55 protein-coding genes and 1 other RNA gene (2 of these 56 only partly in view) are annotated in these 55,850 nt (G+C 63.7%); 28 read left to right on the top strand and 28 right to left on the bottom strand.

The genetic code is table 11. The features are described from left to right. From pbpG to PSV33_RS08970, 6 genes are all read right to left on the bottom strand, one after another. A protein-coding gene (gene pbpG / locus PSV33_RS08995) for a D-alanyl-D-alanine endopeptidase (RefSeq protein ID WP_300560759.1) crosses the window boundary here: on the bottom strand, positions 1 to 140 show its 5' end (the start). The gene continues 922 nt to the left of window position 1, outside the view; the window shows 140 of its 1,062 coding nt (coding positions 1-140); it begins with the start codon at positions 138 to 140; its stop codon lies off the left edge, out of view. A gap of 194 nt (positions 141 to 334) precedes the next feature. Beyond that, entirely contained in the window at positions 335 to 1,873 is a 1,539-nt protein-coding gene (locus tag PSV33_RS08990) for a 2-isopropylmalate synthase (protein ID WP_300560757.1), read from the bottom strand. A 217-nt stretch (positions 1,874 to 2,090) separates the two neighbouring features. Then, positions 2,091 to 2,903 carry a CDP-diacylglycerol--serine O-phosphatidyltransferase gene (gene pssA, locus PSV33_RS08985; protein ID WP_300560756.1) on the bottom strand — a complete coding sequence of 271 codons (813 nt, stop codon included), beginning with the start codon at positions 2,901 to 2,903 and terminating at the stop codon, positions 2,091 to 2,093. Positions 2,904 to 3,078: 175 nt separating this feature from the next. Then, positions 3,079 to 4,095 carry a ketol-acid reductoisomerase gene (gene ilvC / locus PSV33_RS08980; RefSeq protein ID WP_300520291.1) on the bottom strand — a complete coding sequence of 339 codons (1,017 nt, stop codon included), beginning with the start codon at positions 4,093 to 4,095 and terminating at the stop codon, positions 3,079 to 3,081. Between the two features lie 140 nt (positions 4,096 to 4,235). Then, positions 4,236 to 4,727 (bottom strand): acetolactate synthase small subunit, encoded by a 492-nt coding sequence (gene ilvN / locus PSV33_RS08975; protein ID WP_096665291.1) that lies wholly within the window; start codon positions 4,725 to 4,727, stop codon positions 4,236 to 4,238. Between the two features lie 103 nt (positions 4,728 to 4,830). Continuing rightward, the gene (locus PSV33_RS08970; RefSeq protein ID WP_300560754.1) at positions 4,831 to 6,612 is read right to left on the bottom strand and encodes an acetolactate synthase 3 catalytic subunit; all 1,782 of its coding nucleotides are present in this window, start codon (positions 6,610 to 6,612) and stop codon (positions 4,831 to 4,833) included. A 117-nt stretch (positions 6,613 to 6,729) separates the two neighbouring features. On the opposite strand from PSV33_RS08970, the gene PSV33_RS08965 reads away from it, so the two are divergent. From PSV33_RS08965 to PSV33_RS08935, 7 genes are all read left to right on the top strand, one after another. After that, entirely contained in the window at positions 6,730 to 6,945 is a 216-nt protein-coding gene (locus tag PSV33_RS08965) for a hypothetical protein (protein ID WP_300560752.1), read from the top strand. Beyond that, positions 6,912 to 7,478 carry an RNA polymerase sigma factor gene (locus tag PSV33_RS08960; protein WP_300560751.1) on the top strand — a complete coding sequence of 189 codons (567 nt, stop codon included), beginning with the start codon at positions 6,912 to 6,914 and terminating at the stop codon, positions 7,476 to 7,478. Before PSV33_RS08965 ends, PSV33_RS08960 begins: the two co-directional genes overlap by 34 nt. Then, positions 7,475 to 7,903, top strand: a complete 429-nt coding sequence (locus PSV33_RS08955) for a DUF3619 family protein (protein WP_300560749.1) — start codon at positions 7,475 to 7,477, stop codon at positions 7,901 to 7,903. Before PSV33_RS08960 ends, PSV33_RS08955 begins: the two co-directional genes overlap by 4 nt. A gap of 117 nt (positions 7,904 to 8,020) precedes the next feature. Then, entirely contained in the window at positions 8,021 to 8,689 is a 669-nt protein-coding gene (locus tag PSV33_RS08950) for a DUF3106 domain-containing protein (RefSeq protein ID WP_300560747.1), read from the top strand. Positions 8,690 to 8,792: 103 nt separating this feature from the next. Further along, positions 8,793 to 9,314: an RDD family protein gene (locus PSV33_RS08945; protein WP_300560745.1), complete on the top strand. Its 522-nt coding sequence runs from the start codon at positions 8,793 to 8,795 to the stop codon at positions 9,312 to 9,314. 68 nt (positions 9,315 to 9,382) lie between these two features. Further along, complete coding sequence (locus PSV33_RS08940; protein WP_300560743.1) at positions 9,383 to 9,823, top strand: diacylglycerol kinase; 441 nt, start codon at positions 9,383 to 9,385, stop codon at positions 9,821 to 9,823. Then, positions 9,820 to 10,407: a TIGR00730 family Rossman fold protein gene (locus tag PSV33_RS08935; RefSeq protein ID WP_300560741.1), complete on the top strand. Its 588-nt coding sequence runs from the start codon at positions 9,820 to 9,822 to the stop codon at positions 10,405 to 10,407. The genes PSV33_RS08940 and PSV33_RS08935 overlap by 4 nt, the downstream gene beginning before the upstream one ends. Positions 10,408 to 10,540: 133 nt before the next feature. On the opposite strand, the gene PSV33_RS08930 is transcribed toward PSV33_RS08935, so the two are convergent. Together PSV33_RS08930 and PSV33_RS08925 are read right to left on the bottom strand one after the other, a co-directional pair. Then, positions 10,541 to 10,879: a P-II family nitrogen regulator gene (locus PSV33_RS08930; protein ID WP_096665314.1), complete on the bottom strand. Its 339-nt coding sequence runs from the start codon at positions 10,877 to 10,879 to the stop codon at positions 10,541 to 10,543. A 154-nt stretch (positions 10,880 to 11,033) separates the two neighbouring features. Beyond that, on the bottom strand, positions 11,034 to 12,722 hold the full coding sequence (locus PSV33_RS08925) for an NAD+ synthase (RefSeq protein WP_300560739.1): 1,689 nt from the start codon (positions 12,720 to 12,722) through the stop codon (positions 11,034 to 11,036). Here PSV33_RS08925 and PSV33_RS08920 point away from each other — a divergent pair. The 3 genes from PSV33_RS08920 to PSV33_RS08910 all read left to right on the top strand — a co-directional run bounded on the left by PSV33_RS08920 (position 12,721) and on the right by PSV33_RS08910 (position 15,363). Continuing rightward, entirely contained in the window at positions 12,721 to 14,082 is a 1,362-nt protein-coding gene (locus PSV33_RS08920; protein ID WP_300560737.1) for a GNAT family N-acetyltransferase, read from the top strand. The genes PSV33_RS08925 and PSV33_RS08920 overlap by 2 nt on opposite strands. Before the next feature lie 151 nt (positions 14,083 to 14,233). Continuing rightward, positions 14,234 to 15,037 carry a hypothetical protein gene (locus PSV33_RS08915; RefSeq protein WP_300560736.1) on the top strand — a complete coding sequence of 268 codons (804 nt, stop codon included), beginning with the start codon at positions 14,234 to 14,236 and terminating at the stop codon, positions 15,035 to 15,037. Beyond that, entirely contained in the window at positions 15,034 to 15,363 is a 330-nt protein-coding gene (locus tag PSV33_RS08910) for a hypothetical protein (RefSeq protein ID WP_300560735.1), read from the top strand. The genes PSV33_RS08915 and PSV33_RS08910 overlap by 4 nt, the downstream gene beginning before the upstream one ends. A 15-nt stretch (positions 15,364 to 15,378) precedes the next feature. On the opposite strand, the gene PSV33_RS08905 is transcribed toward PSV33_RS08910, so the two are convergent. Then, entirely contained in the window at positions 15,379 to 15,780 is a 402-nt protein-coding gene (locus tag PSV33_RS08905; protein ID WP_300560733.1) for a hypothetical protein, read from the bottom strand. Between the two features lie 353 nt (positions 15,781 to 16,133). On the opposite strand from PSV33_RS08905, the gene PSV33_RS08900 reads away from it, so the two are divergent. The 3 genes from PSV33_RS08900 (at position 16,134) to PSV33_RS08890 (ending at position 18,442) form a co-directional block, all read left to right on the top strand. Further along, entirely contained in the window at positions 16,134 to 17,069 is a 936-nt protein-coding gene (locus tag PSV33_RS08900; RefSeq protein ID WP_300560731.1) for a crotonase/enoyl-CoA hydratase family protein, read from the top strand. A gap of 44 nt (positions 17,070 to 17,113) precedes the next feature. After that, positions 17,114 to 17,800, top strand: a complete 687-nt coding sequence (locus PSV33_RS08895) for a Crp/Fnr family transcriptional regulator (RefSeq protein ID WP_300560729.1) — start codon at positions 17,114 to 17,116, stop codon at positions 17,798 to 17,800. A gap of 261 nt (positions 17,801 to 18,061) precedes the next feature. Then, a complete protein-coding gene (locus tag PSV33_RS08890; protein WP_300560728.1) occupies positions 18,062 to 18,442 on the top strand; it encodes a hypothetical protein in 381 nt (126 codons plus the stop codon). A gap of 36 nt (positions 18,443 to 18,478) precedes the next feature. On the opposite strand, the gene PSV33_RS08885 is transcribed toward PSV33_RS08890, so the two are convergent. Beyond that, the gene (locus PSV33_RS08885) at positions 18,479 to 20,425 is read right to left on the bottom strand and encodes an MASE3 domain-containing protein (RefSeq protein WP_300560726.1); all 1,947 of its coding nucleotides are present in this window, start codon (positions 20,423 to 20,425) and stop codon (positions 18,479 to 18,481) included. 136 nt (positions 20,426 to 20,561) lie between these two features. Further along, the gene (locus tag PSV33_RS08880; RefSeq protein WP_300560725.1) at positions 20,562 to 21,245 is read right to left on the bottom strand and encodes a hypothetical protein; all 684 of its coding nucleotides are present in this window, start codon (positions 21,243 to 21,245) and stop codon (positions 20,562 to 20,564) included. Between the two features lie 150 nt (positions 21,246 to 21,395). Here PSV33_RS08880 and PSV33_RS08875 point away from each other — a divergent pair, with 150 nt between their 5' ends. Beyond that, on the top strand, positions 21,396 to 23,186 hold the full coding sequence (locus PSV33_RS08875; RefSeq protein ID WP_300560723.1) for a wax ester/triacylglycerol synthase domain-containing protein: 1,791 nt from the start codon (positions 21,396 to 21,398) through the stop codon (positions 23,184 to 23,186). Next, the gene (locus PSV33_RS08870) at positions 23,098 to 23,937 is read left to right on the top strand and encodes an alpha/beta hydrolase (RefSeq protein ID WP_300560721.1); all 840 of its coding nucleotides are present in this window, start codon (positions 23,098 to 23,100) and stop codon (positions 23,935 to 23,937) included. Before PSV33_RS08875 ends, PSV33_RS08870 begins: the two co-directional genes overlap by 89 nt. Before the next feature lie 113 nt (positions 23,938 to 24,050). On the opposite strand, the gene ppa is transcribed toward PSV33_RS08870, so the two are convergent. Continuing rightward, positions 24,051 to 24,596: an inorganic diphosphatase gene (ppa, locus tag PSV33_RS08865; protein WP_300560719.1), complete on the bottom strand. Its 546-nt coding sequence runs from the start codon at positions 24,594 to 24,596 to the stop codon at positions 24,051 to 24,053. A 231-nt stretch (positions 24,597 to 24,827) separates the two neighbouring features. On the opposite strand from ppa, the gene PSV33_RS08860 reads away from it, so the two are divergent. Next, entirely contained in the window at positions 24,828 to 27,038 is a 2,211-nt protein-coding gene (locus PSV33_RS08860; RefSeq protein WP_300560718.1) for a sodium-translocating pyrophosphatase, read from the top strand. 67 nt (positions 27,039 to 27,105) lie between these two features. Here the strand turns inward: PSV33_RS08860 and PSV33_RS08855 are convergent, their stop codons facing one another. Further along, positions 27,106 to 27,720: a TetR/AcrR family transcriptional regulator gene (locus PSV33_RS08855; RefSeq protein WP_300560716.1), complete on the bottom strand. Its 615-nt coding sequence runs from the start codon at positions 27,718 to 27,720 to the stop codon at positions 27,106 to 27,108. A 121-nt stretch (positions 27,721 to 27,841) separates the two neighbouring features. Between PSV33_RS08855 and PSV33_RS08850 the strand changes: the two genes are divergently transcribed. The 7 genes from PSV33_RS08850 to glp all read left to right on the top strand — a co-directional run bounded on the left by PSV33_RS08850 (position 27,842) and on the right by glp (position 34,942). After that, positions 27,842 to 28,660 (top strand): metal-dependent hydrolase, encoded by an 819-nt coding sequence (locus PSV33_RS08850; RefSeq protein WP_300560714.1) that lies wholly within the window; start codon positions 27,842 to 27,844, stop codon positions 28,658 to 28,660. 123 nt (positions 28,661 to 28,783) lie between these two features. Further along, on the top strand, positions 28,784 to 30,217 hold the full coding sequence (locus PSV33_RS08845; RefSeq protein WP_300560712.1) for an aldehyde dehydrogenase family protein: 1,434 nt from the start codon (positions 28,784 to 28,786) through the stop codon (positions 30,215 to 30,217). Between the two features lie 92 nt (positions 30,218 to 30,309). After that, entirely contained in the window at positions 30,310 to 31,083 is a 774-nt protein-coding gene (locus PSV33_RS08840) for an SDR family oxidoreductase (protein ID WP_300560711.1), read from the top strand. Between the two features lie 72 nt (positions 31,084 to 31,155). Then, positions 31,156 to 31,575, top strand: coding sequence for a BLUF domain-containing protein (locus PSV33_RS08835; protein ID WP_300560710.1), 420 nt, complete (start codon positions 31,156 to 31,158; stop codon positions 31,573 to 31,575). A gap of 100 nt (positions 31,576 to 31,675) precedes the next feature. Beyond that, positions 31,676 to 32,803: a GTP 3',8-cyclase MoaA gene (gene moaA, locus PSV33_RS08830; RefSeq protein ID WP_300560708.1), complete on the top strand. Its 1,128-nt coding sequence runs from the start codon at positions 31,676 to 31,678 to the stop codon at positions 32,801 to 32,803. A 160-nt stretch (positions 32,804 to 32,963) separates the two neighbouring features. Next, positions 32,964 to 33,596: a molybdenum cofactor guanylyltransferase MobA gene (gene mobA / locus PSV33_RS08825; RefSeq protein WP_300560706.1), complete on the top strand. Its 633-nt coding sequence runs from the start codon at positions 32,964 to 32,966 to the stop codon at positions 33,594 to 33,596. Continuing rightward, positions 33,593 to 34,942, top strand: coding sequence for a gephyrin-like molybdotransferase Glp (gene glp / locus PSV33_RS08820; protein WP_300560704.1), 1,350 nt, complete (start codon positions 33,593 to 33,595; stop codon positions 34,940 to 34,942). Before mobA ends, glp begins: the two co-directional genes overlap by 4 nt. A 179-nt stretch (positions 34,943 to 35,121) precedes the next feature. On the opposite strand, the gene PSV33_RS08815 is transcribed toward glp, so the two are convergent. From PSV33_RS08815 to PSV33_RS08800, 4 genes are all read right to left on the bottom strand, one after another. Then, the gene (locus tag PSV33_RS08815; protein WP_300560702.1) at positions 35,122 to 38,277 is read right to left on the bottom strand and encodes an efflux RND transporter permease subunit; all 3,156 of its coding nucleotides are present in this window, start codon (positions 38,275 to 38,277) and stop codon (positions 35,122 to 35,124) included. 31 nt (positions 38,278 to 38,308) lie between these two features. Next, positions 38,309 to 39,655: an efflux RND transporter periplasmic adaptor subunit gene (locus PSV33_RS08810; protein ID WP_300560700.1), complete on the bottom strand. Its 1,347-nt coding sequence runs from the start codon at positions 39,653 to 39,655 to the stop codon at positions 38,309 to 38,311. Positions 39,656 to 39,831: 176 nt separating this feature from the next. Next, entirely contained in the window at positions 39,832 to 40,305 is a 474-nt protein-coding gene (gene rnhA / locus PSV33_RS08805; protein WP_300560699.1) for a ribonuclease HI, read from the bottom strand. A gap of 45 nt (positions 40,306 to 40,350) precedes the next feature. Continuing rightward, positions 40,351 to 41,178 (bottom strand): methyltransferase domain-containing protein, encoded by an 828-nt coding sequence (locus PSV33_RS08800; protein WP_300560698.1) that lies wholly within the window; start codon positions 41,176 to 41,178, stop codon positions 40,351 to 40,353. A gap of 12 nt (positions 41,179 to 41,190) precedes the next feature. Here PSV33_RS08800 and gloB point away from each other — a divergent pair, with 12 nt between their 5' ends. From gloB to PSV33_RS08785, 3 genes are all read left to right on the top strand, one after another. After that, complete coding sequence (gloB, locus tag PSV33_RS08795; RefSeq protein ID WP_300560696.1) at positions 41,191 to 42,042, top strand: hydroxyacylglutathione hydrolase; 852 nt, start codon at positions 41,191 to 41,193, stop codon at positions 42,040 to 42,042. A 161-nt stretch (positions 42,043 to 42,203) separates the two neighbouring features. Further along, complete coding sequence (locus PSV33_RS08790; RefSeq protein WP_300560929.1) at positions 42,204 to 43,619, top strand: transglycosylase SLT domain-containing protein; 1,416 nt, start codon at positions 42,204 to 42,206, stop codon at positions 43,617 to 43,619. A gap of 78 nt (positions 43,620 to 43,697) precedes the next feature. Then, complete coding sequence (locus PSV33_RS08785; protein WP_300560694.1) at positions 43,698 to 44,549, top strand: restriction endonuclease; 852 nt, start codon at positions 43,698 to 43,700, stop codon at positions 44,547 to 44,549. A gap of 39 nt (positions 44,550 to 44,588) precedes the next feature. Here the strand turns inward: PSV33_RS08785 and PSV33_RS08780 are convergent, their stop codons facing one another. The 9 genes from PSV33_RS08780 to PSV33_RS08740 form a co-directional block, all read right to left on the bottom strand. Next, positions 44,589 to 44,741, bottom strand: coding sequence for a DUF3096 domain-containing protein (locus PSV33_RS08780; protein ID WP_300520189.1), 153 nt, complete (start codon positions 44,739 to 44,741; stop codon positions 44,589 to 44,591). 203 nt (positions 44,742 to 44,944) lie between these two features. After that, complete coding sequence (locus PSV33_RS08775) at positions 44,945 to 45,784, bottom strand: ABC transporter permease (protein WP_300560692.1); 840 nt, start codon at positions 45,782 to 45,784, stop codon at positions 44,945 to 44,947. A gap of 5 nt (positions 45,785 to 45,789) precedes the next feature. Further along, entirely contained in the window at positions 45,790 to 46,626 is an 837-nt protein-coding gene (locus PSV33_RS08770; RefSeq protein WP_300560690.1) for an ABC transporter ATP-binding protein, read from the bottom strand. A gap of 291 nt (positions 46,627 to 46,917) precedes the next feature. After that, positions 46,918 to 47,964, bottom strand: a complete 1,047-nt coding sequence (locus PSV33_RS08765) for an ABC transporter substrate-binding protein (protein ID WP_300560688.1) — start codon at positions 47,962 to 47,964, stop codon at positions 46,918 to 46,920. Positions 47,965 to 48,090: 126 nt separating this feature from the next. Then, positions 48,091 to 48,504 carry an MAPEG family protein gene (locus tag PSV33_RS08760; protein WP_300560686.1) on the bottom strand — a complete coding sequence of 138 codons (414 nt, stop codon included), beginning with the start codon at positions 48,502 to 48,504 and terminating at the stop codon, positions 48,091 to 48,093. Positions 48,505 to 48,585: 81 nt separating this feature from the next. Continuing rightward, entirely contained in the window at positions 48,586 to 49,215 is a 630-nt protein-coding gene (gene recR / locus PSV33_RS08755; protein ID WP_300560685.1) for a recombination mediator RecR, read from the bottom strand. Positions 49,216 to 49,368: 153 nt separating this feature from the next. Next, on the bottom strand, positions 49,369 to 49,701 hold the full coding sequence (locus PSV33_RS08750) for a YbaB/EbfC family nucleoid-associated protein (protein ID WP_096662652.1): 333 nt from the start codon (positions 49,699 to 49,701) through the stop codon (positions 49,369 to 49,371). A gap of 41 nt (positions 49,702 to 49,742) precedes the next feature. Beyond that, positions 49,743 to 51,632, bottom strand: a complete 1,890-nt coding sequence (gene dnaX, locus PSV33_RS08745) for a DNA polymerase III subunit gamma/tau (protein WP_300560683.1) — start codon at positions 51,630 to 51,632, stop codon at positions 49,743 to 49,745. A gap of 37 nt (positions 51,633 to 51,669) precedes the next feature. Then, entirely contained in the window at positions 51,670 to 53,664 is a 1,995-nt protein-coding gene (locus tag PSV33_RS08740; protein ID WP_300560681.1) for a beta-propeller domain-containing protein, read from the bottom strand. An 86-nt stretch (positions 53,665 to 53,750) separates the two neighbouring features. Between PSV33_RS08740 and ffs the strand changes: the two genes are divergently transcribed. Together ffs and PSV33_RS08730 are read left to right on the top strand one after the other, a co-directional pair. Next, an RNA gene (gene ffs, locus PSV33_RS08735) (signal recognition particle sRNA small type) lies at positions 53,751 to 53,847 on the top strand. Positions 53,848 to 54,020: 173 nt separating this feature from the next. Further along, positions 54,021 to 54,227 (top strand): hypothetical protein, encoded by a 207-nt coding sequence (locus PSV33_RS08730; protein WP_300560679.1) that lies wholly within the window; start codon positions 54,021 to 54,023, stop codon positions 54,225 to 54,227. A 13-nt stretch (positions 54,228 to 54,240) separates the two neighbouring features. Here the strand turns inward: PSV33_RS08730 and PSV33_RS08725 are convergent, their stop codons facing one another. Beyond that, the gene (locus tag PSV33_RS08725; protein ID WP_300560677.1) at positions 54,241 to 54,525 is read right to left on the bottom strand and encodes a hypothetical protein; all 285 of its coding nucleotides are present in this window, start codon (positions 54,523 to 54,525) and stop codon (positions 54,241 to 54,243) included. Positions 54,526 to 54,592: 67 nt separating this feature from the next. Beyond that, a protein-coding gene (locus tag PSV33_RS08720) for a TIGR03862 family flavoprotein (protein WP_300560926.1) crosses the window boundary here: on the bottom strand, positions 54,593 to 55,850 show its 3' portion. The gene runs 41 nt beyond the window's last position; 1,258 of the gene's 1,299 nt are visible here — the last part of the coding sequence; its start codon lies off the right edge, out of view; its stop codon occupies positions 54,593 to 54,595.

Raw genomic sequence — 55,850 nt, 5'->3', positions numbered from 1 at the left:
TTGGCGGCGTGTGACTTTTTAACGATCTGGCGCTTCGCGGTGGCGGCGTCCGCAGCAGGCGAAATCAAGGCGGCCGAAAAGGTAAGAATTCCAACGACCTGTAAGGTCTGTTTGAAAATCGAATTCAGCGTGATGGACATTGATTCGTCTCCAGATGCGATTAATACGAAACCGCAGTGTATACAAATAGAAAAAGTCACGCAATATCAAAAGCTTGCGTGACTTTCCTAAACGCAACAGTGAAGACATGTTCCAAGTGGTTTTCGGGCGTGAAAAAAACCACAAAATTTTACTAAACTGTTGAATATAAAAGGTTTTTTAGAATATTTTCGAATCAACCCTGGGCTGCAACCCGGTCAGCTTTACTTTGTAACTTGCTCAGGGCACTCAGATAGGCCTTGGCAGAAGCGACCACGATGTCGGGATCCGCGCCGACACCGTTGACCACACGCCCACTGTTTTGCAGACGCACCGTGACTTCCCCCTGGCTCTCCGTGGATCCGCTGATTGCGTTTACGGAATAAAGCACCATCTCCGCCCCGCTTTTGACATGGGTTTCAATGGCTTTGAGGGAGGCATCCACCGGGCCATTGCCATCCGACTCGCCGCGGACTTCCCTGCCGTCAACGGTGAAAACCACCGTCGCCTGTGGCCGCTCGCCGGTTTCGCTGTGTTGGGACAACGAAACAAAGCCGTATTGCTCCTTCTCGTGGGTCACGCTTTCGTCGCTGACCAGCGCCAGGATGTCCTCGTCGAAAATCTCGCTCTTGCCGTCGGCCAGTTCCTTGAACCGGGCAAACGCGGCGTTGGTGTCGGCTTCACTTTCCATCTGGATGCCCAGGTCCTGCAGGCGCTGCTTGAAGGCATTGCGCCCGCTGAGTTTGCCCAGCACCATCTTGTTGGAACTCCAGCCCACGTCTTCGGCACGCATGATCTCGTAGGTCTCGCGCGCCTTCAGCATGCCGTCCTGATGGATGCCCGAGGCGTGGGCAAAGGCGTTGGCGCCGACCACGGCCTTGTTGGGCTGCACCACAAACCCGGTGGTCTGGCTGACCATGCGGCTGGCCGCCACGATATGCACCGGATCGATGTTCATCTCCAGGTTGAAATAGTCCTTGCGCGTGCGCACGGCCATGACAATTTCTTCGAGCGAGCAGTTGCCGGCGCGCTCGCCCAGGCCGTTGATCGTGCACTCGACCTGACGCGCGCCGCCGATCTTCACACCCGCCAGAGAATTGGCCACGGCCATGCCGAGGTCGTTGTGGCAATGCACCGACCAGATGGCCTTGTCACTGTTGGGGACGCGCTCGCGCAGTGTCTTGATGAAGTTGCCATAGAGCTCGGGGACGGCGTAGCCGACCGTGTCGGGCACGTTGATCGTGGTCGCACCCTCGGCAATCACGGCCTCGATGACGCGGCACAGGAAGTCGACATCGCTGCGGTAGCCGTCTTCCGGGCTGAACTCGACATCGGCCACCAGGTTGCGCGCAAAACGTACCGAGAGCCTGGCCTGCTCCAGCACCTGCTCCGGGCTCATGCGCAGCTTCTTCTCCATATGCAGGGCACTGGTCGCAATGAAGGTGTGGATGCGTGCGTTGTTGGCCCCCTTGAGGGCCTCGGCCGCGCGGGAAATGTCCCGGTCGTTGGCGCGCGAAAGCGAGCAGATGGTGGAATCCTTGATGGCATTGGCAATCGCCTGCACCGCCTCGAAGTCGCCGTTGGAGCTGGCGGCAAAGCCGGCCTCGATCACATCGACACGCAGGCGCTCGAGCTGGCGGGCAATGCGCAGCTTTTCATCGCGCGTCATCGAGGCACCGGGCGACTGCTCACCATCACGCAAGGTGGTGTCGAAAATGATCAATTTATCTGCCATGCTTGTTCTCCTGAGAGGTCGATCTGGTAATCAAAAAACGCAGCCCAAAACAAAACGGCCCGCTGCGTTTGCATACGGGCCGTTTGGAATCGCGCGCGTGCGCTATCGCCTGAGCCCGTGTCGGTCCAGTAGCGATAGTGCGAGCGAAATTCGTTTCATGGAATTCAATGTACCACAAATTGTGAGCCGGGCCCGGCCGGAGGAAATCGGACGCCGCCTACTTGTGCAGGCCGCGCTCATCGGGCTCGTCGGTCGAGGTCGAGATCACGCTGGTCTGCTGACCCTTGGCCTTGCGCCAGCCATACAGCACATAGCCGGACAGGCCGTAAATGACGAACAGGCCAAACATGACGGTGGGCGGGTCGATGTTGATCACGGCAATGCCCAGGGCAATCAGAACGATCACGGCAAACGGAACGCTGCGCTTGAGGCTGACGTCCTTGAAACTGTAAAACGGCACATTGGTAACCATGGTCAGGCCCGAGTACAGGGTCAGCGCAAACATGAGCCAGCGAACTTCCTCGCCGCGCACGCCGGCCTCGGTCATCAGCCAGATGAAGCCGGCGACCAGCGCCGCCGCCGCCGGTGAGGGCAGGCCCTGAAAGAAACGTTTGTCGACGACCGCCGTGTTGACATTGAACCGGGCCAGCCGCAGTGCTGCGCAGGCGCAGTAGACAAACGCCGCAATCCAGCCCCAGCGGCCCAGGCTCGTCAGCGCCCATACATAGGCAATCAGCGCCGGCGCCGCACCGAACGACACCATGTCGGCCAGTGAATCCATCTGCTCGCCAAAAGCGCTCTGGGTGTTGGTCATGCGCGCCACGCGACCATCCAGGCTGTCAAGCACCATGGCGGCAAATACCCCGATCGCCGCCTGGTCAAAGCGGCCGTTCATGGCCATCACGATGGCGTAAAAACCGCCGAACAGCCCGGCCAGCGTGAACAGATTGGGCAGGATGTAAATGCCCTTGCGCCGCTTGCGCGGAACAGCTTCCGCGGCCTCGATATCAGGGTCGTGGCCGTCATGCATGGAAGGTGCTCCGCGTTTCGGAAAAAGAGGTGCGCCCGGGGTACGGTGCAGAGAGTGATTCAGTCATGCCCAGAGGATACCAAACGGTCGGGCGCAACAATAAAAAAAGCCGCGCAGGTGGCCTGCGCGGCTTGACGCTGAACCTGACCGGGCCTGAAGAGGCCCGGTAGCTCCGTCAGTTGCGGGTCTGGTCGACCAGCTTGTTTTTGGCAATCCAGGGCATCATGGCGCGCAGTTTTTCGCCCACGATTTCGATCTGGTGCTCCGAATTGAGGCGGCGGCGGCTCAACAGGGTTGGCGCACCGGCCTGGTTTTCCAGCAGGAAGCTTTTGGCGTATTCGCCGGTCTGGATGTCCTTCAGGCACTTGCGCATGGCTTCTTTCGTGGCCGAGGTCACGATGTTCGGGCCGGTCACGTATTCACCGTATTCGGCGTTGTTGGAGATCGAGTAATTCATGTTGGCAATGCCGCCTTCATAAATCAGGTCAACGATCAGCTTGAGCTCGTGCAGGCACTCGAAGTAGGCCATTTCCGGCGCGTAGCCGGCTTCCACCAGCGTTTCAAAACCAGCCTTGATCAGCTCGACGGTGCCGCCGCACAAGACGGCCTGCTCGCCGAACAGGTCGGTCTCGGTTTCTTCGCGGAAGTTGGTTTCGATGATGCCGGCCTTGCCGCCGCCGTTGGCCATGGCGTAGCTCAGAGCCAGGTCACGGGCCTTGCCGCTCTTGTCCTGATGCACGGCCACCAGGTGCGGCACACCGCCACCCTGGGTGTAGGTGTTGCGCACGGTGTGACCGGGAGCCTTGGGCGCGACCATCCAGACATCGAGGTCGGCGCGCGGGATCACGGCACCGTAATGCACGTTGAAGCCGTGGGCAAACACGAGCGAGGCGCCCTGCTTGATGTTGGGAGCCACGTCGTTCTTGTAGACAGCGCCGATTTGCTCGTCGGGCAAGAGGATCATCACGACATCGGCCGCCTTGACGGCATCGGCCACTTCAGCGACCTTGAGGCCGGCTTTTTCGACCTTGGGCCAGGAAGCACCGCCCTTGCGCAAACCGACCACAACCTTGACGCCGCTGTCGTTCAAATTCTGGGCGTGGGCGTGACCCTGGCTGCCATAACCGATGATGGCGACGGTTTTGCCCTTGATCAGGCTCAGGTCGCAGTCTTTGTCGTAATAAACTTTCATTTTTCTCTCCGAAGAAATTATCTGCAGGTTCTGGCGAAAATGCCCATCGACAGGCTCAGGGCGAACGGTCAATACATATCGCCACTGTCAAAATCCGTTCGCGTTGAGCCTGTCGAAACGCGCGCACGGACCACTGAAAATCAGACTCTCAGAATCCTCTCGCCGCGGCCAATGCCGCTGGAGCCGGTACGCACGGTTTCCAGGATGGCGCTGCGGTCAATCGCCTCCAGAAAGGCGTCGTTTTTGGACTGGTCGCCGGTCAGCTCGATGGTGTAGCTCTTTTCGGTGACGTCGATGATCCGTCCGCGGAATATATCAGCCATGCGCTTCATTTCCTCGCGCTCCTTGCCGACGGCGCGGACCTTGACCATCATCAGTTCGCGTTCGGTGTAGGAGCCTTCGGTCAGGTCCACCACCTTGACGACCTCGATGAGCCGGTTCAGGTGCTTGGTGATCTGTTCGATCACGTCATCGGAACCGGTGGTCTGGATGGTCATGCGCGACAGGCTGGCGTCTTCGGTCGGCGCCACCGTCAGGCTTTCGATGTTGTAGCCGCGCGCCGAAAACAGGCCGACCACGCGGGAAAGAGCGCCCGGCTCGTTTTCCAGCAAAACTGCAATGATGTGTTTCATAGAAAGATTCCTCTTTTCGCTGCCCTCCCCCGCGCACGGTAATGCGCGGGCTCGGCAGGCAATAGATTCGTCAGGTGACGGTTGAAAAAATGGTGTGCGCCGCTTACAGGTCTTCAGACCCGAGCAGCATCTCGGTGATGCCTTTGCCGGCCTGCACCATCGGGAACACGTTCTCGGTGGGGTCGGTGCGGAAGTCCATGAACACCGTGCGGTCCTTGAGCTTGCGCGCCTCGCGCAGCGCGGGCTCAACGTCCTGCGGCTTTTCAATGAGCATGCCGACGTGACCATAGGCCTCGGCCAACTTGACGAAATTGGGCAGCGCGTCCATGTAGCTGCTGCTGTAGCGGCCCGCGTATTCCACTTCCTGCCACTGGCGCACCATGCCCAGGTAGCGATTGTTCAGCGAGACTATCTTGATCGGCGTGTTGTACTGCAGGCAGGTGGACAGCTCCTGGATGCACATCTGCACCGAGCCTTCCCCGGTGATGCAATACACCTCGCTGTCCGGCCTGGCCAGCTTGATGCCCATGGCGTAGGGAATGCCCACACCCATGGTGCCCAGGCCACCGGAATTGATCCAGCGGCGCGGCTCGTCGAACTTGTAATACTGCGCAGCCCACATCTGGTGCTGACCCACGTCGGACGTGATGTAGGTGTCGGCGTCCTTGGTCATGTTCCACAGGGTTTCAACCACGTACTGCGGCTTGATCACGTCGCCCTTGCCCAGGCTGTATTTCATGCAGTCGCGCTTGCGCCAGCCTTCAATGGTTTCCCACCAGCCGCCCAGCGCATTGCCATCGGGTTTGAGGCCGGACTCCTTGATCATCGCGATCAACTCGGTCAGTACGTCCTTGACGTCGCCAACGATGGGGATGTCCACCCTGACGCGTTTGGAGATGCTCGACGGGTCGATGTCGATGTGGATGATCTTGCGTTCGTTCTGCGCAAAGTGTTTCGGGTTGCCGATCACGCGGTCGTCAAAACGCGCACCGACGGCCAGCAGCACGTCGCAGTGCTGCATCGCGTTGTTGGCTTCGATGGTGCCGTGCATGCCCAGCATGCCGAGGAATTTTTTGTCGCTGGCCGGATAGGCGCCCAGGCCCATCAGGGTGTTGGTGCAGGGGTAACCGAGCATGTCCACCAGTGTGCGCAGCTCCTGCGAGGCATTGCTCAGCAACACGCCGCCGCCGGTGTAGATGTAGGGGCGTTTGGCCGTCATCAGCAACTGCAGCGCCTTGCGGATCTGCCCGCCGTGGCCCTTGCGCACCGGGTTGTAGGAACGCATTTCGACGGTTTGCGGGTAACCGGCGTAAGGCGTCTTGTTGAACGAGACGTCCTTGGGAATATCCACCACCACCGGACCGGGCCGGCCGCTGCGCGCAATGTGGAAGGCCTTTTTCAGCGTGTCGGCCATCTGCCGCACGTCCTTGACCAGGAAGTTGTGCTTGACAATGGGACGCGTGATGCCGACGGTGTCGCACTCCTGGAAGGCATCCAGGCCAATCGCGTGTGTGGGCACCTGACCGGTGATGATCACCATCGGGATGCTGTCCATGTAGGCCGTCGCAATGCCGGTGACGGCATTGGTCACGCCGGGGCCGGAAGTGACCAGCGCCACGCCCACTTCGCCGGTGGCGCGGGCATAACCGTCAGCCGCGTGGACAGCCGCCTGCTCATGGCGAACCAGCACGTGCTGGATCGTGTCCTGCTTGTAGAAAGCGTCGTAGATGTGCAGGACGGCGCCGCCGGGATAACCCCAGACATGCTTCACACCTTCAGCCTGCAGGGCCTTGATGAGGATTTCCGCGCCGCGGAGTTCTTGCGGAGTTGAAGAGGCAGCAGCTGCCGCTGATGCCGAAGCGAGTTCGGCTTTTGTGATTTCCATGATGAACCTTTGTGAATTTCTCTAACGAAATACCTTGGGTGCCTCTTCGCCCACTCTTGTGGAGTAGCGTCGAGACTTGAGGCCAAAACCATGGGCGGAAACATATCCCGCCGGGTCATGACCCGTTTGCTGTTTGAATTGCAACTCGCATTATCGCATCCGGCGGCGCGTGCCCGGCGGAGAATGGAAAAAATTCCGGCCGGAACCATGCTTGATGCGATAATTTTGCAGCTTCGGACGCTTCAACTCGCCCGGAAACACAACAACGACGACGCTGGGACAAATCGGGACGCATTCCCTTGGCAACTGAACAAGAACTCTCCGATTTCCTGAAAAACGTTGAAAAGCGCGCCTTCAAGCGCAGCGTCTACCATGTCCGCGACGACGAGGCGGCGCTCGACATCGTTCAGGACAGCATGATGAAGCTGGCCCAGCACTACGGCGACAAACCCGCGGCCGAATTGCCCATGCTGTTCCAGCGCATCCTGTCGAACACCACGCTGGATTGGTTCCGGCGCCGCAAGACGCGCAACGCCCTGTTTTCGAACATGAGCGACTTTGAGTCCGCCGGGGATGACGGCGATTTCGATCTGCTTGAAACTTTAGAGGCTTCAACCAACTCTGAGGGCACGGAAAGCGCCCAGGACGCGACCGAGCGGGCGCAAATCTTGCGGCAGATCGAGGTAGAGATCAAGGAACTGCCGGGTCGTCAACGAGAAGCCTTTCTGATGCGTTACTGGGAGGAAATGGATGTTGCTGAAACAGCTGCTGCCATGGGTTGCTCCGAGGGCAGTGTGAAAACGCATTGCTCGAGGGCCGTTCACGCACTCAGCAAGGCTTTGGCCGCCAAGGGAATAAAACTATGAACCATTCACTGCAAAAACGCACCGAAATCCTGCAGGACCGTTATGGCTTGAAAACCGCGTCCTACCTCTCCGCAGGTGCGGCGGACCTGCCGTACGACATTTCCGAGCGGCTGCGCGCCGCCCGTGCGCAGGCCGTGGCCGCCCGGAAGGTGTCCAGGGTACAGACCGCCGCCGTGACCGCCGCCAGCGGCACCGGGTCGGTGCTGAGCTGGGGTTCTGGCGAGAGATTCGGCCTGTGGTACCGGATCGGATCAGTCCTGCCCCTGATCGCCCTGGTTGTCGGACTGCTCGCGATCAACTCCCTGCAAACCGACAGCTTCGTCCAGGAACTGGCCGAGGTGGACTCCGCCTTGCTGACTGACGATCTGCCACCCGACGCCTTTTCCGACCCCGGATTTGTGCAGTTTCTCAAGGTCAGCCGCTAGGGGCCGGGTGCGCCCTTGCGCAGAAAGACGTTTACATCGATGCCTCTAAGCCTGTCCCGCCATCCTGCGCTTCTGCAACCCGCAGGTCTCACCCTGATTCATGCCCGGCAGTCCCGGATGTTGCCGGCATGGCTTGGGCTGCTCTGCCTGGTCTTCGGTGCCTTGGCGACGGGCGCCCGCGCCCAGACGCCCGCGCCCGTCGCAGCGCCAGCGCTACCCGCCAGAACCGTGGTTGCCCAGGCCACTTTTTCGAGCCCGCTCTGGACCGAGCTGAGTGCGGTGGAACGCGAGATCCTCCAGCCGCTGGCGCCCACCTGGAACAAGCTGAGCCAGACCCACAAGCGCAAATGGCTGCAAATGACCAAGAGTTATCCGGCGCTTTCCACCGAAGAACAGGTCAAGATGCAGGGGCGCATGAAGGAATGGGTGGCGCTCAGCCCGCAGCAGCGCGCCCAGGCGCGGCTGAATTTCGCAAAAACCAAAGAGCTGTCCAAAGAACTCACGGCTGAAGAAAAACAGGCCAAGTGGCAGGCTTACCAGGCGCTCAGCGAAGAAGAAAAGCGCAAGCTGGCCGCCAAGGCGCCTCCCAAGCCGGCCGGCGCGGCCCCTGCGGCCAGACCGGTGGCGGCCCAGAAACTGGCAACGGTGCCTTCGCGCGCCGACAAGCCAAAGGGCAAACCAGCGACTAAAATCACGGCGACGCCGCCCGTTGCCGTGCAACCGGACCTCCGGTCGGCCACCCTGCCGGCCGCCGCGCCCGGCGGCGTGTCACCGGCCAAGCCGTAGACCGCCAGGGCACAGCCGCTGTGCTGGCCCGGCACGATCCACCTGCGGATTTGGCCGCGCCGGCCCGGCCGTCTTTCACCGACCTGACCTGAACGCGATCAAATTGACAGACTCACCCGCCAACCGCCTTCCCACCCCCTCCCTGCGCCGGCGCATGGCCTGCTGGCTGTATGAGGGCATGCTGATGTTCGGCGTGGTGTTCATTGCCGACTACCTGTTCAGCACCCTGAGCCAGACGCGCAACGCCATGGACAACCGCAACGCCCAGCAGGCCTTCCTGTTTGTCGTGTTCGGCATTTACTTCGTCTGGTTCTGGGCCAAAGGCCAGACCCTGGCCATGAAGACCTGGAACATCCGCCTGACCGACCTGCAGGGGCAGGCCGTGAGCCAGAAACGTGCCTTTGTGCGTTACACCCTGAGCTGGCTCTGGTTTTTGCCGCCATTGGCCGTGAGCTGGCTGCTCGGGCTGGACGTCCGCCAGGCGCTCGTGCTGGCCGGCGGATGGATCGCCATCTGGGCGATCCTGTCGCGCTTTCACCCGGACCGGCAGTTCTGGCACGATGCACTGGCCGGCACCCGTCTGGTCTCCAGCCTCCCCGCCGGCGCGCCAGCCCGGGCCGCCTGACGCCTCGCGCTGCCTTTGCCATGCAAGAGCCGCATCCCACCGTCACAGAGCTGCGCGACAATCGGCCCATGCCTGAATCCGCTGCCACCGCATCTCCCCTCCCACTTCAGGACTCCCCGGCCGTCCCCCAGCCCGCCAATCCCCAGAAAGACCGCAAAGGCCTGAACCGCGTCTGGCACGCCTTCGGCTATTCGGTGGCGGGCCTGCGGGCCGGATGGCAGGAAACAGCCTTTCGCCAGGAAGCCATCGCCTCGCTGGTGCTGCTTCCCGCCGCCGTCTGGCTGGGCCGCAGCTGGGTTGAAACTGCCTTGCTGGCCGGCTCGGTCATCCTGGTGATGATCATCGAGCTGCTCAACACCGGCATAGAAACCGCGATCGACCGCATCGGCCCGGAGTGGCACGACCTGTCCAAACGCGCCAAGGACATGGGCAGTGCCGCCGTGCTGCTGAGCCTGCTGCTGTGCGCGGGTATCTGGGGAATGGCGCTGTTCCAGAGGTTTCTCGCATGACACCCGCTTTTTCCGTCTGCGTCTATTGCGGCTCGCGACCGGGCACGGACCCGGCATTTTCCGACACCGCGCGCCAGGTCGGCCAGTGGATAGGTGAGCATGGCGGCCAACTCGTCTATGGCGGCGGGCGCAATGGGCTGATGGGTGTTGTTGCCGACGCCACCCTGGCCGCAGGCGGCCGCGTGATCGGTGTGATCCCGAAGGCGCTGGTGGAGAAGGAATGGGCCCATACCGGCTGCACCGAACTGCACGTCGTGGACACCATGCACGAGCGCAAACGCATCATGGCCGAACACGCCGATGCCTTCCTGTCGCTGCCCGGCGGCATCGGCACGCTGGAAGAATTTTTTGAAGTCTGGACCTGGCGCCAGCTCGGTTACCACGCCAAACCGGTCGGCCTCCTCAACCTGAACGGTTATTACGACCACCTGCTGGCTTTTCTGGCCACCTCGGTCAGCAGCGGCTTCATGAACGACTGGCAGATGGACCTGATTCATGTCGCCGGCGAACCGGCGGCCCTGCTCGAGCAACTGGTGCAGGTCGCAGGCATGGCGCCCGAAGGCCTGCGGCTCGACCAGATCTAAAGCATTTGCCTAAGGCCTCACGGAGGCTATCTCTTTACCAGCCGGGGCCGCGGATCTGGCTTTGCCAGTCCGCAGGCGCAGCGGCCCTTTCGGGGGGCAGCGCATTACACGAAGTGAAAAGCGTGGGGGCGCATCAGACCGCGGCTTCGTCCTCTTCCCCGGTACGGATGCGCACCACACGCTCGACGCTGGTGATGAAAATCTTGCCGTCCCCGATCTTGCCGGTGCGTGCAGCGCGCACGATGGCGTCCACGCAGCGGTCCACATCCTCGGTTTTCACCACCACCTCGACCTTGACCTTGGGCAGGAAGTCGACCACGTACTCGGCGCCACGGTAGAGCTCGGTGTGGCCTTTCTGGCGGCCGAAACCCTTGACTTCGGTGACAGTCAGACCGGTCACGCCGCATTCGGCCAGGGCTTCACGGACTTCTTCGAGCTTGAAGGGTTTGAGAACGGCGGTAATTTGTTTCACTGAATATCTCCGTTGGTTTTAAATTGTCGAAGCCTGATAGACGGGCATCTCTTCATCAGCCGGGGCCGCGGGTCCGGCTCCGCCGGCCCGCAGGCGCAGCGGCCCCCTCGGGGGGGGCAGCGCAGTACGCGAAGCGACAAGCGTGGGGCCATATCTAGGCATGAAATTTGTTGGTGACAGGATAGCGCCAATCCTTGCCGAAGCTCCGGTGGGTAACCCGGATGCCTATGGGCGCCTGACGGCGCTTGTACTCATTGATCTTGATGAGCCGGGTCACGCGTTCGACGACGGCACGGTCAAAACCTTCCGCGACGATGGACTCTATGCTCTCGTCGTTTTCCATGTAGCGCTGCAGGATCGCGTCGAGCACTTCGTAGGGCGGCAGGCTGTCCTGGTCGGTCTGGTCGGCGCGCAGTTCGGCGCTGGGGGGGCGCGTGATGATGCGCTCCGGGATCGGGTTGCTGCCGGTGCCGTAGGGGTCGTTCTCGTTGCGCCACTGCGCCAGCCGGAACACCGTGGTTTTCAGCAAGTCCTTGATGACGGCAAAGCCGCCCGCCATGTCGCCGTACAACGTGCAGTAGCCGGTCGCCATTTCGCTCTTGTTGCCGGTCGTCAGCACAATGGCGCCGAACTTGTTGGAAAGCGCCATCAGGAACACGCCACGGATGCGCGCCTGGATGTTCTCCTCGGTGGTGTCTTCCGGCAGGCCCTTGAACTCACCCGCCAATGAGGCCTTGAAGGCCTCGAACTCGGGAATGATGGAAATCTCGTCGTACCGCACCTTCAAACGAGCCGCCATCTCGCGTGCGTCTATCCAGGAGATGTCGGCGGTATAAGGCGACGGCATCATCACCGTGCGCACCTTGTCGGCGCCCAGTGCATCGACCGCAACCGCCAGCACCAGCGCCGAATCGATGCCTCCCGACAGGCCGAGGATGGCACCGGGAAAGCCATTTTTGCCGAGGTAATCGCGCACCCCCAGTACCAGCGCGTCCCACAAATCCGCTTCGGCGCTGCGTTCGGGTACCACATTTGCTATCAATTCAATAGCTGACTGAGCACGCTGTGCCTGGGTTACAAACAGATTTTCCCTGAAACTGTCGGCCCGGCCGGCAAGTGTGCCGTCGGCCTGCAGCGCAAACGAATGCCCCTCAAACACAATCTCGTCCTGCCCGCCGACCAGATGCGCATAAACCATGGGCAGGCCGGTGGCCAGCACGCGCTCGCGCATCATGCGTTCGCGCTCGCCGCCCTTGCCGACATGGAAAGGCGAGGCGTTGATGACCGCCAGCAGCTCGGCGCCCGCCTCTTTGGCCAGCCGCGCGGGCTCCTCGAACCAGGCGTCCTCGCAGATTAGCAGGCCGATGCGGACCGCGTCGCCGCCCTCGCCGGCCTCGAACACGCAGACACCCTGGCCCGGCGTGAAATAGCGGCGCTCGTCGAACACCTGGTAGTTGGGCAGCTCGCGCTTGGCGTAGGTGGCAATCACGGCGCCCTCACGCAGCACCCGGGCCGCGTTGTGGCGCTGCTGTACCTCGACGCTGCGGGTGCGCAGGCCGCGGCCACTGTCCCCGTGGGTCGGCGTGCCCACCACCACCGTCAAGCCCTTTAACCCGGCCAGCTCCCGGGCCACCAGATTCACGGCATCATCACAGGCTGCGATGAAAGAGCGGCGCAGAAACAGGTCTTCGGCGGCGTAGCCGCAGATCGCCATCTCGGGTGTCAGCATGAGGCGCACACCGTCGGCATAGGCAGCGCGTGCCGCATCAATGATTTTTTTCGCGTTGCCCGGCATGTCGCCAACGCAGTAGTTCAATTGGGCAACGCAGATGTTGAGAGTCATGAAAAAAGAAAAAACGGTTGGTGCTGTGGCTGAAAACGATTATGTCATCCGCGTGCTGGATTCGCCGCTGCAGATCCCGGCCGCCGACTGGAACGCCCTGCTCGCGGCGCAGCCGGGTGACGCCAGCCTGAACCCCTTCATGCGCCATGAATACCTCGCGGCCATGCTGGAAAGCGGCAGTGCCACCCCGCAAACCGGCTGGACCGCGCGTTTTGTGATGCTGTCGCTGGGTGCGCAACTGGTCGGCGCCTGCGCGCTGTACCTGAAAGACCATTCCTACGGCGAGTACGTGTTCGACCACGCCTGGGCCAATGCCTACCATCAGCACGGCCTGCCCTACTACCCCAAGGCCCTGGTGGCGCCGCCCTTCACGCCGGTGCCCGGCCCGCGACTGCTGGCGCGCGATGACAAATCGCGCGCCTTGCTGGTGAAAGCACTGGTGGCCTGGTGCGGCGAAGAGAAACTGTCCTCACTGCACCTGCTATTTGCCACGGACGAGGACGTAGCCGCCTGCGAGGAAGCCGGGCTGATGCTGCGGCACAACGTGCAATTCCACTGGACCAATAGAGCCCCCACGCGTGTCACCACGTGTCCTGCGCTACCGCCCGAGGGGGCGCTGCGCCTGCGGACCGGCGAAGCCGGATCCGCGGCCCCGGCTGGTGAAGAAGAGAAAGGCCGTCCTTTTCGCGACTTCGACGACTTCCTGATGTCGCTGAGCCAGGAAAAGCGCAAAAAAATCCGTCAGGAACGACGCAAGGTGCTGGAAGCCGGCGTGCGCTTTCGCTGGTCGCTGGGCAAAGACATCAGCGCTGCTGACTGGGACTTTTTTTACCGCTGCTATGAGCGCACTTACTACGAACACGGCAATGCGCCCTACCTGAGCCGCGACTTCTTCCAGCGTATGCAGGACACCATGCCGGAGAACTGGCTGCTGTTTGTGGCGGAGCGCGATGGCGCGCCAATTGCTACAAGTTTGATAGCTGTCAGCGCAGGTGGAGCAAGGGCTGAAGGCCAATTTGACTCTATTCCATCGACCCGGGTTGCCTACGGCCGCTACTGGGGTGCGCTGGAGCGCGTCGACTGCCTGCACTTCGAGGCTTGTTATTACCAGCCACTGCAATGGTGCATCATCCACGGCTACCAGCGCTTCGAGGGTGGCGCCCAGGGCGAGCACAAGATGGCGCGCGCCCTGCTGCCGGTCAAGACCACCAGCGCCCACTGGCTGGCGCACCCGGCGTTTGCCGACGCGGTGGAGCGTTTCCTGGAGCGCGAGGGTGAGGGCATGGCCGGTTACATGGAAGAACTGGAGCGGCGCAACCCGTTCCGGCAGGCCGGGCCCGGCGGCCCTGGCTCCCCGTGACGCTACAGTATTGATAGCTGTCTGCGCTTTCCCCCCTTCGGCCAGAGGCCAATTTGGCGTATAGACCCAGTTGATTTAAGCTCCTTCTTCCGCCTTGTTGCCCCCCCCTCTGGCCCAGCCTGTTTCACGCCCTTTTCGACAACCCTTTTTCATGCTCGACGCCCCCGCCGCCGCACTCGGCCCCGCGACGCTTGCCGACCCGCCCACCGTGCTGGGCCGCGCCCATGCGCGGCGCCTGCGCGAGATCTACCGCTCTGCCGGCTGGCCCTGCCAGGACCCGATGGAAATCGAGTTGCTGGCCGCTGGCCTGCTGCAGCGTGTCGGCGGCCCGTCAGGCCACGAAACCCTGCGTCTCACCGACGCCGGCGTGGCCTGCCTCGCCGCCGCGCTGGTGCGCAACCGCGCGGCCCTGTCGGCGCACGAGGCACTGGTCGAACGCGTGGCCTGCGAGATGGTGCGCGCGGGCCGCATCACCTGGCGGGCCTTGAGCCTGCGCGCGCAGCTGCCGCCACTGGCCGACGGCGCCGCCGCACGCTGGTGTCTGGTGCGGCCGGACGTGTTTTCCATCCGCAACACCTCGGTGGAAGCCTACGTCGAGCCCGTCGTCCACGAGATCAAGGTACGGCGCTCCGATTTGCTGGGTGACCTGCGCCGACCCGAAAAACGCGGCGCCTACCTCGACCTGGGCGGCGAGTGCTGGTATGTGCTGGGCTGCGACGCCAAAGGCCGGCCCATTGCCGCCGCCGAAGAAATCCCGCCGGAATGCGGCGTGATGCAGCTCGAAGGCCAGCGGCTGGTGGTGGCCCGCGCCGCGCCGCGGCGTGCCCGCCAGCAGCTGCCTTTCGGTGTATGGGTCGCGCTGGCCAAGGCGACCCCCGTGGCCGGTCTGCGCGATGACGAACAGGGTCTGCTGGGCGATGTCGACAGCAGCCAACAGGAGAAAGAAGCATCATGAACAAGCAAGCCGGCACCGGCCATTACCAGGTCAATCTCGTCGAGTGCCCCAGCCTCAGCCCCGACGAACGCGCAGCGGCGGAACTGCGTTTTCGCATGTCGCTTGAGTTTTCCCTGGGCGGCCCCGACCAGGTGCTGCCTTCCCTGCAGACCTACATGCTGGTGCAATCGATCAACGAGGATTTGCCGCTGGACGGAAAGGCGTCCGAAGCCGAGGAGCAGGTCATCGCGCTGTGGGAGAACGCCGAAGCCGACGCCATCCTCGCCGCATTTCGCCCCTTGGGCCGCGACATGGGTGAGGCCCGCTTCGAAATCATTCCGCTCTGAGCCCGCAGCGGCCCGTCAGCGCACCAGCAACAGCCCCAGACTGGCCAGCGCAGCCATACCGGCCAGCCCCACCGCGGCAGCCAGCCACGCCATGCGGCGGCGCTGCGTCTCGATGCGCAAAATCAGCTGCGTGTTCTGCTCGGCCAGCGCCTTGATCAGCTCCGACGAAGCGAGCATCTGTTCCTGCAGTTCTTTTGTTGCCGTTTCCAGCTCACTGATATGCGCGGTCAGGGCGGTGATGGCACGGACCTCGGGCGACACCGCCGCCTCGGTGGCGTCGGAAACCTGCGCGCTGGCGGAAGGTTTCCTGCCCACCGCGTTCCACAGTTTTTTCGCGCCGGCAGCGACCTTGGGTGCATTGCTCACCACCTCGGCCCAGGGCACGCTCTGCAAAACCGTCAACCAGCCTATCGCCATACAGCCACCTTTCGGGAATCAATCACACTGAGCGCCTGCACCCGCAAGCCGCAAGCCGCAAGCCGCAGGAAGCGGCAGCGTGCGGACACAGATGCTCACCCTACCATGACGGCAACGCCCCCAGAGGCAACTCTGTGAACAGGGCCCAACGGCGAGCCGCCATGCCGGCCGGTGAATCCGGTGCTGCGGGCAAGCTGGCGTCACTTCGCAGTGACCGCACAGCTGGCAAGGGAAAACCCCTTGACTGACCTGTCGTTGCAATGACAACCGGCGCTGCGCATGGTGACTATAGTGAAAGCAGGCCGCCGCAGCGCAGGCGGGCCAGCCACTGCCCCTACCCTCAGGAGACCTCCATGCCCGCTTTTGACAGTGTGACCATCCACAAGGACGACCAGGAACCCCGCATTGCCCGCCTGCGGCTGAACCGCCCGGACAAACTCAACGCCATCAGCAGCACCATGCCGTCCGACATTCAACAGGCGGTGCGCTGGGCCGAAGCCGACGACGAAGTGCACGTCATCATCGTGGAGGGCGAAGGCCGCGCCTTCTGCGCCGGCTACGACCTGAACGAATACGCAGAAGGGCAGGACCCGGCCAACATCGTGGACGACCACCCGTGCCGACAGGAGAAAACCCCCTGGGACCCGATGGTGGACTATGCGCTGATGAAGCGCAACACCGACGAGTTCATGGCCCTCTGGCGCTGCTCCAAGCCGACGATTGCCAAGGTCCACGGTTACGCGGTGGCCGGCGGCAGCGATATCGCGCTGTGCTGCGACCTGCTGGTGATGGCCGACGACGCCCGCATCGGCTACATGCCCACCCGCGTCTGGGGTTGCCCCACCACAGCGATGTGGACCTACCGCATCGGCGCCATCCGGGCCAAACAGCTGATGTTCACCGGCGACACCATCGACGGAGCCAAGGCGGCCGAATGGGGACTGGCCAACCTGTCCGTGCCCGCAGCCGAGCTTGACGCCGCCACCCAGGCGCTGGCGCGCCGTATCGCCGGCGTGCCCAAATCGCACCTGGCCATGCACAAGCTGGTGGTCAACCAGGTGTGGCTGTCGATGGGCCTGGAGCAAACCCAGATGTTTGCCACGGTGTTTGACGGCATCACCCGGCACAACCCGGAAGGCATGTGGTTCCGGCGCCAGGCCCAGGTGGAAGGCTTCAAAAACGCGGTCGAATGGCGCGACAGTGGCCGGCCCATACCCGAAGGCGACGAAGCCCGTGCCCTGGTGCGCGAACTGGAAGCCAGACTGGCGCAGGCGCGGGCAAAGCTTTAGGCCAGCGCCCTCCAGCCCTCACGCCCCCTTTGAGACCGAGCCACATGCCTGATGATCCCCCACTGAGCCGGGTGCTGGAGCAAACCCCGTGGTACATCACCCTGGAAGAAAAGCAGCAGCAACTCGTACAACGCTCCTCCTCGGAAAAGCTGGTGCCGGCAGGCGGCTTTATCGTGCGTGCCGGCGATCATTCGATTCACTGGATGGGCGTGATCAGGGGCCTGGTCCAGATGTCCGTGATGGGCTCCGACGGCCGGGAAACCACACTCGGCTGCGTCGATGAAATGCAGTGGTGCGGAGAGGGCTCGCTGCTCAAGCGGGAGCGCCGCCGCTACGATGCCATCGCCTTGCGCCCTTCCCGCATTGCGCTGGTTCCGATTGATACCTTCCTCCATTTGCGCGACGTCAGCCTGCCCTTCAACCACTATTTGCAGGATCTCATGAACGCAAGAATGAGCTCCTTCATCGCCACGCTGGAAGCAGACCGCCTGCTCGGACCAGAACAGCGCGTTGCGAAATGCGTGGCCACGCTGTGCAGTCACATGCAGGGCCATGCAGGCGGTGCACTGGACATCACCCAGCACGACCTGGCACTTATCTGCGGCCTGTCCAGACAGCGCACCAACGCCTGCCTGCAGGTATTGGTGCAACTCGGACATATTCGCGTGGAGTTCAAAAACATCCAGGTCGTCAGGCTTGCGGAACTGACCGCCTACGGCAACGCTGTCTGACAAAGGCGCACCCCTGATTGAACTGAATCGGTGGACGGCGACCTTCATGCGCGGTGCGGGTATCGTGCTCAACACAAGCGCCGGTGAGTCTGGCGCAAGCACACCCCAGCTGAAGCCCCTGTGAATAAAGCACACTTGCAGGCCGGTCAAAAGGCTCCCAGACCGGGACAAAACCGGACAAGCCTCCTACACTGAGGTGTCACCGATGATTCAAGCCATGTTCCCGCGAAAGCGACAGCGCCACTACCCAGTCAAGGAGCCATGATCAATTTCACACCGCAACAATGGCAGATGCTGGTGGAGGCTGGCGCCCAGGAACCCCAGCCTCTTCACCTTGCCGACCTGAGCCTGCCTTTTGTGTACGACAGGTCGATAGGCGTGTTTCACTGTGCAGCAGGCCGCCATCGTCTGGCGATGTCACTGCTGCTGGCCTTCAGGCACAGCTGCGACAGCGGCATCGAGGTCGGCGAAAAGCTCGGACTGGAATTTCCGGACGACACGGCCGACCGGTGGCTGGAAGAAACGACCGGCGCGGCGTTTCGCAGTTCCGTAGGCCGCAAGGTGCAAGCCGGCAGGCGGGCCAGCCTGACCCTCATTGAAAAACGCTGGCTGGGCGAGGTGGAATACCTGTTCGAAGACTGACGGCGGCAGACGGCACGACTGTCCAGGTGCGCCTCCTCAATGCGGCACCTGACCCAGCGTGAAGCGAAAGATGGCGCCCCGCCCTGGCGTGGACTCGCGCCACACCCGTCCACCGTGCCGGGCAATCACCAATCGCATGTTGTCAAGAACGATGTCGCTGCGCGTCGACTCCCCGGAGGTCTGGAGCGACGGGTAAGCTTCGAGCACCTGAGCGAGGGCCGCCGGGTCGGTTTCCGTGCCGTTGTATCGGACAAAACAGACCCTCTCGCCTGCAGGGCCTGATTCAGCGCCCACCACAATTTCGGCGTTCTTGTTGCGTGCCGTGTTCTTCCACGCGGTCCCGATCAGGGTCTCCATGACCAGGGTGATCATGCGCGCGTCGCCTTCGAGCATCACCGGCCGCTGTATCACGACCTTGACCACGCGTTGCGGATCACGTTTCTGGCAGGACCAAAGCGCCTTGTCGGCCATCGCGGCGATATCCAGCGTCTGCATCTTCAGCGTCGAGCGGGACACATCGGCAAATTGAAGCAACGCGTCTATCATTTCAGCCATGCGTATCGCAGCCGCATGGATCCTGTCCAGGTGGCCTTTCTGCCGCTCGTCGAGCAACGGGCTTGCATCGCGCATGAGCAGGCCGGCAAAACCCTCGATGGCCAGCAGCGGGGACCGCAGGTCGTGTGCCATCACGTGGGAGAGCCGCTCCAGATCCTGGTAAGCCGACTGCAACTCCGCGGTGCGGTCGCGCACACGCTGTTCCAGCGTCGCATTGAGCCTGATGACGTCTTCTTCTGCTTGCCTTTTTGCTGTGATGTCGCGAATAAAAGTACTGCTCATCTGCCGGCCCCGGCTGTCAGTGTAAGAAGATGAGGAAAGCTCCCCCAGAAAAGTGGTCCCGTCACTGCGCCGCAGGATCAACTCCCCCCGCGCAAAACCGGCCTTGCTGCGCTCCTCGAGAAATCCTGCCAGCCGCGGGTCGCTGGTCACATCCTGGCGCCCGATCCGCCACAGGTCCTGGGGCGCAATGCCGAACATGGTGGAAGCCGCCGGGTTGGCTGTGTGAAAGGAACCATCGGCATCGGCCATCAGGTAGGCATCGGGGGCGTTTTCAAACAGCAGCCTGTATTTTTCCTCACTTTCAACCAGTTCCTCCCGCGCAAGTTCCAGTTGCCGATAAGGCCCTTCCAGGAACTCGATGAAGATGGCCCGAAAAACAAAGAGATACGCCTCCACCTTGATCACATGGCCAAGGATTGAATACTGGTCGCGGAAGGTGGCATACAGGGTGAAACAGAGTTCCGACAGGGCCATCAGGCAGGCGGCGGCAAAAAGCGGAACCAGCGGATAGGGCTGCGGCTCGCGCGTGCGCAGGTAAAAGCTTGTGGCCGCCGCGAGATTGAGAACGATGACCAGGTACTCCACCGCAATCTTGAGCGGGGTCAGCCCTGAACCGGGTACAAAAAACCAGGTCTTGAGGGCCGGCTCGACCAGCCCATAGGCTGAAATCGTCAGCGCAAACGCCAGGCTCAGGCCCAGCACCCAGTGGCGCTCCGTGCTTCCGATGCGGCGGTCCCAGGGCTGGAAGGCAATCGCGAGCAACACGCCCGCCACCAGCAGGCGTGCCGCCAGAAAAAACGAGATCGACTTGCCGTCCTGGCTTGGATTGAAGAACGACGGCATGCCGTCGTAGGAAATCAGGTGGGAAAAATCAAGAATGGCCACGCCCAGAAAGACGGTGCACAGCAGCGCCACATTGCTGCGACCTTCCTTCGTGAGGGTGAACCAGCCGGCAGAAAACACCAGCACCGACACAATGACCGAGATCGTCTCCAGCAAGGAGTGCAAATTCACATTGATCGCAGCAGGCAACTCAAAATGCAGCGCCGGCACCAGCGCAAAAGCGACCAGCAAGGCCACGTTGAGCAGCCAGAGGGCGGAAACCTGCATCATGGGCCGCCGGTAGCTGGCGTGGGGAATGATCACGAGCCCGTCTCCATGCTACTGCGCCTTTTTACAAATTGTCAGTTCGGTTCAGTTCAGTTCAGTTTAAGGCACGGCCAAGCCCTGGAATGCCCGCAGGAAAAAAAACGGCCGCACTGCTTGATTTGAAGCAACCCCATCAAAGCGGGCTGTCCCGGGTGGGCGAACCGGCCGGCGGCCGTACCTGCAAGACCTCCCCGGGGAACAGCACTTCCACGATGTAGCCGGGCTCGCGTGACCACTTCTGTTCCTTGATCAGCCACTGCATGACAAACTCCCGAACCGTCTGCCGCGCCGGCTCAATCACCAGTTGCTGGTAGCCGGCTGACAGTGCGCGTTTCTCCAGCTCGGGCGTGATGGACTGGGCAAGCGCCGCCAGATTGTCCTGCTTGTTCAGTCGCGCCCAGCCGTTGTGGGTGTACATCTGCATGACCGAGGTATCAAAGGCCACAGGCAGGCTGGGCTTGATGGCGGGCGCCTGGACAATGCAGGTCTTGCCACGGATCACCACATGCCACTCTTTGGCCAGGGCGATGTGATACCGGTAGTGCACGGGGGCCTGGATGTGCGACACCGTCGTGCCAAGGTGAATGCCCCAGAACTCCCGGGTGTCCGACCGTGTGAAGCGCTCCTGGGCAATCACCGTGGCGACCTCCAGCAAACCGCCCTCCGTGCGGATGACGACCGGAACCTCGGGCACCATCACGCTGGTTTCGATGCGGGTTGTTGTTGCAGGATAAAAATGCCAGGCGGCCCAAGCCGTCAGCGCCACCAGAACCACAGCGAACAAGGCGGCGCCGGAAAGTCGGGTCTGGGTGGGCATGGTGTGAGGCGTTCCTGCGGGCTGGGGCCAATGGGATTCCATTATCTGCCGCATCGGCCGGTCAGGCGAAGTGCCCCGGCAAACCCTAGTGTCGCGTTGCGCCCCGTCCGGTTAAGGTCTGCCCAGCAAGAACAGACACAGACACGACCCATGACAACCCTGACCGGCCTGGACGCGACCTTTCTTTACCTTGAAACGCCCGAGATGCCCATGCATGTGGGTTCCCTGAACCTGTGCGAGCTGCCGGCGGGTTTCCGGGGCAGCTTTCACAAGGCCGTCAAAAGCCACATCGGCAAACGCATGCACCTGGCGCCGGTGTTCAGCCGCAAGCTGGTGTTCATGCCGCTGGATCTGGGCCATCCACTGTGGGTGGAGGCTGACGCGGTGGATATCAACTTTCATGTGCGCCGCGCCGGGCCGCCCCAAGCAAGCACGCCCCCCCCGGGGGGCAGCACAGCACACGAAGTGGCAAGCGTGGGGGCCAAAACTCGGCGTGCCGACCCCACCCAAAAAGACGCGGCCCCGATGACACTCGCCGCCGTGCACAAGCTGTGCGCGCAGTTGCATGGCGAACTGATCGACCGGAACTTTCCCCTCTGGGAATTCCACATCTTTGACCGCATCAAGCTGCCGGACGGCAAAGTGGTGGCGGGCTTCTTCTCGAAAATCCACCACGCCGCGCTGGACGGCAAGGGCGGTGTGATGCTGGCCAACGCGATGCTGGATATCGGCCCCGAGCCGCGCGAGGTGGCGCCGCCCGACCCGGCGCGCCGCCGCAGGCTGGAATCTGACCTCAAGCTCGGCAGAATGATCGGCTCGGTGTTTTCAAGCTCCCTCGGACAACTTGCCAAGCTGGCGAGAACGTTGCCGTCGGCGGCCAGCACCCTGGGCAGCAGCCTGGCGCGGCAAACCGTCGCAGCGTCGGCGTCGGGCACACGGCCCAAAATGCCGCTGAAACTTGCCCCGCCAACGCCCTTCAACACGGGTATTGGCAAGGGCCGGGTGTTTGTCACTGCCACTCTGCCGCTGGCTGAATGCAAGGCCATGGGCAAGGCCGTCGGCGGCTCCTTGAACGACATGTTGCTCTGGATCTGCTCGACCGCGCTGCGCAGCTACCTGAGTCAACACCACACCCTGCCGAAAAAGTCGCTGGTGGCCGCCATGCCGGTGTCGCTGCGTGAAGCCGGTGCCAGCGATGCATCCAACCTGGGCAACCAGGTCAGCATGGGCCTGGTTGAGCTGGGCACGCACCTGGCGAACCCGCTCAGACGCATGAACGCCATCATGGCCTCCACCGCGCGGGTCAAGACCTCGATGGGCGCGCTCAAGGGTCTGCTGCCGACGGACTACCCTTCCCTGCTGGCACCCTGGCTGGTGGGGGGCGCCGCCAAAATGGCGCTGAACGCCTATGGCAAGAGCGGCATGGCCAGCCGCCTGCCCATGGTGGCCAACCTCGCCATCTCCAATGTGCCGGGACCGCCGGTGCCGCTGTACCTGGCGGGCGCCCGGTTTCTGACCTTCCACCCGCTGTCAATCATCATGCACGGGCTGGCGCTGAACATCACCCTCCAGACCTACGCCGGTCAGGTGGACTTCGGCATCGTGGCCGACAAGAAGGCCTTGCCGCATGCCAAAGACCTGGCGGCGGCGATAACGGCCGCTTTCCGCGAGGCGCAGGGGCTGCTGGGTAAGGTGGCCTCCAGCCCGCCGGCAGTGGCTTCCCCCGTAAAAACCCCTGAACGCGCTGTCGCCTCAGGGACGTCTTTAGGGAAGTCTCCCTCTGTGAGACGCGCTGTTCAACCCAAGATAAGCAGCATCCAGAACAAAGCCAAAACATCCAATGCATCCAGTCATGGCACAGCCTCCCGCCCAACCGCCCGCACAAGCCAAAAAATCAAACCCCGGTCCCCGGGCAGACCTGCACGACGGTCCGGCACCTAACGCCTGGCTGCTGGCGCTGGAGTTTCGGGCCTTCTGGGAGTTCGGCGCGCTGCTTCCCGCGTGGCCGGTACTGGCCCGGGCGCCCAGGGGCGACCAGCACAGCGTGGTGGTGTTCCCCGGCCTGTCGGCCAGCGACGGCTCGACCATGCCGCTGCGCCGCTACCTCGATTCGCTGGGCTACCAGACCAGCGGCTGGGAACAAGGCTTCAATTTCGGCCCGCGCGCGGGCGTGCTGGAGGCGGCACGCGCCCAGGTGCGGCGCGCATTCGAGGAAAGCGACCGCAAGGTCAGCCTGATCGGCTGGAGCCTGGGCGGCGTCTATGCGCGCGAACTGGCCAAGGAGCTGCCCCACATGGTGCGCAGCGTGATCACGCTGGGCACGCCGTTTGCCGGTTCGCACCGCTCCACCAACGCCTGGCGCATCTACGAGCTGGCCAGCGGGCGCAAGGTGGCGCGTGAAAGCGAGAACTACGACCTGCCCGCTGCGCCACCGGTGCCCACCACCAGCATTTATTCACGCAGCGACGGCATCGTGGCCTGGCAAGGCAGCGTGCAGAAACCGTCGGCCCACAACCCGCAGACAGAAAACGTCGAAGTGGTGGCGAGCCACGTCGGCCTGGGCCTGAACCCGAGCGCCTGGTGGGCCGTGGCCGACCGGCTGGCGCAAGCCGAAGGCCGCTGGCAGCCGTTTGAGCGCAAGGGCACGTTCTGGCACGGGCTGATTTACCCGGACCCGACCCGCGCAGCCTGACCCCCGCCCCTCAAAAAGAAAAAGAGCGCCTGCAGCTTGAACTGCAGGCGCTCTTTTTTTGATAGCTTTCCGCGCTTGACTGGCAAGGGCTGGATGGCTAAAACGCTTGAAAATCAGGCGGCTTCGGGGTGCTCTTTCTGGTAGTTGGCAATGCCGTCGGTGATTTCCTTGCGCGCCGCGTCCGGGCCTTCCCAGCCCTGGATCTTGACCCACTTGCCGTCTTCGAGGTCTTTGTAATGCTCAAAAAAGTGGGCGATGGTTTTCAGGCGCAGCGGGTTCATGTCTTCAGGCTTTTGCCACTGGGTGTACAGCGAGCACTTCTTGTCCACCGGCACGGCCAGCACCTTGCCGTCTTCGCCGGCCTCGTCGGTCATCTTCAGGATGCCGATCGCGCGGCAGGTCACCACCACGCCGGGAATCAGGGGCACCGGCGTGATCACCAGCACATCGACCGGGTCGCCGTCGCCGCTGAGGGTCTTGGGCACATAACCGTAGTTGGTCGGGTAATGCATGGACGTGCTCATGAAGCGGTCCACAAAAATGGCGCCGGACTCCTTGTCCACCTCGTACTTGACCGGGTCGGCGTTCATCGGGATTTCGATGATCACATTGAAAGCGTCAGGAGCATTTTTTCCGGGGGTGACTTTATCGAGGGACATGGTCTCTTTGTGTTGAAGTAATAAAAAGGTGGATGCTTGATCAGTATTTACCCTCATTTTACTGATTCGGACCTGACGCTTCGCGAACTTGTCACGATTTGGCGTTAAATTTCGAAGGTTGGCCAATCGTCTTGTCTCTACGTAGGACACGAGCAACGAGGAAGCAACGCAGCGGGGGCACCGCTAGCGTGGCGCCCCCTCCAAGCGAAAAACAACGTAGGAGATCTCTCTATGACAGGCAACTCAGCGCTTATTCTTGCGCTCGTCTGCGGACTGGCCGCCGTGGCTTACGGCTTCTGGGCTCGCAGCTGGATTCTTTCCCAGGACGCAGGCAACGCGCGCATGCAGGAAATTGCAGCGGCGATTCAAACCGGTGCCGCCGCCTACCTGGCGCGCCAATACAAGACCATTGCCATCGTCGGCGTCGTGCTGGCGATCCTGATCGGCCTCTTTCTTGACGTGCCCAGCGCCATCGGTTTTGTCGTCGGCGCGGTGCTCTCGGGTGCCTGCGGCTTCATCGGCATGAACGTCTCGGTGCGCGCCAATGTGCGCACCGCGCAGGCAGCCACCCGCGGCATTGGCCCCGCCCTGGATGTCGCCTTTCGCGGCGGCGCGATCACCGGCATGCTGGTGGTCGGCCTGGGCCTGCTCGGCGTGACAGCCTTTTACTGGTTTCTGGTGGGCAACGGCAACTACACGCCCAATGCCAATCTGGCCAGCCTGCTCAATCCGCTGATCGGTTTTGCCTTCGGCTCCTCGCTGATTTCCATCTTTGCGCGACTGGGCGGCGGCATTTTCACCAAGGGCGCTGACGTCGGCGCCGACCTGGTGGGCAAGGTCGAGGCCGGCATTCCGGAAGACGACCCACGCAACCCGGCCGTGATCGCCGACAACGTCGGCGACAACGTGGGCGACTGCGCCGGCATGGCCGCCGACCTGTTTGAAACCTATGCCGTCACGCTGATCGCCACCATGGTGCTGGGCGCGCTGCTGGTCACCGGCGCCGGCACCAGCGCGGTGGTTTATCCGCTGGCGCTGGGCGCGGTCTCCATCATTGCGTCCATCATCGGCTGCTTCTTTGTCAAGGCCTCACCCGGCATGACCAACGTGATGCCGGCGCTGTACAAGGGCCTGGCTGTCGCGGGCGGCCTGTCGCTGATCGCCTTCTACTTTGTGACGGTCTGGCTGATGCCCGACAACGCCATCAAGGCGGCAGGCACGCAGATGGCCTTGTTCGGCGCCTGTGCCGTGGGCCTGGTGCTGACCGGTGCCCTGGTCTGGATCACCGAGTACTACACCGGCACGCAGTACGCCCCGGTGCGCCATATTGCGCAGGCCTCGACCACCGGCCACGGCACCAACATCATTGCCGGTCTCGGCGTGTCCATGCGCTCGACCGCCTGGCCGGTGATCTGTGTCTGCATCGCGATCTGGGTTTCCTACACACTGGCCGGCCTGTACGGCATTGCTATTGCCGCGACCTCCATGCTCAGCATGGCCGGCATTGTGGTGGCATTGGACGCCTACGGCCCGATCACCGACAACGCCGGCGGTATTGCCGAGATGGCGGACATGCCCCCCGAAGTTCGGGCCGTGACCGATCCGCTGGACGCGGTGGGCAACACCACCAAGGCCGTGACCAAGGGTTACGCCATCGGCTCTGCCGGACTGGCAGCACTGGTGCTGTTTGCCGACTACACGCACAAGCTCGAAGCCTATGGCAAGGCCATCAGTTTTGACCTCAGCGATCCGATGGTGATCATTGGCCTGTTTATCGGCGGGCTGATTCCCTACCTGTTCGGTGCAATGGCCATGGAAGCCGTGGGCCGCGCCGCCGGCGCGGTCGTGGTGGAGGTACGCCGCCAGTTCCGCGAGATCAAGGGCATCATGGAAGGCACGGCCAAGCCCGAATACGGCAAGGCGGTGGACATGCTGACAACGGCCGCCATCAAGGAAATGATGATCCCCTCACTGCTGCCGGTGGTGGTGCCGATTCTGGTCGGCCTGTTGCTGGGTCCCGCTGCGCTGGGCGGACTGCTGATGGGTACCATCGTGACCGGCCTGTTTGTGGCGATCTCCATGTGTACCGGCGGCGGTGCCTGGGACAACGCCAAGAAATACATCGAAGACGGCAACCACGGCGGCAAGGGTTCCGAGACCCACAAGGCAGCCGTGACCGGCGACACCGTGGGCGACCCCTACAAGGACACGGCCGGCCCGGCGGTCAACCCGCTGATCAAGATCATCAACATCGTGGCGCTGCTGATCGTGCCGCTGATGATGAAGTTCCACGGCGGCAATGCCAATGCAGCGCCAGCCACCCCGGCTGCAGCACCCGCAGCGGTGAGTGCACCGGCCGTCACCCCGACTGCGCCCGGCATGCCCGCACCGGCGCCTGTGCAGGCACCGGGCGCCGCAGCCACGCCAACACCGGCGAAATAGACGAACAAAGAAGAAAAAGCCACGCTTTGCTTCGGCCCGCTTCGGCGGGCTTTTTTCTGTCTGTCGTTCAGCGCGGAGCGGCCAGCACGGCACGCACCAGGGCGCTGCAAGGTCCGGTCAGCGTTCGCAAATCGGCCGTGCGGTTGCTCTCAATGGCCTGCAGCACCAACTCGTTGATACCGCCGATGACGGCCATGGCCAGGGTCGCGGTCAGCGCTTCGTCCTGCGGCGTGTGCGGATGGCCGGCGTTGACCACCTGGACCACAAAGTCGGCCATTTCCTGGTTCATCTGGCGCCGCACCTGCAGCCCCTCGGGACCCAGGCTGAGGATCTCGATGAACAGCGTGCGCAGCAACGCCGGGTTGCTGGCCAGACAATCGAGGTAGGCGCCCATCGCATGCTCGACCTGGGTCTTCCAGTCGCGGCCGGGGTCGATGGCGCCCTTGAGCACCTTGAGCCCGCCGTGGCTGGCCGCCACGTAAAGCGCGATCAGGCAGTCCTTCTTGGTGGAAAAACACTCGTAAAACGTCCGCTTGGAGACCCCGGCTTCGCGCACGATGTCGGCCACGGTGGTGTCGGCATAACCCTTGAGCGCCACGCTGTGCGCCATGCCTTCGAGCAGACGGGAACGGTAGGCCCTGGCCGCTTCCATGCCGGCAGCGGAGATGTCCTCGGAATACATGAATGGGGCACCCTCCACGCAAAGTTAGAACGATGTCGGTACTTGACAGTACCACAGCACCACCCTATAGTCATTCTCAGTGGTACCGACAAGTACCAGATTATTTCCCCAGGGAGAAAACATGAGCGAACTGGTTGTGCGCCGCCTGCTGATAGACCTTGAGACACCCCTGCCGCGGCATTGGTGCGCCGGGGATGCGTTTCGCACGGCTTTTTTCAACGCGCTGTCCATGAGTTTTCCGGTCGGTGAGCAGTTTTTCATCGACTCGGTGCGCAATGGCCTGAAGGCATTGCCTGTCGACTTGCAGGACCAGTACAAGGCCGAAGTCCAGGGTTTTGTCGGGCAGGAGGCCACGCACCGCCGCATTCACGGTCTCTTCAACAAGCACCTCGAAACGCAGGGCCTAGTCAACGACTGGGCGCCGCGCGCGGAAAAAAACATGCGGTTGCTGGCGGGCACCAACCCGCTCCATGCGCTGGCCATTACCGCAGCCAATGAACATTTCACCGCGATCCTTGCCGAATGGATGCTGAGCAACCACGACCTGCTCGACGGTAGCGAGCCGCGCCTGAAAACCATGTGGCTATGGCACTGCGCCGAAGAGTCTGAACATAAAAATACGGCCTTTGACGTGTACACCGCACTGGGCGGCAGCCACGAATGGCGCATCAAATGGTTTCGCCGCATCACCTTTGTGTTTTTGACCGATACCCTGCGCCAGACCGTCAACAACCTGTCCCACGACGGCACCTTGTGGAAGTGGAGCACCTGGAAAAGCGCCGCCAGCTACCTGTTCGGCCAGCGCGGTCTGATCCGCCAGACCTTCAAGCCCTGGCGCGAGTATCTGCGCACGGACTTTCATCCCAAGCAGCAGGCGAGCGATCTGTCGGCGCGCTGGCTGGCCAGCAACAGCAGCGCCTACACGCCGGTCGGGGCATAAGTCCAGCCGGCCCTGGCTGGGCCGCTATTCATTTCGTAGCCCATTGCGGTTCCGAACCAGGGGCTGCAGCCCGTTCCGGCCTGATTTTTTGCGGGCGCTGCGTTTTCGCGGAAAATCATATGCATGCAACTCAATTACATCGCCAACGCATCGGTCCGCTCCGCCTCGGGCAAAACCCTTCCTGTGATCGATCCGTCCGACGGTCAGCCCTTCGACGAGATCCAGCGCAGCAATGCGCAGGACATCGATCAGGCGGTGCAAGCCGCCCATGACTGCCTGAACACCGTCTGGCACAAGGTCAGCGCCGCCGAACGCGGGCGGCTGCTGATGGCCCTGTCCCGCAAGGTGGCCGAACATGCCGATGAACTCGCAGCCATCGAGCAGCGCGATTGCGGCAAACCGACCAAACAGGCCAAAGCCGACGCCGCCGCGCTGGTGCGTTATTTCGAGTTTTACGCCGGCGCCTGCGACAAACTGCACGGCGAGACCCTGCCCTACCTCGACGGCTACAGCGTGATGACCTGGCGCGAGCCGCACGGCGTGACCGGCCACATCATCCCGTGGAACTACCCGATGCAGATTTTCGGCCGCAGCGTCGGTGGTGCGCTGGCCGCAGGCAACGTCTGCGTGGTCAAGCCGGCCGAAGACGCTTGCCTGTCCTTGATCCGCGTGGCCCAACTCGCGGCCGAGGCCGGCTTTCCGGCCGGTGCCATCAACATCGTGACCGGCTACGGCCACGAGGTCGGTGACGCCCTGGCCCGCCACAAGGGCATCCACCACATCAGCTTCACCGGTAGCCCGACGGTGGGCACCTTGATCCAGCAGGTGGCAGCCGAGCGCCATTGCCCGGTCACGCTGGAGCTGGGCGGCAAAAGCCCGCAAATCGTCTTTGCCGATGCCGATCTCGACGCCGCCATTCCGGCGCTGGTCAACGCCATCGTGCAAAACGCCGGCCAGACCTGCTCGGCCGGCTCGCGCCTGCTGGTCGATGCAACCATCTACGAGCCTCTGCTGGAGCGCCTGGGCCAGGCCTTCGAGAAGCTGCGCGTTGGCCCCGCCACGATGGATCTGGACGTCGGACCGCTGATCCGGCAGACCCAGCAGCAGCGCGTCTGGGATTTCCTGAGCGACGCGCAGGTGGCCGGCATCCCCATGGTGGCTCAGGGACAGATCGTCGACGAAGCGCCCGACACCGGCTTCTACCAGGCGCCGACGCTGCTGCGAGACGTGCCCGTGAACCACCGCGTGGCCCAGGAAGAAGTCTTCGGCCCGGTGCTGTGCGCCATGAGTTTCCGCGATGAAGACCACGCGGTCGAACTCGCCAACGCCACGCAGTTCGGCCTGGTGGCCGGCATCTGGACCCGCGACGGCGGCCGCCAGTTCCGCATGGCCAAACGTGTGCAGAGCGGACAGGTCTTCATCAACAACTACGGCGCCGGCGGCGGCGTGGAACTGCCCTTCGGTGGCGTCAAGTCCTCGGGTTACGGACGGGAAAAAGGTTTTGAGGCCCTGTACGGCTTCACCACACTGAAGACCGTAGCGATCCGGCATGGCTGAACCCGTCCGTTCTTTTTCAATATAAAACAGGCTGTAGCCCTTTACCATCGAGCGCCAACAGCTACAACATTCATAGCACTCAAGGAACCACCATGCGACTCCAGAACAAATCCGTCATCGTCACCGGCGCCGGCGGCGGCATCGGCGAAGGCATTGCCAAACGGCTGGCTGCTGAAGGCGCCCAGGTCATCGTCAACGACATCAACAGCGCGCTCGGCGAAAAAGTCGTGGCCGACATCTTGGCGGCCGGCGGCAAGGCCTCTTTCTTCAAGGCCGACGTCACCAAAACCGCCGACATGAAGGCGCTGGTGGACGCTGCCGTGCAGCGCCACGGCAAGCTCGACGTGATGGTCAACAACGCTGGCTGGACGCACTTGAACCAGCCCGCGCTGGAAACCACCGAGGAAGAGTTCGACCGCTGCTACGCGATCAACGTCAAAAGCATCTACCTCTCGACCATTCACGCCACGCCGGTGTTCCGCGCGCAGGGGGGCGGGAGTTTCATCAACATCGCGTCCACCGCCGGCGTGCGCCCGCGCCCGGGCCTGACCTGGTACAACGGTTCCAAGGGCGCGGTCATCACCACGTCGAAGTCGCTGGCGGCCGAACTTGGCCCGGACAACATCCGCGTGAACTGCATCAATCCGGTGTTCAACCCCGACACCGCGCTGTCCACCCAGTTTGCGGGCGGCACGGTCACCGGCCCCGAAGGCGAAGCGCGCCGCGCCAAGTTCCTGGCCAGCATTCCGTTGGGGCGGTTTTCAACCGCGCTCGACGTCGCCAATGCAGCGCTCTACCTGGCCAGCGACGAAGCGGCGTTCATCAGCGGCGTGTGTATCGAGGTCGATGGCGGGCGCTGCGTTTGATTCCTGTCAGGACGGAGAGCGCCCCGTGGGGGATTTCCATTTGTGACAAACTGAATTGATTTGGAGGACTCAATGCTCGTACAACTCACCTATGCCAGCCGTACTGCGGGCGTTCTCGGTGCCAACGATGTCAAGGACATTCTCGCCGCCTCCAAACGAAACAATGCGCTGGTTGGCGTGACCGGCGCGTTGTGTCTGAACAATGGCATCTTCCTTCAGCAGTTGGAGGGCGATAAGGCCGAAGTGAACGCGCTGTACCACCGGCTGCTGCGTGACGAACGCCATCGCGACCCCGCCATCCTGGATTTTTCCGAGATCACCCAGCGCCGCTTTGGAAGCTGGTCCATGGGGCTGCTGTCATCACTGGAAGAAAACCGCCAGATTTTCCAGAAGTATTCGGGAAGCCGTGACTTTGATCCCTATGCCATGAGCGTGCCGTCGTTGCGTGCTTTTTTCAACGAGATCGTGGACAACGTGCGCTGGCTCGGCTGAGCGCCATGATGGGCCTGCCCAGCATGATCACGCAAGGGTGCCGGTCGGTGTTCGCCCGGCCGCGCCAATGGCGTAAATTCACCGCTTGGGCCTTTTCAACATGACCGACAAAATCATCCCCATCGCAGACATCCGTTACGCCGCGCGCGTGCCGCACATCCCTGCGCAGCTGCAGGCGCCCACCGGCCTGCTGGCCGACACGCTGGCCCGGCCATTGCACGACCTGCGCATCAGCGTGACCGACCGCTGCAACTTCCGCTGCAGCTACTGCATGCCCAGCGAGGTGTTCAACAAGGACTATGCGTTTTTGCCGCAGACCTCGTTGCTCAGTTTTGAAGAGATCACGCGGCTCACCAGAATTTTTGTCGCGCATGGTGTCGAAAAAATCCGGCTGACCGGCGGCGAACCGCTGCTGCGCAAGCACCTTGAAGTGCTGATCGGCATGCTGGCCCGGCTCGAAACGCCTCAGGGCAAGCCGCTGGACATCACCTTGACGACCAACGGCTCGCTGCTGGTCAAAAAGGCCCAGGCCCTGAAAGACGCGGGCCTGCAGCGGGTCACCGTGAGCCTGGACGGGCTGGACGACGCGGTGTTCCGGCGCATGAACGATGTGGATTTTCCGGTCGCCGACGTGCTCAGGGGCATCGAAGTGGCACACAAGGTGGGCCTGGCGCCCATCAAGGTCAACATGGTGGTCAAGCGCGGCACCAACGACGCCGAGATCCTGCCCATGGCCCGGCACTTCCGGAACTCCGGTGTGGTGCTGCGTTTTATCGAATACATGGACGTGGGCGCGACCAACGGCTGGCGCATGGACGAAGTCATGCCCTCGGCCGAAGTCATCCAGCGCCTGCAGCAGGAATTTCCACTCGAAGCCATCGACCCCAACTACCTCGGGGAAACGGCAGAGCGCTGGCGTTACGCCGATGGCGCTGGCGAAATTGGCGTGATCAGCAGCGTCACCAAGGCTTTTTGCGGGGACTGCAACCGGGCACGCCTGTCCACCGAGGGCAAGCTGTTTTTGTGCCTGTTCGCCAACCAGGGTCACGACCTGCGCGCCCTGCTGCGCGACGGCAACTCTTCGGACGAACAGATTTCCGGCGCCGTCGCCCACATCTGGCAGGGCCGCAACGACCGTTATTCGGAGCTGCGTGCGGCGCTGCCGCCTGACAGTTCCATGCCGGGCGATGGCGGCAAACGCGTCGAGATGAGTTACATCGGTGGCTAGCGATATGGCCCCCACGTTCGCGCACTGCGTGTCGCTCTCTGCCCCCCGAGGGGGCCGCTGCGCCTGCGGACTGGCGAAGCCAGATCCGCGGCCCGGGCTTGAAAGGGATGTCCTCCTGCCATGAAACCGCTCACTATGAACATCACGAAGATTGCATCACATGGTTGAAACGATAGACGGCGCAGAAATCACCGGCATCATCCTGGCGGGTGGGCGCGGCTCGCGCATGGGCGGCGCCGACAAAGGTCTGCAGAACTTCAATGGCGTGCCGCTGGCCCTGCACACCCTGCTGCGGCTGTCCCCACAGGTCGGCGAGGTCATGGTCAATGCCAACCGCAACCTCGCGGCCTACGAGTCGTTTGGTGTGCCGGTCTGGCCCGATGCGGCGGGCCTGGGCGAATTTTCCGGCCCTCTCGCAGGTTTCCTGACCGGGATGGAGCGCTGCGAAACGCCTTACCTGGTGACCGTGCCCTGCGACACCCCACTGTTCAGCCAGGAGCTGGTCGCCCGCCTTGCCGAGGCGATGGTGCGGGACGATGCCGACATCGCGGTGGTCGCCGCCCCCGAGGAAGACGGCCAGTTGCGTGCGCAGCCGGTTTTCTGCCTGCTGCGCACCCGCCTGCTGGAAAGCCTGATGCTGTTCACCGCCAGCGGCGGCCGCAAGATCGATGCGTGGACGGCGCAGCACAAAACCGTGCTTGTGCCCTTCAACCAGCCGGGCGACGACCCGCGTGCTTTCTTCAACGCCAACACGCTGGCGGAACTTCACCAGCTCGAAGCCCTGCGCCCATGAAGTCCATCGCCCAGATTGCCGCCGAACTGGAGGGCTACGATCCGCAAGCCCTGCCCGCCGCCGATGTGCTGCGCTTTCTGTCGCAGCTGGTGGAACCGGTGCAGGACGTGGCGGAACTGCCGCTGTTCGAGGCGCTGGGCCGCGTGCTGGCGACCGATGTGGTGTCGCCGTTTGACGTGCCGCCCCACGACAACTCGGCCATGGACGGGTATGCCTTTCACGGCGCCGCCCTCGCAGCGGGCACAGCCCTGACCCTGAAAGTCGTGGGTACGGCGCTGGCTGGCAAGGCCTGGCAGGGATCGGTCGGCGCCGGCGAGTGCGTGAAGATCATGACCGGCGCCATCATGCCGGCCGGGCTGGACACCGTGGTGCCGCAGGAGCTCGTCAGCGTTCAGGGCGACGCCATCACCCTGCCCGCCCGACTGCTGCAACCCGGTGACAACCGCCGGCTGCGCGGCGAGGACCTCATGCAGGGCCGGGCTGCACTATCAAAAGGAGAGCTGCTCACGCCGGCCCGGCTTGGGCTGGTGGCCTCTTTGGGCATGAAAACCGTCCGCACCCTGCGTCCGCTGCGGGTGGCCTACTTTTCGACTGGCGATGAAATCCTGTCGCTGGGCGAGGCGCCGCGCGAAGGTGCGGTCTACGACAGCAACCGCTACACGGTGTTCGGCATGCTCAGGCAGCTGGGATGCGAGGTGATCGACATGGGCGTGGTGCGCGACGAGCCGGCCCTGCTGGAAGCAGCTTTCACAGCCGCTGCGGCGCAGGCCGATGCCATCATCACGTCCGGCGGTGTCAGCGTCGGCGAGGCCGACTACACCAAGGCCATGATGCAAAAGCTCGGCGACGTGGCCTTCTGGAAAATCGCCATGCGTCCTGGGCGTCCGATGGCGGTGGGCCGGATATCTCAAGCGAAATCGACCTCCAGCCCAATGGATGCGGGCGCAAGCAGCTACCAAAGTAATAGCAATGCGAAGGAAGTGGGGAGCGTGGGGGCGATTCTCTTCGGTCTGCCCGGCAACCCGGTCGCGGTGATGGTGACGTTTCTGGCTTTTGTGCGGCCGGCCCTGCTGCAGATGATGGGATGCATCGACCCGGCGCCGCCGCTGCTCAAGGCGCGCTGCCTGGAACCCATGCGCAAGAAGCCGGGCCGCACCGAGTACCAGCGCGGCTGGGTATCCACCGCCGCCGACGGTTCGCTGCAGGTCAGGACCACCGGCAACCAGGGCTCGGGCGTGCTCAGCTCCATGGCACAGGCCAATGGTCTGATCGTGCTGCACCACAGCCAGGGCAACATCGCCACAGACGACGAGGTGGATGTGATGATGTTCGACGGCTGGATGTGACCCGCACGGTCGATCACCGCGCGTAGCTCGCGTCCGCCAACAACCCGTCCTTCGACACCACAGAGCGATCAGAAGCAGCACGAAAGGTCCGCACGCGGAACCGGCTTCGCCGGACCGCAGGCGCAGCGGCCCCCTCGGTGGGCAGCGCATGACACGCCGTGAAAAGGGGGAGGCTTTTTTTACTTGGCGATGTATTCCGGAGACCCATGATGGACCTCCGGCTCATCCTTCGCCACCGCCTTGTTGGCGCCCGGGATCGTGCTGCGGGCAAACAGCGCGTACATGGTCGGCACCACGAACACCGTCAGCAGCGTGCCCAGCGACATGCCGCCCACGATGACCCAGCCGATCTGGATGCGGCTTTCCGCGCCCGCCCCGGTGGCGAGCGCCAGCGGCAAGGCGCCCAGCACCATGGCGCCGGTGGTCATCAGGATGGGGCGCAGGCGCTGCGCAGACGCCTTGACCAGCGCCTCCAGCATGTCCATGCCCTGCCCGCGCAGCTGATTCGTGAACTCGACAATCAGGATGCCGTGCTTGGTGATCAGCCCGACCAGGGTGATCAGCCCGATCTGCGAATAGACGTTGAGCGAGCCGCCTGACAGCTTGAGCGCAACCAGCGCACCGATCATCGACAGCGGCACCGACAGCATGATCACCAGCGGGTCGATGAAACTCTCGAACTGCGCGGCCAGCACCAGGAAAATGAAGACCAGCGCCAGCACGAACACGATGGCCAGCGCCCCCTGGGAATTCTTGAATTCGCGCGAGGTGCCATTGAGGTCGGTGCTGTAGCCGGGCTTGAGCACCTTGGCCGAAATTCCGTTCATGAAGGTCAGCGCCTGGCCCAGCGAATAGTCGGGTGCCAGGTTGGCCGTGATGGAAGCAGCCCGGCGCTGGCCAAAGTGGTTGAGCTCGCGCGGCGAGACCGCTTCGCGCACCGTGACCAGGCTGGACAGCGGAATCATGGCGTCATTGCGGCCGCGCACATAAATGCCCTCGATGTCTTCCGGCGTGCTGCGCCCGCCCGCTTCGGTCTGCACGATCACGTCGTACTGCTCGGCGTCGCGCTTGTAACGCGTCACGTTGCGCCCGCCCAGCATGGTTTCAATCGCCTTGGCCACCACTTCCACACTGACACCCAGATCGGCGGCCTTGTCGCGGTTGACGTCAATGCGCAGCTCGGGCTTGTTCAGGCGCAGGTCCGACACCGGTGACTGGATGCCCGGGTTTTTCGCAATTTCGGCGAGCAACTGTTCGACCACGATGTTGAGGTTTTCGTAGCTGTCCGAGGTCTGGATGACAAAATTGAGCGGCCGCTCGCGAAAACCCTGGCCCAGCGAGGGCGGCGTGATCGGAAACGCCGTGACGCCCGGCAGGCTGGCGAACTTGGGCTGCAGTTCACGCGCCATCTCCAGCGTGCTGCGCTTGCGTTCGTCCCAGTCCACCGTGCGGTAGATGACACTGGCCTGCGACACGGTGGGGTTGCCGATACTGGCAAAAATCCGGTCGAACTCCTTGTAGGGCTGGCCCATTTTCTCCAGCGCCTCGGCATAACGGTTGGTGTAGTCCAGCGTGGCGCCATCGGGCGCATTGACGGTGGCCAGGATGGTGCCCCGGTCTTCCAGCGGCGACAACTCCTGCTTCATGGTCGGGAAAATAAGCAGGATGGCCAGCGCACTGGCCAGCATGACACCGACCACGATCCAGCGCGCCTGCAGCACCCACGCCCTGACGCCGCCGCCCCTGCCAGCCACCGGCTGGTAACGCCGGGTGAGTACCCAGCGCAGCACGCTGGCGTAACGGTTGGAGACCGCGTTGAGAAAGCGCTCCATGCCGCGGTCAAAAACGTTCGGTTTCGGGTTGTGTTTGAGCAGTTTGGCGCAAAGCATGGGCGTCAGGGTCAACGCCACAAAACCCGACACGACCACCGCGCCGGCCAGCGCCAGCGCAAACTCGACAAACAGCCGGCCGGTGCGCCCGGGGGTGAAGGCCAGGGGCGCGTAAACCGCCACCAGCGTCGCCGTCATGGTGACCACGGCAAAACCGATTTCCCGCGCGCCCTTGATGGCTGCCGAAAACGGATCCAGTCCTTCTTCGATGTGACGGAAGATGTTTTCCAGCATCACGATGGCATCATCGACCACCAGCCCGATGGCCAGCACCAGCGCCAGCAACGTCAGCGTGTTGATGGTGAAGCCCGCCAGCGCCATCAGCGCAAAGGTGCCGACCAGGCTGACCGGGATGGTGACGATGGGAATGATGGACGCGCGGAAGGTGCGCAGGAACACAAAGATCACGAGGGCCACCAGCGCCACGGCTTCGGCGATGGTCTGGTAGACGTTCCTGACCGAACGGTCGATGAACACCGAGTTGTCGTTGGCGATGTCGATGTTGACTTCCGGCGGCAGATCGGCCTTGAGCTGCGGAATCATGTTGCGCACGCCCTGCGACAGGTCCAGCGGGTTGGCGGTGGCCTGGCGGATCACGCCGGCCCCGATGGCCGCGCGGCCATTGAGCCGCACGCCGCTGCGCTCGTCTGCCGCACCTTCCTCGACACGCGCCACATCACGCACCTTGACCGGGAAACCGTTGACGCTGCGGATCACCACCTCGCCGAACTGTTCGGGACGCACCAGGCCGGTCTCGGACGTCACGCTGAACTCGCGTTGCTGCGATTCAATGCGGCCAGCGGGAACCTCCAGGTTGCTGCGCCGGATGGCGTCCTCGATGTCCTGCGTGGTCAGGCGGTAGGCCGCCATTTTCCGGGGGTCGAGCCAGACACGCATCGCGTATTTGCGTTCACCGAAGATGCGCACATCGGCCACACCGGTGACAGTTTGCAGGCGCGGCTTGACGATGCGATTGACGAGGTCGTTGATCTGCAGACGGGTCAGGCTGTCGCTGGTGAAGGCCAGCCAGATCACGGGAAACGCATCGGCCTCGACCTTGGCAATCACCGGCTCCTCAATGGCCTGCGGCAGCTTGTTGCGTACCCGCGAGGTGCGGTCGCGCACCTCGGCGGCCGCGGCGTCGGCGTCTTTCTCGAGCCTGAAACGCACGGAAATCTGGCTCTGGTCGGCACGGCTGATCGAAGTCAGCACATCCACCGCGTCGATGCCGGCAATCGAGTCTTCCAGCGGCTTGGTCACCTGTGATTCGATCACCTCGGCCGAGGCACCGGGGTAACGCACGCTGACCGTCACCACCGGCTCGTCGATCTTGGGGTACTCGCGCACCGTCAGGCGCTGGAAACTGACCGCGCCGATCAGCACGATCAGCAGGGACAGCACGGTGGCAAACACCGGGCGACGTATCGAGACTTCTGCCAGTTGCATCAGGGGGTCCAGTCAGGAGATGGCTTCGGACTCAGGCCGGCTTGCGTGTCGCCCGGGCCCGGGCTTCGGGCATGGCTTCGGCGGGAACCGGCGCCGGAGCGCTGCCACGTACCGCTCCGGACATCGCAGGTGCGCGCCCCGCCTCACGCATGCCCACCAGACAGGGGTTGGCACCACCCATGGATTTCCCCGCCGGCGCACGCGGGACTTCGGGCGCTGCCGCCACCACGGGTGCAGCGGCGGGCGCACCGTCGGCCGGCCGAGCGGCAGTGGACGGACCCAGATCCACCACACGCACGGTCATGCCGTCGCGCTGAATGCGCTGCTGGCCGGTGGTGACCACCATGTCGCCAGGCTCCAGCCCGCCCGTGATTTCCGCCTGGCCGGGCCGCCGGATACCCACCTGAACCGCCACCCGCCGGGCAATCCAGGTCTGCGCCTCCGGCCCGGGCAGCAGCTTGATGACATATTGTTTTTCCCCCTGGGGCACCAGCGCCTCTTCCGGAATGACCCTGGCGTCGTTGCGCTCGCCAAAGACCGCGTTGACGCGGGCAAACATGCCGGGACGCAGTTGCAGCTGCCGGTTGTCGATGCAGGCCCGCACCGCCACCGAGCGGCCATTGGCGTCGATCAGCGGATCGATCGCCTGCACCACCGCCGTGTATTTGCGTCCCGGCAGCGCGTCCATGTCCACCAGGGCGGTCTGACCGCGCTGGAGCTTGTTCTGGAAACGCTCGGGCAGGCGGAAGTCGACAAACACGGCGTCGATGTCTTCAATATTGACGATGTCGGCCCCATCCTTGAGGTAGTCCCCGGGATTGACCTGGCGGATACCTGCAATGCCGTCGAAGGGCGCGACGATTTTCAGCCTCGCGGCAGTGGCCTTCGCCAGCGAGAGCCTGGCCTGCGCCACCTGCAGGTTGGCGGCACTTTCATCGAGGGAGCGCTGACTGACAAAGTTCTGCGCGACCAGTTCCTGGTTGCGCTTCTGGTTGGCCTGGGCGATCGACAGCTCGGCCTGGCTTTGCTGCACCTGCGCCAAGGGCAGCTGGTCGTCAAACTGCACCAGCACCTGCCCCTTGCGTACGCGCTGGCCGTCGGTGAAATTGAGCTGGGTGATGCGACCACTGACCTCCGGGCGCAACACCACGCTGCGGCGTGAACGCAGACTGCCGACCGCCTGGGCGTCGTCCACCAGTTTCACGACCGTCACCTTGGCGGCTTCCACCGTCGGCCGGGTACCGGCTGAGGCCTGCGACTGCCCCGCAGGCGCGGCCTTGACCGCGCTGTTGGCCTTGTTCTGGTACCACCATGCGGCGCCGGACAGGCCGGCAATGCCGAGCACGGCAACGACAGAATAAATTGCTTTTGATGCCATGTGGGGACGGTTGATAAAGATCAGAACTTTGACAATCAATCAATGTAACAGCAGGTTTGTCCCGCCAGCGTCACCTGAAGGAAATCCCGAGCAATATCGGGGTCAGATTTACGTCGGCTTTACATTGGCACCGCCCAACGCTCACCGCTCGCCGCCCACCGCCGCCACAGGAAAGGTCAGCCCCTGGACAAAGCCAGAACCACACCCTTGTTGGCCAGGGCATCTGCGCGCTCATTGCCGGGGTCGCCGGCATGCCCCTTGACCCAGCGCCATTCGATGGTGTGGCCACTGCTGCTGATCAGGTCGTCGAGCTTCTGCCAGAGGTCGATGTTTTTCACGGGCTGTTTGGCAGCGGTGCGCCAGCCGCGTGCCTTCCAGCCGCTGATCCACTCGGTGATGCCCTTGCGCACATATTCGCTGTCCAGGTACAGCGTGACGCGGCAGGGCCGCTTGAGCGCGGCCAGCGCTTCGATAACCGCGGTCATCTCCATGCGGTTGTTGGTCGTGCCCAGCTCGCCGCCAAACAGCTCCTTGACGGTGTCGCCGCTGGTCAGCATCGCGCCCCAGCCTCCGGGGCCAGGGTTGCCCTTGCAGGCGCCGTCGGTGTAAATCACCACATGTTGGGCTGAGGCTGGCGAAAAATCAGTCATGCGTTGCGCAAGTCCTTGGTTGGGGTTCTGAAAAAAGGGAAGTGTTCAAAAGGGTTCCGGGCGGCGCACCTGGTTGGCAATGACCGCAGGGGCCTGAGCGGTGGCCTTTTGCGTTTTCCAGTTGGGTTCAAGCAGGCGCATGCCACGCACGCGCTTGACGGCGACCAGGAAATACATTGCGCCGAAAATCGGCCACCAGCGTTCGCCGGCCTTGTCCATCCAGGCAAAACGCTCCAGCGATGCAAGCCTGCTCACGGCCGGCCGGTAGCAGCCGAACCGGCTGGACTCAACCTCAAAGCTGAGCAGGCGCAGCCAGTCGCGCAGACGCCAGTAGCCGATGAACTCACCGGCTTCGGGTAAAAAGAGTTCGCCGTAGCCGAGGCGGCGGTAGAAGTGCGCGCGTCGCTGGCGCAGGCCCCAGAGGCTGGCCGGATTCAGGCCGCTGATCACCACGCGGCCCTCAGGCACGAGCACCCGTTCGACTTCGCGCAAGGTGGCATGGGGATCACTGCTGAGCTCCAGCGTGTGCGGCAACAGCACCAGGTCCAGGCTGTTCTCGGGAAAGGGCAAGGCGGCCGAATGGGTCAGCAGGGCCACCCGCGGGGAACTTGCCCCGGGTACAGGGGTCGCACTGCCGTTGCCGCTTGCCGGTGGCCCCGCAAAGAGATCTGACTCGGCGCCCTGCAGAGCCAGCCACTTGTGCGGCATGCGGTTGCTGCGCAGCGCGTCGAGTTCGGGCAGACCCAGCTGCAGCGCGTGGTAGCCAAACATGTCTGCCACGGCCTCGTCGAATCGCTCACGCTCCCACGCCAGCAAATACTCGCCGGGCGGGGTTTTGAACCAGTTTGTGAAACCTATAATTTGAGAGCCCATCGAGAGTGCCGCATGTACCTGATTTCCATCCCTGCTTTTGACGACAACTACCTCTGGCTTCTGCACGACGGCCGACGCGCCCTGGTGGTTGATCCGGGCGACGCACAGCCCGTGCAGCGCATGCTGCAGGACAGGCAACTGCAATTAGAGTCGATTTTAGTCACGCACCACCACCCCGATCACACTGGCGGCGTCGATGCGCTGCGCGACGCCACCGGCGCGAAGGTGTTCGGCCCGGCCCGTGAGCGCATCCCCCGGCCTTTTACCCCCCTCCAGGACGGCGACACGGTGCGGGCACTGGACCTTGATTTCCAGGTCATCGACGTGCCAGGCCACACCGCCGGCCATATCGCGTTTTACATGGCCCCCAGACTTTCCGCTTCGCGTGATGCGCTGCCCCCCGAGGGGGCTCATCCGGCTTGGGGCGGCCCGGCGCCGGATGGCCCCGTCCTGGATGGTCGGCCCCTGCTGTTTTGTGGTGACACGCTTTTTTCCGGCGGTTGCGGCCGCCTTTTCGAAGGTACGCCGGCGCAAATGCTGGCTTCGCTGGACCGTCTCGCCGCCCTCCCCGGCGACACCCGCGTCTGCTGCACGCATGAATACACGATGAGCAACCTGCGTTTTGCGCTCGCGGTAGAACCTGACAACCGCGAGCTGATTGGTTACCATGCACGCTGTGCTGCCTTGAGAGACAAGGGGGAGCCGACCTTGCCGACCTCGATTGCCCAGGAGTTGCTGATCAACCCCTTTTTGCGTACCCGACAGGCCACGGTCATCGCTGCCGCCCGGCACTTTGATCCGGCGGCACATGACGACAACACCGTATTTGCCGCCATCAGGCAGTGGAAGAACCAATTCAAATGACCGAGCCGCAGCCAGCGTTTTTCACCCCCTCCGCCGCTTTCCCGGCTTCCCCGTTTTTTTCTGACAGTCTTGTACGGCTGCTTTCCCCGCTCAGGATCCTCGCCCTTTCCCTGGCCGCGCTCGTGCTCGCCGGCTGTGCCAGCAGCAACAGCAAGCTGGGCATGCCCGGCGATCCGGTCCTGGGCACCTCGCCATCGGCGTCCCAGTCGGTCTACCCCAGCGGCCCCCTGTCGCCTATCAGCGCGGCGCAAACCCCGTCCAGTACCGTGGCCAGCCTGCAGCCGCCTGCCGATTTGTGGGAACGCATCCGCCGCGGCTTTGCCATGCCCAATCTCGAAGGCGAGCTGGTGGCCGACCGCGAGCAGTGGTACGCCAGCCGACCGGACTACATCCAGCGCATGACGGAGCGTTCGAGCAAATACCTGTTCCATATCGTCGAGGAACTGGAGCGGCGCAACATGCCGACCGAGCTTGCGCTGCTGCCCTACATCGAAAGCGCGTTCAACCCGCAAGCCGTCTCCAGCGCCAAGGCTGCTGGCATGTGGCAGTTCATGCCGGCCACCGGCAAGTACTTCGATTTGAAGCAAAACGCCTTCCGTGACGACCGGCGTGATGTGCTGGCATCGACCCGCGCAGCACTCGACTACCTGCAAAAACTCCACGGCATGTTCGGCGACTGGCATCTGGCTCTGGCCGCCTACAACTGGGGCGAAGGCAGCGTCGGACGCGCCATTGCCAGAAACAAAAAAGACGGCCTGGGCACCAGCTACCAGGACCTGCGCATGCCCGATGAAACGCGCCTGTATGTCCCCAAGCTACAGGCGGTAAAGAACATCGTGGCCAATCCGCAGGATTTCCGCGCCGAGCTGCCACTGATTGAAAATCACCCTTACTTCCAGCAGGTCCAGATCACCCGCGACATCGATGTGGCGCTGGCTGCCAAACTCGCCGACGTGGAGATCAGCAACTTCAAGGCCCTCAACCCGTCGGCCCATCGCCCCGTGATTCTGGCGGCCGGCATGCCCCACATCCTGCTGCCCTGGGACAATGCCAAGATCTTCCAGCGCAACTTCGAGGCCTACTCCCAGGGGCAATACGCCAGCTGGACCGCCTGGACCGCCCCGGCGACCCTGAGCGTCAGCGACGCCGCCAGACGTGTCGGCATGAGCGAGTCCGACCTGCGCGGCGTCAACAACATTCCACCACGCATGCTGATCAAGGCAGGGTCAACCCTGATGGTGTCACGCAGCGCAAAAATGGACACCGACGTGACCAGCCAGGTTGCCGACACCGCCCAGCTGACGCTGGCGCCGGAAATCGTCACGCGCAGAACCACCGTCAAGGCCCGCAAGGGCGAAACCGTGGCAAGCATCGCCAGGCGCTACGGCCTGCGTCCTGATGCCGTTGCCGAGTGGAACAAGGTCGGCACTTCGGCGGCTTTCAAGCTCGGGCACCAGGTGGTGGTGTTTCTGCCCGTCAAGGCCGGCAGCACAGCCAGGCCCCATGCAGGCAAAGCCAAGGTCCAGGCGGTCCGGCGCGCGCCGGGAAAAGCGGTGGTCAAGACCAAGAGGCGCTAGGAGCTCCGGGGAAATGGCGTCATGGTCCACCTCCTGCCTGTACCCACAGCCTGAGTAGTCCATCGGATCACCCACGCCATGGTCGTCAGCAAGCCCGGAACACAAGTCAAGCCCAGCGTGGTCCACCGGTCTCTTTTTGCCATCGGACTGCTGGCCGTCGCCATTGGCATGACCCTGCTGGTGATGTCCGGCAAGGATCGGTCCTTGTTGCCTGCGGGTGCTGCGGCCCTGTTGCTCGGCGTCGTTCTGGTAGGCAGCTACCTGATCAACCGGCTCCAGGCCGAAGCTTTTGTCGACCCCCTCGCCTTTGAGCCGCCCTGGAGCAAGCTGGCAAGGGGAGCGGGACCGCCCCGGCTGCCCGCTCCCGGCAAACTTGCTGCCGCGCCCAGCACGCCCTTTACCCTCGACAAGCTGATTGATTTCCCCGCTGCCCCGACTGCGAGCAGGCCAGCCCAGCCGGCCCGCAGCGTGCCGCCGCCGCCCCCCGTGGCACAAACCTCGTGGACGCCAGCACTGTTTGACCAGGTGTCGGCGCAGCAGTTTGACGCGGTGTGTGAAGCGCTGTTTGCGCAGGGCGGATTCGAGATCCGGGGCCAGTCGCACGGCACAGCCGGCGGCGTGACGCTATGGCTTTACTCGCGTCACGCGCAACAGGGCACGGACAGCCCGGCGGCGGTGGCTTGGTGCAAGCAGTGGTCGGGCCAGCCGGTGGGCGTGCGCGAATTGCACCCCCTGCTTGACCTGATGCGCTCACGCCAGCTCAAGCGCGGCACCTGCGCTACATCTTCGATCTGCAGCGAGAATGCGCGCACATTCGCCAAGGACAACGGCATCAACCTGCTGGACCGTGCCGGTCTGCTGGCATTGATTGCCGGACGGACCCCCGCCCAGCAGCAGGCCCTGCTGGCGCTGGCGCTGGGCAAACGCTGAAGGGCCGTCCCCACAGCGCGGCCGTGCCTTTTTCGGGTTCTAGAGCTTGAGCGCGCCGGCCCCGAACAGGCCGAGCAGGCCAATGATGATCAGGTAAATGGCAACGATGAAGTTGAGCAGGCGCGGCATGATCAGGATCAGGATGCCTGCAATCAGGGAGACAACGGGGCCGATGCTGAGATGGAGATTCATGGGGTTTCCTTGCGCTGAGTGAACGGATGCCGCCAGCCCCGGGGGGGGGGCACGGCGGCGTGGCTGGCACCAATGTAGCCACCAGCCCGCCGCGTGTATGTAGGACGAAACGAACAGATGGAAAATTCAGTACCGCCTGGCCGGTGCGGTCAACATGCTCAGGGGCCCCGAGTACAGCCATATCTTTTCAGAAGGGTGTGTCATCAGAGTTTCTCTGTCTCTCCCGTGCGGGGTTGCCACTTCATGAGCCTGCGCTCAATGCGGCCAACGATGCCGTCGAGCACCAGCGCAAACGCCGTCAGCACCACGATCCCGGCAAACACGGTGTTGACGTCAAAAGTACCTTCGGCCTGAAGGATCAGGTAACCCACGCCGCGCGCCGACCCCAGGTACTCGCCCACCACGGCCCCCACGAAAGCCAGACCGACGGACGTGTGAAGGCTGGAAAACACCCAGCTGGTGGCGCTGGGAAGGTACACGGTGCGTAGCAGTTGCCGCTGGTTCGCACCCAGCATCCTTGCATTGGCCAGCACCACCGGGCTGACCTCCTTGACGCCCTGGTAGACATTGAAAAACACGATGAAGAACACCAGCGTGACGGCCAGCGCCACCTTGCTCCAGATGCCCAGGCCGAACCACATCGCAAAAATCGGCGCGAGGATCACGCGCGGCATCGAGTTGGCCGCCTTGATGTAGGGGTCCATGATGGCGCCGGCCATGGGCGCCAGCGCCAGCCACAGGCCAAAGGCCAGGCCCAGGACGGTACCGATGCCAAACGCCAGCACCGTCTCCAGCAGTGTGGTGCCCAGGTGCAGGTAGATGTCGGCGTTGCCCGGCAAGCCGTCGGGAAACAGCATGCTGGGGCCGAAACCGAAGGGCAGAAACCAGGACCAGACGCGCCCGGCCACCTTGACCGGCTCGCCGAGGAAAAACGCCAGTTGCTGGTCGCGCGAGGCGAGTTGCCACAGGCCCAGGAAAACCACCAGCATGCCGACCTGCCAGTAGCGCAGGTTCCGGTCAGACGGTTTGAGTGCCTTCCACATGATCGTTACGCCGCTTTTTGGAGTTGCTGCGCGTAGCCCTTGAGCACCTCGTCGCGCAACACATCCCATATCTGCGTGTGCAGCGCGATGAAACGTGGCTGGGTGCGGACCTCGGCCACATTGCGCGGGCGCGGCAGGTCGATGACGAACTCGCCCATGGGGACCGTGGCCGGTCCAGCCGACAGCACCACCACGCGGTCGCTCATGGCAATGGCTTCGTCGAGGTCATGCGTGATGAACAGCACTGCTTTCTTCTTCGCCGCCCACAGATCGAGCACCTCGTTCTCCATCAGTTGGCGAGTCTGGATGTCAAGCGCCGAAAACGGCTCGTCCATCAGGATGATGTCGGGGTCCAGCGCCAGCACCTGGGCGAGGGCTGTGCGCTTGCGCATGCCGCCCGAGAGCTGGTGCGGGTAGCGGTCGCCGAAGCCGCTCAGGCCGACGCGCTCCAGCCAGGCCTGCGCCTGCGCACGCGCTTCGGCATCGGGCACGCCGCGATATTGCAAGCCGACCATGACGTTGTCGATCGCGCTGCGCCAGGGCATCAGCGCCTCGGTCTGGAACATGTAGCCGGCACGCGTGTTGATGCCGCTCAGCGGCTGGCCGAACACCTTGACGGTCCCGGAGGTCGGCGGTAGCAGGCCGGCACCGATGTTGAGCAGCGTGGACTTGCCGCAACCGGTCGGGCCGACCACGGAGACAAACTCGCCGGCGCGTATGCGCAGCGTGGATGCACCAACGGCGGTGTAGGCCTGACCTGCATCCTCGCGCGAGCGGAAGGTGCAGGTGACATCCAGCAGTTCAAGCGCGTAGTCAGAGGCAAGGTCGAGGGACACAGACATGAGGCATTGTCGGGTGAATTTTTACCAGCCGCGGCCGCGGAACCGGCATTGCCGGGCCGCAGGCTGAAGGCTGCGGCTCCGAGCCCGCCTGCGCGGGCTTGGACAGCCTTCAGATGCGCCGCCTCTGGCGGCGTGGCGCCCTGCAAGGGCAGCGGCCCCCTCGGGGCTGGAGCCTGCGGCTCCAAAGCTGCCTGCGCAGCTTCGGACAGGCGACAGAAGCGAAGTCTCTGACAAGCGGCGGCCTGCAAGGTGCAGAGAGCTACGCGAAGCGAGCGAACGTGGGGGCCACATTCATGCTTTGAACTTGTCCTTGGCGCGACGGGCGAACTCGTTGGTGTAGGTCTTGCTCAGGTCGATCTTGTCGGCCTTGATGCTGGGGTCAAAACTGGCCAGGGCCTTGAGGGCGGTTTTCGCACCCTCGTCGGAAATGATGCCATCCAGCGCGATCGCGTCACGCACCTTGTTGAAGGAAGCCAGATACAGACCGCGGTCGCCGAGCAGGTAGTTGTCGGGCACGGTCTTGATGATGTCGCCGGGTCCGGCCGTTTGCAGCCACTTCAGGCCATGCACGATGGCGTTGGCCAGCGCCTGACAGGTATTGGGGTTCTTCTGGATGAACTCCACGGGCGCGTACAGGCACGCCGCCGGCATGGGACCGCCGAACACATCAACCGTGCCCTTGAGCGTACGCGTGTCCGAGATGATCTTGACCTCGCCCTTTTGCTCCAGCATGGTCATCACCGGGTCGGTGTTGCTCATGGCGTCGATCTGACCTGAACGCAGCGCCGCCAACGCACCGGCTGCGGTGCCGACGCCAATGAAGCTCACGTCCGCCGGCTTGAGCCCGGCGCGCGAGAGCACCAGGTTGGCCATCATGTTGGTGGACGAGCCCGGTGCGGACACACCGATCTTCTTGCCACGCAGGTCCGCCACTGTTTTGTAGTTGGGCATGTTTTTGGTGGACACACCAAAGGCAATCTGCGGCGCCCGGCCCTGCAGCACAAAGGCCTGGAACATCTGGTTCTTCGATTGCAGGTTGATGGTGTGTTCGTAGGCACCCGACACCACATCGGCCGAGCCGCCCACCACCGCCTGCAAGGCCCGCGCACCGCCGGCAAAGTCGCTGATCTCCACATCCAGGCCCTCAGCCTTGAAGTAGCCGAGCTGCTCGGTGATGGTCAGCGGCAGGTAATAAAACGCGGCCTTGCCGCCAACAGCCAGTGAAAGTTTTGTTTTCTCCAGCTTGCCTTGCGCACGCAGTGCCGGAAAGGCCAGGGAGACGGCAGCGAGTGCGGCCGCACTGGCGAAAGTTCTGCGGTTGACTGTGGGGTGGTTCATGGGGCGGGTTCTCTCTCACTCTCTGATATTTTTATGACTTCGGAAAGAGCATAGCCAGCGCCAAAAAAACCCGCATCGGTATCATCCCGTGCGGGTTTGTACGGTACGGTTTGTGGTTACCAGACGTTACCGGTAGCCCAGAAAAAGAATGCCGATATTGACCAGCAGCGCGAGGAACCAGATCACGCTGCGACTCTTGGCCATGTCTGCGACGTACATCATGACGTAGGCGATACGCAGCACCACAAACACGAACGCAAACACATCAAGCCGTACCTGCGAGGCCTGCAGCTGGTGCGCAATGATCACGGCGGCAAAGAAGAAAGGCAGGGCTTCGAAGGTGTTGGCCTGCGCAGCATTGGCACGCGCGCGCCAGTCGGTTTGCCGCGCCAGCCAGGCGCGCGGGTTGTTGTTGTCGAAACCGCCCTTGTTCGGCGAGGCACCCATCTTGCCCCACTTCGCCAGCCCGGCGCAGGCAATCGGCAGCAGCGCAAAAGCCAGCAGGCACCAGTAGGCCACCGTGAAACGTGCGTATGTCATGGAGAAAGCCTTTCTGGCGTGGCGTCGTGAGGAGGTTGAGGAAGTTGAAGATTGAAGCGCGAATGCAAACTGGCGGAAAAATTAGCGTCGGTCCACCAGCGCGTGCGCAATGGTGCCCAGGTCCACGTACTCGAGCTCGCTACCGACCGGCACGCCCCGCGCCAGCCGCGTGACCTGCACGCCGCGGCTTTTGAGCGCCTGCGCAATCACATGCGCGGTGGCCTCGCCTTCAGCGGTGAAGTTGGTGGCCAGGATGACTTCCTGCACCTCGCGCTCACCGGCGACGGGCGTTTCACCCAGTGTGTCCCTGGGCAACACACGGTCGAACAGTTTCTGCAGGCCGATGTCATGCGGGCCGATGCCGTCAAGCGGACTGAGCTTGCCCATCAGCACAAAGTACAGGCCACGGTAGGCCAGCGTGCGCTCCAGCGCCGCCTGGTCGGCCGGAGTTTCGACCACGCACAGCTTGCTGCGGTCGCGTGCCGGGTTGGCGCAGGTGCTGCAGATGTCGAGCTCGGTCAGCGTGTTGCACAGCGCGCAGTGTCTGACGCTGTGCACCGCATGTTCGAGTGCCCTTGCGATCTGCAGGGCGCCGGGCTTGTCATGCTGCAGCAGGTGAAACGCCATGCGCGCCGCCGACTTGGCGCCCACGCCCGGCAGCCGCCGCAGCGCCTGGGTCAGACCTTCGAGGGCATTCGAGTCAGAAGCCATGTGGAGCAGCGCCTGAGGCGCATGCAAACCTACAGACCAAACCAGCAGGGGCCGCGGAACCGGCTTTGCCGGGCCGCAGGCGCAGCGGCCCCTTTTCCGGTGCAAGGGGCAGGGAGATACCGCAGGCTCGCAGTGGGTGACCGTGGGAGCTCACTAGAACGGTAGTTTCATGCCGCCGGGCAACCCTGGCATGCCTGCGGTCAGTTTGCCCATTTTTTCCTGGCTCAGGTCTTCGGCCTTGCGCACGGCAGCGTTGAAGGCAGCGGCCACCAGGTCTTCGAGCATGTCCTTGTCGTCGGTCAGCAGGCTGGGGTCGATCTCGACACGTTTGACATCGTGTTTGCAGGTCATGGTGACCTTGACCATGCCGTTGCCCGACTCCGCCGTGACTTCAATGAACGCCAGTTCGTCCTGGGCCTTTTTCAGGTTGTCCTGCATGGCCTGCGCCTGCTTCATCAGGCCGGCGAGTTGTCCTTTGTTGAACATGGATTTTTTCCTTTAAAACAGAGAGTTCGATCTGCTCTTGATCATATCGGCTTGCCTGCCACCGGGACGAGCGGTTTGATGCTGCCCGGCACAATTCTGGCGCCCCAGTCGCGCATCATGTCCTGCACAAACGGGTCGTTCTGTATGGTTTCCTCGGCCTGGCGTTGTCGCTCCAGCGCGGCGGCGGCATTGCGCCGCGCCGGCGAGTCGCCGACCGGGCCGAGTTCGACCGAGAGCCTGGGCGCCTGCCCGCTGTCCTGCAGGGCGGTCTGCAGCGCGGCCTGCAGCTTCTCGCGCGCAGCGGCCTGGTTCAGCGACTCGCGTTCCACACGCAGCGTCCAGACACCGTCAGCCTGCGAGCGCAGCTCGGACTGCAGGGCCAGCTCACGCGCCAGCGCCGCAATCATCTCGGCGGCCACCATGCGATTGACCAGCGCCGTCCAGGCGTCGCCGAGAGGGCTGCTTATGACCACGAGCTCGGCAGGCGCGGCAGTGGCCGGCGCGGGCGCCGGGGCCGGGGCCGGTACTGGCACCGCCGGCAATGCCGAAGCCGGCATGGGCAAGGCGTCTTCCCACGGCAAGGGATCACGCGACGCTACAAAATCAGGAGCTGGTGGCGCACGCTGCACAAGGGCGGAAGACGGATTTTCTTCCATATTCTGGCGAACCGGTGGTGCCGCCAGCGGGGGACGAACCGGCGCCGGGGGCGCGACAGGCGCCGCGACGGGACGGGCGGCCACGGGGGTGGCCGGCACACTGTCAGGCTGCGGCTTTTTTGGGGGCTCGACGGCGCCCCCCTGTGCGGCAGCCGCCGTCGTCGCGCCCGCGGGCTTGAAGGCCAGCAGGCGCAGCAGCACCATGGTCAGCGCCGCATAGTCGTCGGGCGCCAGCCCCAGCTCGGCGCGGCCGTGCAGGCACAGGCTGTACAGCAGTTGCGTCTCGTCGGCCGGCAGGGTTTGCGCCAGGCGCGCGGTGGCGGCGATCTCTGGGTCGGCGTCGTCGTCGCCGGCTCCGATGCCCGGCACCGCCTGCAACACCGCCATGCGCTGCAGCACGGTGGCCATTTCTTCCAGCGTGGACGCGGCGCTCAGGCCGTTCAGGCGCAACACCTCGGAAGTTTCGACCACACTTTTGCCGTCGCCGCGCGCCAGCGCATCGAGCAGCTGGAACACATAACTGCGGTCCACGCTGCCCAGCATCTGGCGCACGCTGGCTTCCTGCAGCTGGCCCGAGCCGAAGGCGATCGCCTGGTCGGTCAGCGACAGCGCGTCGCGCATGGAGCCGCGTGCGGCGCGCGCCAGCAGGCGCAGGGCCTGCGGCTCGGCTTCGATGTTTTCTGCCCGCAGGACCTGCACCAGGTGCTCCAGAATGGTTTCGGGCGCCATCGGCCTCAGATTGAACTGCAGGCAGCGCGACAGCACCGTGGCCGGCACTTTCTGCGGGTCCGTCGTGGCCAGCACGAACTTGAGGTACTCGGGCGGCTCCTCCAGCGTCTTGAGCATGGCGTTGAAGGCCGTGTTCGTCAGCATGTGGACCTCGTCGATCATGAAGACCTTGAAGCGCCCCACCACCGGCTTGTAGACCGCCTGCTCGAGCAACTGGGCGATCTCGTCGACGCCGCGATTGGATGCCGCGTCGAGTTCGGTGTAATCGACGAAACGGCCGCTGTCGATGTCGGTGCAGGCCTGGCACACGCCACACGGCGTGGCGGTGATGCCGCCCTGCCCGTCCACACCCAGGCAATTGAGCGATTTGGCCAGGATGCGCGAGATGGTGGTCTTGCCGACGCCGCGCGTGCCGGTGAACAGGTAGGCATGGTGCAGCCGCTGCGTACCCAGTGCGTTGCTGAGCGCCTGCACCACATGCGACTGCCCGACCATTTCAGAAAAATTCCGGGGGCGGTATTTGCGGGCAAGGACGAGGTAGGACATTCCCCGATTCTACGGTTGCGCGTGACAGCAGAGCCCCTCAGCGCTGGTAATCGGCCGAACCCGGCGCAAAACTGATGCGCCGCGTCTCCACCAGGCGCCCGGCGCCGCCGGGCGCCGTCAAGATCCGGCCTTCCACCAGTTCATAACCCAGCAAGGCAAAGACCCGGTGGCGCAGAAAGATCGGGCGCGCATTGCCATACCAGTCGGTGCAGGAGGCGCGGCAACCGTCTTCCCTGCCGACACCCGGCCGCGACGCGAGACTGCCGATGCCGGACAGCTTCAGGCCGCTGTTCCTCAGGTACAACATGCCGGCGGGCTCGTCCCACAACTGGCGGTAGCCGCCCTGCCCGGCGCCGCGCACCGGCAGGCCCACCACCCCGGAGGTGGCGTCATCGGGCTTGTAGAAAAAGCCGTGGCTGCGCGTCTCGCCCTGCGCGGCCCGCGCCTGCACATAACGCCCGGCCACGCGCGCCCGGGGCGCCAGTTGCACGCTGGAAAAATGCAGGTCCTGCCCGTCGGTGCCCACGGCAATCGCATCGGTGCCCAGCGCCTCGATGCGGTCCACGCCGTGCGGCAGCGTCAGAGTTTCGGTTCTGGCTCGGTCGGCCACATGCACCACCTGCAACTGGCCCACAGTGCCCGGCGCGGGCCGGCGCCAGCCGCAGCCCGCCCCATAAAGCAGGCGCTGGCCGACAAAACGGTTCTGCAGGCTGCCGTCGCCGGCAGCCGGCAAACGCGTGTAGGCCTGTTCGCCAGCACGGGCCTGGCCATCGCCAAAATCGCGCACCGGCACCCGCAGCAGGGACAGATTGCCGCCGCTGCCTTCGCCGCGCCACATGCCGTCCCCGTTGCCGTTGGCGCGCAGCAGCACGTTCAGGTAACCGTCGCCGCCCTCCAGAAACGACATCTGGTCGATCGGGCTGCCTTGCGTCCTGAGCATGCTGGGCGCCGCACCGTCGAGCGGCAAACGAAACACCGCCGAATGCGATGCGACACGCCCGCTGGCGGCATCGCGCTGGCTGCGCGTGGTCCACACGTACACCGCGCGGCTCGAGACATAAAACACCCGGCCGGCCGGCCCCATCACCGCACTGGACCGGCAATCGAGTTCAGGCTGGGCCAGGTCGCAGCGCACGATGGTATGCATCGTGATGCCCTCCTGCGGGTTCAGCGGCTCGTCGGTGCGGTAAATGCGCGTCGCGTCGGTTATGCGTTTGAAGTCCGCAGGTGTCGCGCCAGGCTGCCAGCGCCGCAGCGCGGGCAGGCGTGCCGCCGGATCGCCCTGCCAGACGTTGAGCGGAATGGGCGTGTAAAGAATGAGCTGGCTGCCGATCAGGCGGCTGGCGTAGTTGCGCGAGGAGTAGTAGTCGCTGGAGCGCAGATGCCAGGTGGCGCGGTAGCTGAGCTGGCCCGCGTCATTGATGTTGAACAGGCCAAGCTCCGTCCCGCCGCGCGCATAGCTGTAGCCGATCACGGCCACCGTGTTGCCGGCCACCATCATCTCGTCATACCAGGCGCCCGACGGGTTGACATCCGGCGCGTAGGCGTTGATGGACGACACCGGCTGCAGCTGGTGACGGTCCACATCGACCGTGAACAAGCGCCCCCGGCGCAAAATGACCAGGTGTTTGCCGTGCACCTTGACAATGCCGCCCTCGTCCACGCCGGCGGTCTGGTTGTTGGTGATGGACTCGGTGGAGCCCACTGCGGCAGGCGCCGGTGCGGCCATCGCCATGGCAACCGGGGCCGGCGGGCTGGGGCGGGAGTCCCAGGTCTTGCCGGGGTTCTCGGCCTCCCATTTTTTCCGGACTTCCTCCTGACGCTGCCGGCGTTCCTCTTCCTGCCTGCGGCGTTCTTCCTCGCGGCGCTGGCGCTCCAGCGCAAAGGGCTCAAACCAGGCCTGCAGGGCGGCCTCGTCGGCGAAGGCCGTCAGGTTGCCGGCCGGTGTGAAGGCCTCGCCCTGTGCCTGCGCTGCGCCCCCGACACCACCACACACCGCCATGGCCGCGAGAGCCTTGAGCAACCAGGACATGTTTTTTCCTTGAAAGGCCAGACTATTTTTAAGCTATTCGATGATATTCGGGCCGGGGTCGTCGCGCCTCGCATAAAATAGTGAGTGACGGGCCTTCCCGCATGGTGAAGCGGCCAACCGGGTCAGATGGGGAACCAAGCAGCCCTAACTGCGGAGCCAGTGCCGGGGTCGAGGTCCGTCACCTTTTTTCAAGAACAGGACATCTGCGGATGGTCCTGTTTTTTTTCGCCTGCATGCCGATGCAGTGAAAAAGTTCACATCCAGCCATCGCCACGCCGAATTCCTACAAGCAGATGCGGCGCCTGCCTGCGGTTTCGGGCTTTCTCCAGCGCAGACTTTTCCCTAGAATTTTTTGCATGAATACATTTGAAAAACCAACCCACGAGGAACTGGCCCGCTACCTGAAAGCACTGGGCCGGTTGATCAAGGCGGAGGCACAACGGCTGGAGGCGATCCACGAGCTGTCGAAGGTGGGCCCGGACGACTTTCTGCGGCTGCATGTCGAGTCGGAACGGCTGCACGCCTGGAGCCACTACTTCGAGCAGCGCGAGGGGGCGATCTAGGCAATCAAGGCGCTTAGCCTTCCAGAACCTCTTCAATCGCTGCCGTGGTCTGCAGCGCATGCTCGGCAATCTGCGCTGACACCAGCGCCAGGGAAGCCAGCGCATAGGTACCGCTGATGATGCCCTTGTACGCCACTTCGGCCGCAATGGCATCCTGCCCCAGCCCTTCGGTGGCGGCCACGATGCAGGCGTCAATGCTGTCCAGCCCGGCGTCGCTGTACAGCTCCTCGCCCTCGTAGCTGACGCGGTATTCGTACTGGTCCTGTTCCATCAAGTCGATATGGAAACGCACGATCATGGCAAACCTCTTCAAAAAGTAAACATTGCACAAGCTATCAAATCAATAGCTGCTTGCGCCCGTGTGGTCAGGGCTGGAACCCGAAATGGCTTAAAACTCCCTGCCCCGCCAGGCGCCCACTGGCAAAACAGGCGGTCAGCAGGTAGCCACCGGTCGGTGCTTCCCAGTCCAGCATCTCGCCAGCGCAGAACACCGGTTGCGCCACACCCTGCAGGGTCTGCAGGTGCAGCTGGCCGTCCAGGGTTTCGAATGACACGCCGCCGGCGCTGCTGATGGCCTCGTCGATGGGGCGCGCCGCCACCACCCGCACCGGCAGCGCCTTGATCGCACGCGCCAGTTGCACCGGATCGTTCATGGCCTCCTTGCCAAGCAGTTCATGCAGCATCGCGGCCTTGATGCCTTCGATGCCCAGCCGGCTCTTGAGGTGGCTGGAGAGGGAGCGGGAGCCGCGCGGATGGCGCACCTCGACCAGCACCTGCTCGGGCGATTTGTCGGGCAGCAGGTCCAGCAGGAAGATGGCGCTGCCGTGGGCGGCGATTTCATCGCGCAGCAGGCTGGAAGCCGCGTAGATCAGGCTGCCTTCGACGCCGGTGGCAGTGGCCACAAACTCGCCCTTGCGGCTGAAACTGCGGCCCTGCGAATCGGTGAAGCTGATGGCCACCGACTTGAAGGGCTGGCCGGCGAAGCGGCTGGCAAAGTGTTCGGTCCAGCCCGGCTGCTGTGACGGGCCCTGCCCCACCAGTTCCCTGAAAAATTCGCGGCGGGTTTCTCCCTGTTCGGCGGCCGCCAGCGCGTGCGGCTCGGGGCCCACATCAAAGCCGCAGTTCGATGGCTGCAGCGGCGCCACAGCCACGCCGCGTGCGGCCAGCAGCGGCACCCAGACGCCGTCCGAACCGAGCCGCGCCCAGCTGCCGCCGCCCAGGGCCAGCACCACGGCGTCGGCCTGCACCTGCACCGGGCCGGCGGGTGTGGAAAACGACAACGCGCCGTCTTCGGCCCAGCCCAGCCAGCGGTGCCGCATGGAGAACTTCACACCCGCGGCGCGCAGGCGCTGCAGCCAGGCGCGCAGGAGCGGCGCGGCCTTCATGTCCCTGGGAAACACGCGGCCCGAGCTGCCGACAAAGGTCTCCACGCCCAGGGCCTGGGCCCAGGCGCGCAGCTCGGTGGGGCCGAAGGCGGCCAGCAGCGGCTGCAATTGCGCGCTGCGCTCGCCGTAACGGCTGAGGAAAGGTTCGGGCCCTTCGGAGTGCGTGAGGTTCAGCCCTCCCTTGCCGGCCAGCAAAAACTTGCGGCCCACCGATGGCATGGCGTCGTACACCTGCACG

Source organism: Polaromonas sp., from assembly GCF_029945895.1.
Classification (GTDB): Bacteria; Pseudomonadota; Gammaproteobacteria; order Burkholderiales; family Burkholderiaceae_C; genus Polaromonas.
Note: the sequence above shows the minus strand (reverse complement) of the source record. Positions and strands in the feature narration are given on the sequence as shown.

Bases quoted from the DNA above. Each gene is read 5' to 3' on its own strand.
- PSV33_RS08765 (WP_300560688.1), bottom strand. From the start codon at position 47,964: ATGAACCACCCCACAGTCAACCGCAGAACTTTCGCCAGTGCGGCCGCA.
- PSV33_RS08785 (WP_300560694.1), top strand. From the start codon at position 43,698: ATGGTCGTCAGCAAGCCCGGAACACAAGTCAAGCCCAGCGTGGTCCAC.
- ilvN (WP_096665291.1), bottom strand. From the start codon at position 4,727: ATGAAACACATCATTGCAGTTTTGCTGGAAAACGAGCCGGGCGCTCTT.
- PSV33_RS08905 (WP_300560733.1), bottom strand. From the start codon at position 15,780: ATGGCGATAGGCTGGTTGACGGTTTTGCAGAGCGTGCCCTGGGCCGAG.
- PSV33_RS08935 (WP_300560741.1), top strand. From the start codon at position 9,820: ATGACACCCGCTTTTTCCGTCTGCGTCTATTGCGGCTCGCGACCGGGC.
- PSV33_RS08730 (WP_300560679.1), top strand. From the start codon at position 54,021: ATGAATACATTTGAAAAACCAACCCACGAGGAACTGGCCCGCTACCTG.
- PSV33_RS08840 (WP_300560711.1), top strand. From the start codon at position 30,310: ATGCGACTCCAGAACAAATCCGTCATCGTCACCGGCGCCGGCGGCGGC.
- PSV33_RS08940 (WP_300560743.1), top strand. From the start codon at position 9,383: ATGCCTGAATCCGCTGCCACCGCATCTCCCCTCCCACTTCAGGACTCC.
- PSV33_RS08800 (WP_300560698.1), bottom strand. From the start codon at position 41,178: ATGGGCTCTCAAATTATAGGTTTCACAAACTGGTTCAAAACCCCGCCC.
- dnaX (WP_300560683.1), bottom strand. From the start codon at position 51,632: ATGTCCTACCTCGTCCTTGCCCGCAAATACCGCCCCCGGAATTTTTCT.
- recR (WP_300560685.1), bottom strand. From the start codon at position 49,215: ATGGCTTCTGACTCGAATGCCCTCGAAGGTCTGACCCAGGCGCTGCGG.
- PSV33_RS08780 (WP_300520189.1), bottom strand. From the start codon at position 44,741: ATGAATCTCCATCTCAGCATCGGCCCCGTTGTCTCCCTGATTGCAGGC.
- PSV33_RS08915 (WP_300560736.1), top strand. From the start codon at position 14,234: ATGCTCGACGCCCCCGCCGCCGCACTCGGCCCCGCGACGCTTGCCGAC.
- PSV33_RS08875 (WP_300560723.1), top strand. From the start codon at position 21,396: ATGACAACCCTGACCGGCCTGGACGCGACCTTTCTTTACCTTGAAACG.
- PSV33_RS08895 (WP_300560729.1), top strand. From the start codon at position 17,114: ATGCCTGATGATCCCCCACTGAGCCGGGTGCTGGAGCAAACCCCGTGG.
- PSV33_RS08970 (WP_300560754.1), bottom strand. From the start codon at position 6,612: ATGGAAATCACAAAAGCCGAACTCGCTTCGGCATCAGCGGCAGCTGCT.
- mobA (WP_300560706.1), top strand. From the start codon at position 32,964: ATGGTTGAAACGATAGACGGCGCAGAAATCACCGGCATCATCCTGGCG.
- PSV33_RS08910 (WP_300560735.1), top strand. From the start codon at position 15,034: ATGAACAAGCAAGCCGGCACCGGCCATTACCAGGTCAATCTCGTCGAG.
- PSV33_RS08725 (WP_300560677.1), bottom strand. From the start codon at position 54,525: ATGATCGTGCGTTTCCATATCGACTTGATGGAACAGGACCAGTACGAA.
- PSV33_RS08835 (WP_300560710.1), top strand. From the start codon at position 31,156: ATGCTCGTACAACTCACCTATGCCAGCCGTACTGCGGGCGTTCTCGGT.
- PSV33_RS08810 (WP_300560700.1), bottom strand. From the start codon at position 39,655: ATGGCATCAAAAGCAATTTATTCTGTCGTTGCCGTGCTCGGCATTGCC.
- PSV33_RS08870 (WP_300560721.1), top strand. From the start codon at position 23,098: ATGGCACAGCCTCCCGCCCAACCGCCCGCACAAGCCAAAAAATCAAAC.
- PSV33_RS08775 (WP_300560692.1), bottom strand. From the start codon at position 45,784: ATGTGGAAGGCACTCAAACCGTCTGACCGGAACCTGCGCTACTGGCAG.
- PSV33_RS08770 (WP_300560690.1), bottom strand. From the start codon at position 46,626: ATGTCTGTGTCCCTCGACCTTGCCTCTGACTACGCGCTTGAACTGCTG.
- gloB (WP_300560696.1), top strand. From the start codon at position 41,191: ATGTACCTGATTTCCATCCCTGCTTTTGACGACAACTACCTCTGGCTT.
- PSV33_RS08925 (WP_300560739.1), bottom strand. From the start codon at position 12,722: ATGACTCTCAACATCTGCGTTGCCCAATTGAACTACTGCGTTGGCGAC.
- PSV33_RS08880 (WP_300560725.1), bottom strand. From the start codon at position 21,245: ATGCCCACCCAGACCCGACTTTCCGGCGCCGCCTTGTTCGCTGTGGTT.
- PSV33_RS08855 (WP_300560716.1), bottom strand. From the start codon at position 27,720: ATGTATTCCGAGGACATCTCCGCTGCCGGCATGGAAGCGGCCAGGGCC.
- PSV33_RS08955 (WP_300560749.1), top strand. From the start codon at position 7,475: ATGAACCATTCACTGCAAAAACGCACCGAAATCCTGCAGGACCGTTAT.
- PSV33_RS08890 (WP_300560728.1), top strand. From the start codon at position 18,062: ATGATCAATTTCACACCGCAACAATGGCAGATGCTGGTGGAGGCTGGC.
- PSV33_RS08790 (WP_300560929.1), top strand. From the start codon at position 42,204: ATGCCCGGCGATCCGGTCCTGGGCACCTCGCCATCGGCGTCCCAGTCG.
- PSV33_RS08845 (WP_300560712.1), top strand. From the start codon at position 28,784: ATGCAACTCAATTACATCGCCAACGCATCGGTCCGCTCCGCCTCGGGC.
- PSV33_RS08750 (WP_096662652.1), bottom strand. From the start codon at position 49,701: ATGTTCAACAAAGGACAACTCGCCGGCCTGATGAAGCAGGCGCAGGCC.
- ilvC (WP_300520291.1), bottom strand. From the start codon at position 4,095: ATGAAAGTTTATTACGACAAAGACTGCGACCTGAGCCTGATCAAGGGC.
- PSV33_RS08740 (WP_300560681.1), bottom strand. From the start codon at position 53,664: ATGTCCTGGTTGCTCAAGGCTCTCGCGGCCATGGCGGTGTGTGGTGGT.
- PSV33_RS08860 (WP_300560718.1), top strand. From the start codon at position 24,828: ATGACAGGCAACTCAGCGCTTATTCTTGCGCTCGTCTGCGGACTGGCC.
- PSV33_RS08990 (WP_300560757.1), bottom strand. From the start codon at position 1,873: ATGGCAGATAAATTGATCATTTTCGACACCACCTTGCGTGATGGTGAG.
- PSV33_RS08900 (WP_300560731.1), top strand. From the start codon at position 16,134: ATGCCCGCTTTTGACAGTGTGACCATCCACAAGGACGACCAGGAACCC.
- PSV33_RS08760 (WP_300560686.1), bottom strand. From the start codon at position 48,504: ATGACATACGCACGTTTCACGGTGGCCTACTGGTGCCTGCTGGCTTTT.
- PSV33_RS08815 (WP_300560702.1), bottom strand. From the start codon at position 38,277: ATGCAACTGGCAGAAGTCTCGATACGTCGCCCGGTGTTTGCCACCGTG.
- ppa (WP_300560719.1), bottom strand. From the start codon at position 24,596: ATGTCCCTCGATAAAGTCACCCCCGGAAAAAATGCTCCTGACGCTTTC.
- PSV33_RS08950 (WP_300560747.1), top strand. From the start codon at position 8,021: ATGTTGCCGGCATGGCTTGGGCTGCTCTGCCTGGTCTTCGGTGCCTTG.
- PSV33_RS08965 (WP_300560752.1), top strand. From the start codon at position 6,730: ATGACCCGTTTGCTGTTTGAATTGCAACTCGCATTATCGCATCCGGCG.
- pssA (WP_300560756.1), bottom strand. From the start codon at position 2,903: ATGCATGACGGCCACGACCCTGATATCGAGGCCGCGGAAGCTGTTCCG.
- moaA (WP_300560708.1), top strand. From the start codon at position 31,676: ATGACCGACAAAATCATCCCCATCGCAGACATCCGTTACGCCGCGCGC.
- glp (WP_300560704.1), top strand. From the start codon at position 33,593: ATGAAGTCCATCGCCCAGATTGCCGCCGAACTGGAGGGCTACGATCCG.
- PSV33_RS08920 (WP_300560737.1), top strand. From the start codon at position 12,721: ATGAAAAAAGAAAAAACGGTTGGTGCTGTGGCTGAAAACGATTATGTC.
- rnhA (WP_300560699.1), bottom strand. From the start codon at position 40,305: ATGACTGATTTTTCGCCAGCCTCAGCCCAACATGTGGTGATTTACACC.
- PSV33_RS08850 (WP_300560714.1), top strand. From the start codon at position 27,842: ATGAGCGAACTGGTTGTGCGCCGCCTGCTGATAGACCTTGAGACACCC.